At 65.4% G+C, this 54,967-nt stretch carries 62 protein-coding genes (1 of these 62 cut by a window edge); 38 read left to right on the top strand and 24 right to left on the bottom strand.

Annotated elements, in window-relative coordinates; all coding sequences use genetic code 11:
* A protein-coding gene (locus EV292_RS20910) for a strawberry notch-like NTP hydrolase domain-containing protein (protein WP_132911210.1) crosses the window boundary here: on the top strand, positions 1-340 show its 3' end. The gene continues 3,878 nt to the left of window position 1, outside the view; only the last 340 of its 4,218 coding nucleotides appear in the window; the start codon falls outside the window, past its left edge; its stop codon occupies positions 338-340.
* Positions 341-418: 78 nt separating this feature from the next.
* Complete coding sequence (locus tag EV292_RS20905; protein WP_132911209.1) at positions 419-1,381, top strand: DUF2971 domain-containing protein; 963 nt, start codon at positions 419-421, stop codon at positions 1,379-1,381.
* Positions 1,382-1,462: 81 nt separating this feature from the next.
* On the opposite strand, the gene EV292_RS20900 is transcribed toward EV292_RS20905, so the two are convergent.
* A complete protein-coding gene (locus tag EV292_RS20900; protein WP_132911208.1) occupies positions 1,463-1,963 on the bottom strand; it encodes a MucR family transcriptional regulator in 501 nt (166 codons plus the stop codon).
* 190 nt (positions 1,964-2,153) lie between these two features.
* Between EV292_RS20900 and EV292_RS20895 the strand changes: the two genes are divergently transcribed.
* From EV292_RS20895 to EV292_RS20850, 10 genes are all read left to right on the top strand, one after another.
* The gene (locus tag EV292_RS20895) at positions 2,154-4,421 is read left to right on the top strand and encodes a ParB/RepB/Spo0J family partition protein (protein WP_132911207.1); all 2,268 of its coding nucleotides are present in this window, start codon (positions 2,154-2,156) and stop codon (positions 4,419-4,421) included.
* An 86-nt stretch (positions 4,422-4,507) separates the two neighbouring features.
* Positions 4,508-5,416, top strand: a complete 909-nt coding sequence (locus tag EV292_RS20890; RefSeq protein ID WP_132911206.1) for a zincin-like metallopeptidase domain-containing protein — start codon at positions 4,508-4,510, stop codon at positions 5,414-5,416.
* Between the two features lie 24 nt (positions 5,417-5,440).
* The gene (locus EV292_RS20885) at positions 5,441-6,079 is read left to right on the top strand and encodes a hypothetical protein (protein ID WP_132911205.1); all 639 of its coding nucleotides are present in this window, start codon (positions 5,441-5,443) and stop codon (positions 6,077-6,079) included.
* 11 nt (positions 6,080-6,090) lie between these two features.
* Positions 6,091-6,279: a hypothetical protein gene (locus EV292_RS20880; protein WP_132911204.1), complete on the top strand. Its 189-nt coding sequence runs from the start codon at positions 6,091-6,093 to the stop codon at positions 6,277-6,279.
* A complete protein-coding gene (locus EV292_RS20875; RefSeq protein ID WP_132911203.1) occupies positions 6,270-6,794 on the top strand; it encodes a thermonuclease family protein in 525 nt (174 codons plus the stop codon). The genes EV292_RS20880 and EV292_RS20875 overlap by 10 nt, the downstream gene beginning before the upstream one ends.
* 161 nt (positions 6,795-6,955) lie before the next feature.
* A complete protein-coding gene (locus tag EV292_RS20870) occupies positions 6,956-7,561 on the top strand; it encodes a hypothetical protein (protein ID WP_132911202.1) in 606 nt (201 codons plus the stop codon).
* Between the two features lie 206 nt (positions 7,562-7,767).
* On the top strand, positions 7,768-8,412 hold the full coding sequence (locus tag EV292_RS20865; protein WP_132911201.1) for a hypothetical protein: 645 nt from the start codon (positions 7,768-7,770) through the stop codon (positions 8,410-8,412).
* Between the two features lie 12 nt (positions 8,413-8,424).
* Entirely contained in the window at positions 8,425-8,718 is a 294-nt protein-coding gene (locus EV292_RS20860) for a hypothetical protein (RefSeq protein ID WP_132911200.1), read from the top strand.
* A 20-nt stretch (positions 8,719-8,738) separates the two neighbouring features.
* Positions 8,739-9,056 (top strand): hypothetical protein, encoded by a 318-nt coding sequence (locus tag EV292_RS20855; RefSeq protein ID WP_132911199.1) that lies wholly within the window; start codon positions 8,739-8,741, stop codon positions 9,054-9,056.
* 16 nt (positions 9,057-9,072) lie between these two features.
* A complete protein-coding gene (locus tag EV292_RS20850) occupies positions 9,073-9,747 on the top strand; it encodes a hypothetical protein (RefSeq protein WP_132911198.1) in 675 nt (224 codons plus the stop codon).
* Here EV292_RS20850 and EV292_RS20845 read toward each other — a convergent pair.
* Positions 9,738-9,944 (bottom strand): hypothetical protein, encoded by a 207-nt coding sequence (locus EV292_RS20845; protein WP_132911197.1) that lies wholly within the window; start codon positions 9,942-9,944, stop codon positions 9,738-9,740. The genes EV292_RS20850 and EV292_RS20845 overlap by 10 nt on opposite strands.
* A gap of 125 nt (positions 9,945-10,069) precedes the next feature.
* Complete coding sequence (locus tag EV292_RS20840) at positions 10,070-10,462, bottom strand: VOC family protein (protein ID WP_132911196.1); 393 nt, start codon at positions 10,460-10,462, stop codon at positions 10,070-10,072.
* Between the two features lie 90 nt (positions 10,463-10,552).
* On the opposite strand from EV292_RS20840, the gene EV292_RS20835 reads away from it, so the two are divergent.
* From EV292_RS20835 to EV292_RS20815, 5 genes are all read left to right on the top strand, one after another.
* A complete protein-coding gene (locus EV292_RS20835) occupies positions 10,553-11,053 on the top strand; it encodes a hypothetical protein (RefSeq protein WP_132911195.1) in 501 nt (166 codons plus the stop codon).
* Between the two features lie 42 nt (positions 11,054-11,095).
* A complete protein-coding gene (locus EV292_RS20830) occupies positions 11,096-12,415 on the top strand; it encodes a hypothetical protein (protein WP_132911194.1) in 1,320 nt (439 codons plus the stop codon).
* A 77-nt stretch (positions 12,416-12,492) separates the two neighbouring features.
* A complete protein-coding gene (locus EV292_RS20825) occupies positions 12,493-13,788 on the top strand; it encodes a hypothetical protein (RefSeq protein WP_132911193.1) in 1,296 nt (431 codons plus the stop codon).
* A gap of 112 nt (positions 13,789-13,900) precedes the next feature.
* On the top strand, positions 13,901-14,350 hold the full coding sequence (locus EV292_RS20820) for a hypothetical protein (protein ID WP_132911192.1): 450 nt from the start codon (positions 13,901-13,903) through the stop codon (positions 14,348-14,350).
* Position 14,351: 1 nt separating this feature from the next.
* Positions 14,352-15,284, top strand: coding sequence for a hypothetical protein (locus EV292_RS20815; protein WP_165927219.1), 933 nt, complete (start codon positions 14,352-14,354; stop codon positions 15,282-15,284).
* A 3-nt stretch (positions 15,285-15,287) separates the two neighbouring features.
* Here the strand turns inward: EV292_RS20815 and EV292_RS20810 are convergent, their stop codons facing one another.
* Positions 15,288-15,497: a hypothetical protein gene (locus tag EV292_RS20810; protein ID WP_132911191.1), complete on the bottom strand. Its 210-nt coding sequence runs from the start codon at positions 15,495-15,497 to the stop codon at positions 15,288-15,290.
* 27 nt (positions 15,498-15,524) lie between these two features.
* On the opposite strand from EV292_RS20810, the gene EV292_RS20805 reads away from it, so the two are divergent.
* Positions 15,525-15,881 (top strand): DUF3768 domain-containing protein, encoded by a 357-nt coding sequence (locus EV292_RS20805; RefSeq protein ID WP_207913502.1) that lies wholly within the window; start codon positions 15,525-15,527, stop codon positions 15,879-15,881.
* Between the two features lie 3 nt (positions 15,882-15,884).
* Here EV292_RS20805 and EV292_RS20800 read toward each other — a convergent pair whose 3' ends face one another.
* Positions 15,885-16,262: a hypothetical protein gene (locus EV292_RS20800; RefSeq protein WP_132911190.1), complete on the bottom strand. Its 378-nt coding sequence runs from the start codon at positions 16,260-16,262 to the stop codon at positions 15,885-15,887.
* A gap of 80 nt (positions 16,263-16,342) precedes the next feature.
* Between EV292_RS20800 and EV292_RS20795 the strand changes: the two genes are divergently transcribed.
* Both EV292_RS20795 and EV292_RS20790 read left to right on the top strand, forming a co-directional pair.
* Entirely contained in the window at positions 16,343-16,801 is a 459-nt protein-coding gene (locus EV292_RS20795; RefSeq protein ID WP_132911189.1) for a hypothetical protein, read from the top strand.
* 64 nt (positions 16,802-16,865) lie between these two features.
* Entirely contained in the window at positions 16,866-17,561 is a 696-nt protein-coding gene (locus tag EV292_RS20790) for a methyl-accepting chemotaxis protein (RefSeq protein ID WP_132911188.1), read from the top strand.
* Here EV292_RS20790 and EV292_RS20785 read toward each other — a convergent pair.
* Together EV292_RS20785 and EV292_RS22820 are read right to left on the bottom strand one after the other, a co-directional pair.
* Positions 17,558-18,070, bottom strand: a complete 513-nt coding sequence (locus tag EV292_RS20785; RefSeq protein WP_165927218.1) for a CPBP family intramembrane glutamic endopeptidase — start codon at positions 18,068-18,070, stop codon at positions 17,558-17,560. The two genes, EV292_RS20790 and EV292_RS20785, sit on opposite strands and share 4 nt — an antisense overlap.
* Before the next feature lie 44 nt (positions 18,071-18,114).
* Positions 18,115-18,285 carry a hypothetical protein gene (locus EV292_RS22820; protein ID WP_165927217.1) on the bottom strand — a complete coding sequence of 57 codons (171 nt, stop codon included), beginning with the start codon at positions 18,283-18,285 and terminating at the stop codon, positions 18,115-18,117.
* Between the two features lie 396 nt (positions 18,286-18,681).
* Between EV292_RS22820 and EV292_RS20775 the strand changes: the two genes are divergently transcribed.
* Genes EV292_RS20775 through EV292_RS20750 form a run of 6 tightly spaced genes read left to right on the top strand, consistent with a single transcriptional unit; the run spans position 18,682 to position 22,914 of the window.
* The gene (locus EV292_RS20775; protein ID WP_243693897.1) at positions 18,682-20,802 is read left to right on the top strand and encodes a DNA cytosine methyltransferase; all 2,121 of its coding nucleotides are present in this window, start codon (positions 18,682-18,684) and stop codon (positions 20,800-20,802) included.
* A complete protein-coding gene (locus EV292_RS20770) occupies positions 20,802-21,059 on the top strand; it encodes a hypothetical protein (RefSeq protein ID WP_243693896.1) in 258 nt (85 codons plus the stop codon). The genes EV292_RS20775 and EV292_RS20770 overlap by 1 nt, the downstream gene beginning before the upstream one ends.
* The gene (locus EV292_RS20765) at positions 21,056-21,646 is read left to right on the top strand and encodes a hypothetical protein (RefSeq protein WP_132911184.1); all 591 of its coding nucleotides are present in this window, start codon (positions 21,056-21,058) and stop codon (positions 21,644-21,646) included. The genes EV292_RS20770 and EV292_RS20765 overlap by 4 nt, the downstream gene beginning before the upstream one ends.
* Positions 21,643-22,185 carry a hypothetical protein gene (locus EV292_RS20760; protein ID WP_132911183.1) on the top strand — a complete coding sequence of 181 codons (543 nt, stop codon included), beginning with the start codon at positions 21,643-21,645 and terminating at the stop codon, positions 22,183-22,185. The genes EV292_RS20765 and EV292_RS20760 overlap by 4 nt, the downstream gene beginning before the upstream one ends.
* 31 nt (positions 22,186-22,216) lie before the next feature.
* Positions 22,217-22,474, top strand: coding sequence for a type II toxin-antitoxin system Phd/YefM family antitoxin (locus EV292_RS20755; protein WP_132911182.1), 258 nt, complete (start codon positions 22,217-22,219; stop codon positions 22,472-22,474).
* A 2-nt stretch (positions 22,475-22,476) separates the two neighbouring features.
* Positions 22,477-22,914, top strand: coding sequence for a hypothetical protein (locus EV292_RS20750; protein WP_132911181.1), 438 nt, complete (start codon positions 22,477-22,479; stop codon positions 22,912-22,914).
* Positions 22,915-23,313: 399 nt separating this feature from the next.
* Here the strand turns inward: EV292_RS20750 and EV292_RS20745 are convergent, their stop codons facing one another.
* The 15 genes from EV292_RS20745 to EV292_RS20675 all read right to left on the bottom strand — a co-directional run bounded on the left by EV292_RS20745 (position 23,314) and on the right by EV292_RS20675 (position 40,078).
* Positions 23,314-23,550 (bottom strand): DUF6356 family protein, encoded by a 237-nt coding sequence (locus EV292_RS20745; RefSeq protein ID WP_132911180.1) that lies wholly within the window; start codon positions 23,548-23,550, stop codon positions 23,314-23,316.
* A 12-nt stretch (positions 23,551-23,562) separates the two neighbouring features.
* On the bottom strand, positions 23,563-24,342 hold the full coding sequence (locus tag EV292_RS20740) for a sulfite exporter TauE/SafE family protein (RefSeq protein WP_132911179.1): 780 nt from the start codon (positions 24,340-24,342) through the stop codon (positions 23,563-23,565).
* A gap of 139 nt (positions 24,343-24,481) precedes the next feature.
* Positions 24,482-26,938: a TonB-dependent receptor gene (locus tag EV292_RS20735; protein ID WP_132911178.1), complete on the bottom strand. Its 2,457-nt coding sequence runs from the start codon at positions 26,936-26,938 to the stop codon at positions 24,482-24,484.
* Between the two features lie 80 nt (positions 26,939-27,018).
* Positions 27,019-28,236, bottom strand: coding sequence for a cystathionine beta-lyase (gene metC / locus EV292_RS20730; RefSeq protein ID WP_243693895.1), 1,218 nt, complete (start codon positions 28,234-28,236; stop codon positions 27,019-27,021).
* 148 nt (positions 28,237-28,384) lie between these two features.
* Entirely contained in the window at positions 28,385-28,867 is a 483-nt protein-coding gene (locus EV292_RS20725; RefSeq protein ID WP_132911177.1) for an Lrp/AsnC family transcriptional regulator, read from the bottom strand.
* A 3-nt stretch (positions 28,868-28,870) separates the two neighbouring features.
* Positions 28,871-29,530 carry an RraA family protein gene (locus EV292_RS20720; protein ID WP_243693894.1) on the bottom strand — a complete coding sequence of 220 codons (660 nt, stop codon included), beginning with the start codon at positions 29,528-29,530 and terminating at the stop codon, positions 28,871-28,873.
* Entirely contained in the window at positions 29,527-30,339 is an 813-nt protein-coding gene (locus EV292_RS20715) for a creatininase family protein (RefSeq protein WP_132911176.1), read from the bottom strand. Before EV292_RS20715 ends, EV292_RS20720 begins: the two co-directional genes overlap by 4 nt.
* The gene (locus tag EV292_RS20710; RefSeq protein ID WP_132911175.1) at positions 30,336-31,163 is read right to left on the bottom strand and encodes a carbon-nitrogen hydrolase family protein; all 828 of its coding nucleotides are present in this window, start codon (positions 31,161-31,163) and stop codon (positions 30,336-30,338) included. The genes EV292_RS20715 and EV292_RS20710 overlap by 4 nt, the downstream gene beginning before the upstream one ends.
* 3 nt (positions 31,164-31,166) lie before the next feature.
* Entirely contained in the window at positions 31,167-33,950 is a 2,784-nt protein-coding gene (locus EV292_RS20705; protein ID WP_132911174.1) for a M14 metallopeptidase family protein, read from the bottom strand.
* Positions 33,947-35,185, bottom strand: a complete 1,239-nt coding sequence (locus EV292_RS20700) for an MFS transporter (RefSeq protein ID WP_243693893.1) — start codon at positions 35,183-35,185, stop codon at positions 33,947-33,949. Before EV292_RS20700 ends, EV292_RS20705 begins: the two co-directional genes overlap by 4 nt.
* Positions 35,186-35,259: 74 nt before the next feature.
* Positions 35,260-36,666 carry an amidohydrolase family protein gene (locus tag EV292_RS20695; RefSeq protein WP_132911172.1) on the bottom strand — a complete coding sequence of 469 codons (1,407 nt, stop codon included), beginning with the start codon at positions 36,664-36,666 and terminating at the stop codon, positions 35,260-35,262.
* Positions 36,663-37,571: a polysaccharide deacetylase gene (locus EV292_RS20690; protein WP_132911171.1), complete on the bottom strand. Its 909-nt coding sequence runs from the start codon at positions 37,569-37,571 to the stop codon at positions 36,663-36,665. Before EV292_RS20690 ends, EV292_RS20695 begins: the two co-directional genes overlap by 4 nt.
* Positions 37,568-38,305 (bottom strand): SDR family NAD(P)-dependent oxidoreductase, encoded by a 738-nt coding sequence (locus EV292_RS20685; protein WP_132911170.1) that lies wholly within the window; start codon positions 38,303-38,305, stop codon positions 37,568-37,570. The genes EV292_RS20690 and EV292_RS20685 overlap by 4 nt, the downstream gene beginning before the upstream one ends.
* Positions 38,298-39,311 (bottom strand): 2-dehydropantoate 2-reductase, encoded by a 1,014-nt coding sequence (locus EV292_RS20680; RefSeq protein ID WP_207913501.1) that lies wholly within the window; start codon positions 39,309-39,311, stop codon positions 38,298-38,300. The genes EV292_RS20685 and EV292_RS20680 overlap by 8 nt, the downstream gene beginning before the upstream one ends.
* Positions 39,312-39,319: 8 nt before the next feature.
* A complete protein-coding gene (locus EV292_RS20675; RefSeq protein WP_132911168.1) occupies positions 39,320-40,078 on the bottom strand; it encodes an IclR family transcriptional regulator C-terminal domain-containing protein in 759 nt (252 codons plus the stop codon).
* Positions 40,079-40,080: 2 nt separating this feature from the next.
* On the opposite strand from EV292_RS20675, the gene EV292_RS20670 reads away from it, so the two are divergent.
* The 6 genes from EV292_RS20670 (at position 40,081) to arsH (ending at position 44,638) form a co-directional block, all read left to right on the top strand.
* Entirely contained in the window at positions 40,081-41,292 is a 1,212-nt protein-coding gene (locus tag EV292_RS20670) for a M20 family metallopeptidase (RefSeq protein ID WP_132911167.1), read from the top strand.
* Between the two features lie 110 nt (positions 41,293-41,402).
* The gene (locus EV292_RS20665) at positions 41,403-41,735 is read left to right on the top strand and encodes a metalloregulator ArsR/SmtB family transcription factor (RefSeq protein ID WP_132911166.1); all 333 of its coding nucleotides are present in this window, start codon (positions 41,403-41,405) and stop codon (positions 41,733-41,735) included.
* Between the two features lie 11 nt (positions 41,736-41,746).
* Positions 41,747-42,175, top strand: coding sequence for an arsenate reductase (glutaredoxin) (gene arsC, locus EV292_RS20660; protein WP_207913500.1), 429 nt, complete (start codon positions 41,747-41,749; stop codon positions 42,173-42,175).
* On the top strand, positions 42,175-43,461 hold the full coding sequence (locus tag EV292_RS20655; RefSeq protein WP_132911164.1) for an arsenic transporter: 1,287 nt from the start codon (positions 42,175-42,177) through the stop codon (positions 43,459-43,461). The genes arsC and EV292_RS20655 overlap by 1 nt, the downstream gene beginning before the upstream one ends.
* On the top strand, positions 43,458-43,892 hold the full coding sequence (arsN2, locus tag EV292_RS20650; protein ID WP_243693892.1) for an arsenic resistance N-acetyltransferase ArsN2: 435 nt from the start codon (positions 43,458-43,460) through the stop codon (positions 43,890-43,892). The genes EV292_RS20655 and arsN2 overlap by 4 nt, the downstream gene beginning before the upstream one ends.
* The gene (gene arsH, locus EV292_RS20645) at positions 43,892-44,638 is read left to right on the top strand and encodes an arsenical resistance protein ArsH (protein WP_132911162.1); all 747 of its coding nucleotides are present in this window, start codon (positions 43,892-43,894) and stop codon (positions 44,636-44,638) included. Before arsN2 ends, arsH begins: the two co-directional genes overlap by 1 nt.
* Positions 44,639-44,669: 31 nt before the next feature.
* Here arsH and EV292_RS20640 read toward each other — a convergent pair whose 3' ends face one another.
* The gene (locus tag EV292_RS20640) at positions 44,670-45,083 is read right to left on the bottom strand and encodes a helix-turn-helix domain-containing protein (RefSeq protein ID WP_207913503.1); all 414 of its coding nucleotides are present in this window, start codon (positions 45,081-45,083) and stop codon (positions 44,670-44,672) included.
* A 67-nt stretch (positions 45,084-45,150) separates the two neighbouring features.
* On the opposite strand from EV292_RS20640, the gene EV292_RS20635 reads away from it, so the two are divergent.
* The 5 genes from EV292_RS20635 to EV292_RS20615 all read left to right on the top strand — a co-directional run bounded on the left by EV292_RS20635 (position 45,151) and on the right by EV292_RS20615 (position 51,902).
* The gene (locus EV292_RS20635; protein WP_132911160.1) at positions 45,151-45,783 is read left to right on the top strand and encodes a cation transporter; all 633 of its coding nucleotides are present in this window, start codon (positions 45,151-45,153) and stop codon (positions 45,781-45,783) included.
* Positions 45,784-45,863: 80 nt separating this feature from the next.
* The gene (locus EV292_RS20630) at positions 45,864-46,196 is read left to right on the top strand and encodes a hypothetical protein (protein WP_132911159.1); all 333 of its coding nucleotides are present in this window, start codon (positions 45,864-45,866) and stop codon (positions 46,194-46,196) included.
* A gap of 54 nt (positions 46,197-46,250) precedes the next feature.
* Positions 46,251-47,513, top strand: coding sequence for a TolC family protein (locus EV292_RS20625; protein WP_132911158.1), 1,263 nt, complete (start codon positions 46,251-46,253; stop codon positions 47,511-47,513).
* Positions 47,510-48,673, top strand: coding sequence for an efflux RND transporter periplasmic adaptor subunit (locus EV292_RS20620; RefSeq protein WP_132911157.1), 1,164 nt, complete (start codon positions 47,510-47,512; stop codon positions 48,671-48,673). Before EV292_RS20625 ends, EV292_RS20620 begins: the two co-directional genes overlap by 4 nt.
* Positions 48,674-48,677: 4 nt before the next feature.
* Entirely contained in the window at positions 48,678-51,902 is a 3,225-nt protein-coding gene (locus EV292_RS20615; protein WP_132911156.1) for a CusA/CzcA family heavy metal efflux RND transporter, read from the top strand.
* Between the two features lie 792 nt (positions 51,903-52,694).
* On the opposite strand, the gene EV292_RS20610 is transcribed toward EV292_RS20615, so the two are convergent.
* Positions 52,695-54,113: an ISNCY family transposase gene (locus tag EV292_RS20610; RefSeq protein ID WP_132911155.1), complete on the bottom strand. Its 1,419-nt coding sequence runs from the start codon at positions 54,111-54,113 to the stop codon at positions 52,695-52,697.
* A gap of 361 nt (positions 54,114-54,474) precedes the next feature.
* Here EV292_RS20610 and EV292_RS20605 point away from each other — a divergent pair, with 361 nt between their 5' ends.
* Positions 54,475-54,816, top strand: a complete 342-nt coding sequence (locus EV292_RS20605) for a hypothetical protein (protein WP_132911154.1) — start codon at positions 54,475-54,477, stop codon at positions 54,814-54,816.
* Positions 54,817-54,967 lie beyond the last annotated feature (151 nt).

The raw sequence follows: 54,967 nt of genomic DNA, 5'->3' as shown, positions 1-54,967 counted from the left end.
GGGCAACTCTTGGCTCGGCCGCCTCGTGTTCGACCAGCACGTCGCGCAGCTCTACACCAAGCTCGGCATCGCCAAGAGTGAGGACCTGCCGGTCGACGCCATCGCACACTCGGTCATGTCGGGTCGCAGCGTCGACGTGACCCGGCCTTTCGCGATGACGATCCGGCGCTCGTTCGTGAATGGCACCCAGCGCATCGAGATTGAGCACGCACCGGCGCAGCAGCTCGCCTATCTGAAGTCGATCGGCTGTTTCACCGAGATCATCGCCTACCGCACGCGAGTCTTCGTGCCGTTCAGCGAGGCAAACGCAATGCTCGAGCGGCTGCTGAAGATGGCATGAGACGCCTTCCACCGCTTACTTCGCAAGGCGATGGAAAGCGTGCTTCCGCGAACTCAATCAGGAGGTTAGCCTCGCAGGATGGACGAGAACGATGCGATCACGGCGTTACAGGAACTGGCGTTCCCCTACGAAACACGTCGCTTCCAGGAGGTGTTTGAGAAGGGCCTGAAAATGGCGCACTACACCACCGCCGAGAATGCTGCGCTAATCCTCAAAAACAAGACGCTCTGGCTCCGCAACGCGCAGTTGATGAACGACTTTTCGGAGGTTGCATACGGCACCGCTTGCTTAATTGGCGCCCTTCAAATGGGCATCGGGGCACAGCTCGAAACTACGCTCAACAGCGCGCATCCTGGGCTTTGGAATGCGATTGCCGAGTTCATTAACAAGGTCGAATGGCAGTCTCGGACCCAGACCTATTTGACCTCTCTATCGGCGCACGATCCCGAGGACCTACTTGGACGACTCTCGATGTGGCGCGCATATGGTGGCCCCACATCGGGCGTCGCGCTCATCTTCAATACCGAGGTCTTTGAAAACGACACTGGCCAGCTGAACACCTACTCAAGCCCCGTCGCCTACGGAGACGAACATTTCTTGTTCTCGAACCTAAAGGAGGTAGCTGACGGACTGACGGCCAACATAGATACGATAAGGCAGGTCCCGTTCCAGAATGCACAGTCAATCATAACAAACGCGCTTCAGTTCGCCACGCTATCATTCAAGCATCCAGCTTTCGTCGAGGAGCAGGAGTGGCGGGTTATCCACCGGCCGCTTTCAGATCCGTCTCCTTACATTCAGACGAGCATCGAGACCGTTCGCGGCATTCCGCAGATGATATGCAAAGTGCCTTTGGAAGACCAACCAGGTCTGAATATGCCGTGGCTGAACCTCGATAGGCTGCTCGACAGGATCATTATTGGGCCGTGCGTCTACCCAAATCAGGTCGCGTGGGCGTTTCAGGAAATTCTTCGCGGTTTGAACATTGACCCCGCAGGAAAAATCTCAATCGCAGCTATCCCGCTACGGCAGCAAGGATAAGTTCAACAGGTTGTAGCGGACATCGCATTCGCGAACGTCGGCTACTATCGAAACCTTTCAACCCTCGGTTTGTCCGACCGATCAGGCGTCGGTCGTCTCGACTACCTTCGCCTTGGAACGGCGCGGCTTCGGCGCGGGCGCCTCAGGAGCAGCCTCGGCGGCCTTCTGGCCGGGCTTGCGGCCCAGGCCGATCTTCTTCGCCATCGTGCGACGCGCCTCGCTGTAGGTCTCTGCCACCATCGGATAGTCGCGCTTCAGGTTGTAGCGCTCACGATACTCGTCTGGCGTCAGACCATTGGTGGACAGATGGCGGCGCAGCGTCTTGTACGGCTTGCCATCGATCATGCTGATGATGTGGTCCTTGTTCGCGAGCGACTTACGGACCGACACCGCGGGCGTGTATTCCGACTGGGCCGGCTCGGAGGCCGCCTCAGGCGACGCGCTGCTCAGGTTCGCGACGGCATCGTGCATCGTCTTCAGGAACGCCGGCACGTCGTCGGCCGAGGTGCGCGTATTCGGGTTCGACAGCCACGCGATCGTCAGCTCGGTCGCCATTTCGACGGGGTTCGTTTCTTCGGTCATGTTGGATCCCGGTAGTCAGGGGGACGGTCGCGGACGCGACGGCGTTGTCATAGCCCAAGGCGCCTCCGCAGTAACTCTAAACAGTCCGAGAACATGTCACGTTCCGACGCAGCCCCGAGAAATGGAGAGAAGGGGGAGGGGAGCTGGTGTCCGGCAGAACGTCGGATGCTCAGCATAAGGGTGATTTCCCATGATCCAGTCCGTCAAGCTGTCGAAGCTGGTCCTCTCCGACGTCAACGTGCGCAAGCGGCGCGCCGACAAGGCCGAGAGCTTCGCGATCAGCATCGCCGCCAATGGTATCCTGCAGAACCTGATCGTGACGCCGCTCAAGAAGCCGCGCGGCCACTACAGCGTCGTCGCCGGCGAGAGCCGTTACCGCGGACTGATGCTGCTCGCCGAGCGCGGCGAGATCAACGCCGACGAGTATGACGTGCCGGTCAAGCTGATGACGGGCGCCGAGAGCGAGCTGTCCGAGGTGTCGCTGGTCGAGAACTTCCAGCGCGACAACATGAACCCGGCCGACGAGTGCCGTGGCTTCCAGCTCATCCTCTCGCAGGGCGGCGATATCGACGGGCTCGCGCGCCGCTTCGGCGTGACCCGGCGGTTCGTCGAGGGACGCCTGCGGCTCGCCAATCTGGCGGAGCCCATTTTTGACGCGCTCGTCGACGAGAAGATCAGCCTCGAGATGGCCAAGGCGTATGGTACGACCGCCAGCCATGAGCGTCAGCTCAAGGTGTGGAACGCTTACGGCCACAGCAGCTACAACACGCCCGACACCATCCGGCGCACGATCGCCAATGACGATATGCGCTCGAGCGATCCGGTTGCCCTGCTCGTCGGCGCCGACGCGTACGAGGCGGCAGGTGGCGTGATCGAGCGCGAGCTGTTCAGCGACGGCGACGACCGCTGGACCAATCCGGAGATCGTCCAGAGACTCGCGGGCGAGAAGATGGAAGCCGAGGCCAAGCGCATCGGCGACGAGCGCGGCCTCGCCTGGATCCGCCCGGTCGCGTCGAGCAGCACCTACAACGCCGCGCACGGTCTGTACCGTGTCTACCTGCCGACCGAGCCGATGACCGAGGAGCAGGGCGCGCGCGCGGTCGAGATCGAGGCGCTTCTGGCACCGCTGCAGGAGCAGCTCGAGAGCGGCACGCTGACCGACGAGGCGCACATCGAGATCGAGGGCCAGTACGACACGCTCGCGGCGGAACTCGACGCGCTCGAGCATCGGCCGGTCATGATGCCCCCGGAGGTGGCCTCCCGCGTCGGCGCCTTCCTGACGCTGTCGCATACCGGCGAGATGGTGCTCGACGACACCTTCTACAGCGAGACGCCGATCACGGTGACGATGGTGGAGCCGGACGCTGTCGACGACGATGCCGGCGAGCACGAGGGAGCTTCGGCGGACGACAGGGCCGAAGGCGATGCCGAAGACTCCGAGCGTCGTGCGCCGGTCGCGACCTTCCGCATCGAGGAAGGGGCGGGGCACACCATTGGCCGGGGCAACACCACTTCGATCGTCGAGCCCGACCGCGCCGCCCCGGGTGGCAAGCCGATGAGCCAGGTCCTGATGGATCAGCTCGCGATCCAGCGGCGCGACGTGCTCGGTGCCGCGCTGCAGGCCAACCCTGGTCTCGCGCTCGACTACATGATCTTCGTCATGATCGAGGGGCGTAACTACCGCCCCGACGGCAATGGCACGACCATCCGTGCGCCCTTGCCGCAGGATGCGGTGCCTGCGACCGGCGTCCCCGGCTCGCGCGCGCGCGACTACCTCGCAGAGGTCTACGACGGTTTGGACGCGAGCTGGTCCGAGGCGGACAACAAGGTGGCGCGCTTCGAGGCGTTCCGCGTTCTCTCCGACGACACCAAGGCCAAGTGGCTGGCGTGGATCGTGGCCACGTCGTTCGACGCCAAGGAGGGCTACGGCGCGCCCAAGCAGATCCCGCTCCAGAACCGCCTCGCCACGACCCTCGAGGTCGACGTCGCCAGCTGGTGGCGCCCGACATCGGAGAACTTCTTCGACCGCGTGCCCAAGGGCGCGCTGCTGTCGCTGCTCGACGAGGTCGGCGGTCCGTCGCTCACCAGCCGCAACGCAAGCAGCAAGAAGCCGGAGATCTCGGCGTCGTGCCAGAAGCTCTTCGCCGGCGACGCGATCGTCGAGGCCGAGGTGAAGGAGAAGGCGCTTGCCTGGGTGCCGGCTGCGATGCGCTTCAACGACGTCGCCTCCGGCGAGGCACCTGAGGACGATGGGCAGGACGAGCTCGCCGGGCTGATCGGCGACGGCACCGGCGCCGGCGAGGACGACGACCTGGCCGCGCTCATCGGTGAAGACGCCGGCGAGCCCGCTGGTGACGGCACGGCCGATGTTGATGGAGAGAGCAGCGGCACCGGCGACGTCATGCCGCCCGAGCACCAGAACGACGACACCGTCAACGACGTGGTCGCGGCCGAGTAACAGCACACCCGCTGGGCAACCTGCTGCCGGCGCTGCCTCACCGCGGCGCCGGCAGCTTCTTTCCACGTTCATCAAGGAGCCGCGCCATGCCCGCCGGCACCCGCGACATTGCGGCCGCAATTACCGACACCATCATCGCCAAGCTTGAGGCCGGCACCGTGCCGTGGCAACGGCCATGGTCCGTCACCGGGGAGGGTGGGCGACCGCTCCGCCACGAGGGCACGCCGTACCTCGGCATCAACTCCATCTGGCTCTGGGTCATGGCCGACTTTCTCGGCTTCCGGAGCCGCTACTGGATGACCGCGCACCAGGCCGAGGAACTCGGCGGGCGGGTGCGCCGCGACGCGCAGCCCTCCTTCTCGGTCTACAGCTCGACCTTCCGCAAGCGTGGCCAGCCCAACCTTGAGGGGATCATAGCCGACAAGCTGATCCGCTTCCTGCGCTCGTATACCGTCTTCAACGCCGACGAGATCGAGGGCCTGCCGAGCTACTTCTACCCGCGTCCGGCGCCGCCCACACCGACCCTCCTATCGGCGCGACAGGATCGCATCGACGCCTTCTTCGCAGCCATCCCGTCGAAGGTGCGCCGCGGCGGTGATCGCGCCTTCTTCAGCTACACCTTCGATTACATCCAGATGCCGCACGCCGGCAGCTTCAAGTCGGCCGACGCGCACGCCTCCATCCTCGCGCACGAGCATGCCCACTGGACAGGGCATTCGTCGCGGCTGGATCGAACCTTCGGCAAGAAGTTCGGCGACAAGGCGTACTGCGTCGAAGAGCTGGTCGCCGAGCTTACCGGCGCGATGGTCTGCAGCGACCTTGGCCTGCCGTCCGAGATCCATGACAGCCACGCCAACTACGTCGCCGACTGGCTGCGGGTGCTGCGCGCCGACAAGAGCGCGATCTTCGTCGCCGCGACCAAGGCAGAGCAGGCCTTCGCCTATCTGCGCACCTTCTCGGCCGAGGCGACCGACGCGGTGAAGCTCGCGGCATGATCCACGACCATAGGAGAACCCGACATGGGTTGGCTTTCAATGCCTCGCAGCAGCATGGGCGGTCACGCCACGCCCAAGGCCTATCTGAACGACCAATATACTTACTCGCGCGAGCAGGATGGTGGCGGCACGCGCGGTGCGCGCGTCATCGCAAGCGCGTGCCCCGGAAACCGCGCCTGGTATGCCGCTGTCGAGCTGCTCGAGAACGGTGTCGCCACCTCCGTCATCGCCGTGATCTGTGAGGTGCGGTGGACGCCGAACGCCGCGGACGGATACGTCTTAGCCTATAAGGACATGACCGAGAACGCGGGGCCGTGCTCGGACGAATGCCCGGAACGCATCCTTCGCCTTCTGCCGGCAACCGACAACGAGGGGGCGCTGGACTGGCGTCGACGCTGTCTTGCGCGACTGCGCCAGCGCGCGCGGCGGATCGACGACGGCATGCGCGTACGCTTCCCCGTGCCGATCCGCTTCGAGGATGGGCATTCCGGCACCGAGTTCATCGTTGTGAAGCGGGGCAGCCGGATAACCGTTCGGTGCGCCTCGCGCTTCGGCCACTACCGAATCCGCAACTTCCGCGATCTGCCGTGGACCGTCGTGCCGGAGACGAAGGTCCACGCGACAGTCTTCGCGAAGTCGCCCGCATCTGCAATGCCAGCCTGATGGAGCCTGACATGGAAAACGCCCCCTTTTCTCCCTTGCGCTGGCGTCTGTGCAGCGCGCTTCACGCCCGGCGTGTCGCGCAGCGCATGCAGGCCGAGGGCCTCGACGTCGTGCTGCTGCTCACCGGCGACCGGATGCAGCCCTGGCGCGTGATCGAGCGCGCACACGCGCCGATCGACGAGGTGAGCGCATGCGCCTGATCCTCGGCCTCGCACTAATCGCAGCTGCCTGCACCGGTGCGGCACCGCGGTCAGACCAAAGCGGCGCGATCACCGCAGATGGCCGCGCGATCGACGGCGACACCGTCTCGATCGACATCCGCTTGTTCGGCGCCGACGCTTTCGAGAAGCGCCAGATGTGCCGCACGACGTCAGGCTGCTGGCCGTGCGGCAAGGCCGCCCAGGACTATGCCTCCAAGCTGCTCAAGGCGAACCCGGCCACGATCCGGTTGACCGGCAAGCAGAGCTACGGACGGCCGATCGGCACCGTCGAGGTCGGCGGACAGGACCTCGGCGAGACGATGATCGCTGCCGGCCTCGCGGTGCCAGCCACCAGTTACCTCAAGGGCGATCCTGCGCGCGCGCAGCGGTACGTCGCGGCCTTCGAGACGGCGCAGCGCCGCGGACTCGGAGCGCACGCAGGCTACTTCATCGATCCCGCAAAGTGGCGCCACGGCGAGCGCCTGTCGTGTGAGAGGCGAACCTCACGCGGATGAAGGATCATGATTACCCGGTAAGTTCTATAATCCGGTTACTCGGCATCCTCCGGAGTTCGGGATGCGCAGCTGCGGGGAGACAGCGGTGTATCATCCTCGCCTTCCAGCTCGACGTTTAGAAAGAGGGGGGAGGAAGGGCGTCGATCAGGGAGAAGATCATCATGCCCGCCTTCACCTCAACCCCCGCACCTGTTCACACCCTCTGGGACGCACCTCAGACCGCCGAGCAACGCCTGCCCGGTGTATGGTCGGTGACCACCGCCTCGCACGGCGGCTTCGTGCTCTCTGATGAGCGCCAGGCAGCAATGCCGGAGGCGCTGCGGCTCGACAGCATCTACTACGAAGAGGATGTCGATTGGTCGCTGGTGATACTCGGCTTTGAGGCCGAGTTCGCCGCCCTGCGTAAACCGCTGTTCGATCTCGAGCGTGATCTCGCGCGCCAGACTGCGCGGCATTGGCGGCCGCAGCGCTACTCCGCCTTCACCGGCGAGGTGCTGCAACCGAGCGACAGCCACGTGTTGCGCTCGATCGCGTCGTACGAAGCCGCAATCGGCGAGATCGGCGTGCGCGCCGCCTGGGGCGATTGGGCAGACTGGGTGCCAGCCGGCAAGGTCGGCGTCGTCGGGCAGCGGATTACCGGCTGCAGCCATCTTGGCTTCGCCACCTACGACGGCCCCGACTTCAAAGGCCTGTGCGACGCGGCGCGCTACGCTGCGCGCGATCAGGCCAGCACCTTTGCTTCGCTAGGCGTCGAGCTGATCGACTGAGCGCCCGCGGAAAGAGGTTTCCGAAACCGGCAACCTCTTTCCGGCGCCTTAATCGGAGACGAGCGATCCGAGCCCGTAAAGCGCCAGGGCGACCAGCCCCGAGGGGCTGACGACCACGGGGAGGATCCTGAGCCGCGGAGAAGAGGGGGGAGTGAGAGGCGGGCGTGAGGTGTCGCGCCAGGTCCTCTCACATGGAGTCAGGCGTCATGAGCTTCGACGTACCGTTCCGCCACCATCAGGCGATGGATGCAGCTTCGCTACCCACGATCACCGTCACCCTGCAGGCCATGACCAAGGCGCTTGCCGATTGCCGCAACGCCGGTGTCGATCCTGACAGCGATCCCGCCATGGTCCTGCTGGCGCGCCATATGGCGGTTGTCTCGACCAACCGCGCGCCGCGCTCGGTGCTGCTGCATGCCTGCCGGCGCAGGATCGACGCGCTGCGGCGGTTCCCGACGCTGCTCTCCATCGCGATCCGTGGCGTCGCCTACGACCAGGTCGCCAAGGAGCGTTTCCACATGGACGCGCGGGCCGAGCTGGAGAAGCTCGCCGCGGCGCTGCACCTCATCGACGGTAGCTACACCGTCATTTCCTCGCAGGGGACAACGGCCGAGTCCGGCTATGTCATTCTCGCTGCGGCCGACCTCGCCGTCGTCGTTCGGGTCGGTGGGCGGTACGAGGGTCGTGAGGTTGCCTATGGCGCGGTTGTGAACGGCCTCGAGCAGCCCAACCTGCATGCCGCCATGGCCGAGCTGCTGAACACCGGCCGCTTCGCCGAGCGCCTTACGCGCGAGCTGGGCCTCACCGCCCCCGAGCCCGCCGGCACCGTGCCCGCGCTGATCGCCGCCTGAGGAGCACGAACAATGTGGATCCAGGATGCGCTCGCCATCGCGCGGGCCGACCTCGCGCGCATCGCGCGGTACGTTGAGCGGCGTGAGCGCTTTCTCGACGCGCTGGACTGGTCGATGCTGTCGGACGCGCAGGCGCGCCAGTCGGCGATGCTCGACGAGCTGCTCGCCGAAGATTTGGCCGAGGGCCAGAACTACGTCGATTGGCTGGTCGAGCGGATGACCACGCATCTCACCGTCCCGGGCGCGTTGCGCTTTGCGCCTCACCCGCGGCCGTGGCACGCTGAGTGGATCACGCTGGCCGACTAACCCTCGAGGGAGATTGGACGATGAGCCGTCATACCTTCGCCGGAACCGCCGGCGTCTCCGTCGCGATCGGATGGGACCGGCCGCTCGACACCTTCTACGTCCAGGTGTCGCGCCCGGACCCGGAGGACGAGGGCGAGCGAGAGACCTTCGTCTGGGAAGGCACGAGCCCGCGCGAGCTGCCTACCGCGGCCGCGGCGATTGCCGTTGCAGCGTCCCATGCCGAGCTGCCTGCCGATCTCGCCAGCACGCTAGAGACCGATCGGCTGAAGACGCTCGGAAGCTTCGATGGACCCGCGCAGGCGGTCATGAAGCGTCAGCGCTTTGGTCGTGATCTGTAACGGAGGGGGCTACGACATGGATGACCACCGTCAGCCCACATCGCCAAAGGGCGGCTTCGATATCGGACTTCACTGCGCACTGCTTGGCGTGTTTCTCTCAGCGGCGAACTTCATGACATCGCAGTTTGCCGAACTCGGAAACCGCGTTGACGCCGATCCCGCCAGTCCGCTGCAGCAGATAGCCGATTTGCTCAGCGGCAATGTCGTCAAGTCGCTGGCCGTTGTGCTCATCCTCGTAGGCGGGACGCTTTACGCCTCAGGTATGGGATACATCGAGCTAGCTGGACCTTCCGAAGGGGCCGCCCCGCGACCGAAGCTCCTGACTGCTACCCTGCCGATGAACATCGACGCGCGAATGGCAGAGGCACGGATTACCGGGCTCCTCGCCCGCCTCAAGGCTGTGCCTGAAGAGTTGCGTGAGGAAGCCACTATCGAGCTTGAAGGTATCGAACAGCGGCACATGCCTGCGTTGAGCAAGGCTCACCGAAAGGCACGAGCCACGGTCTCCCCCACGTCGCAGCAGGCTGACGAGCTCGACACCGATTACGCGGCTTCGCTCAACCGCTTGAGCACCACTCTTGAGCAGATGCTCGATCGGGCCACAGCGCTTGGACGTGACCGTCTGCAATGGCAGACACTGGTAATCGAAGAACGCTTCCCCACGGCGAGCGTCGAGAAGGATCAGGCGTAGACATCGGCAAGAAGGGGGAGCTCGCGGCTGCCTTGCTCCTTCGCCGTAGGCGCGTGCACGTGGGCTTGCCTGGACAGGAACCCAGAAAGCCACTGCTGGCGCTCATGCGCCATCAGAACCGAGCTGTAGGGGCAATCGGCGACAGTCGATCCCTTCCGACGCGCATGCGCCAGCCCTTCATTATAGGGGTTCTGCATGTTTCTTCCCTGCGACACGCAGGTCCCACCCTGCGTCGACCCGCTTCTCCGGCGGTCGCGCGCCAATAACCAAATTTGGTTAATGATTTAAGACGCGTGGGTGCCAGCAATCGTTCGTCACGCCCTCACCCGCCGGCACGTTGGATAAGGTCCCAGCGGTTGCCGTATCGATCCTCGAACACGACGACGACACCGTAAGCCTCGTACCGCGGATCCTCGACGAAGCGAGCGCCACGCTCCCGATAGATCTGGTAGTCGCGTACCAGGTCGTCGGTCTCGAGGAAGAGGAAGACCCTGCCACCGCTCTGATTGCCGATGGCGTGCCGCTGCCGCTCGTCGGCTGCGCGAGCGAGCAACAGGCCCGTGGAGGCTCCGTGCGGTGCGACCACCACCCACCGCTTGGTCGGGCTCTGTACCGCGTCCTCGCGCAACTCGAAGCCGAGCGTGCCGACATAATAGTCGATTGCGGTGTCGTACTCGTCGACGACGATGGCAACGAGGCTGAGGTGCTGCGGCATGCGCGCCTCCTGCCGCCACACAGATCCTCTGCCAAGCAGAGAGGAGGGGGAGGGGAGTGCCGATCCATGCGGATCGAAGGAGATCTTCCCATGTCCGACATCATCGACCTTGGCGGTGCACCCGCCGAAGAGGACTGCGCCCAGCTGGGCCACACGCCCGACTTCGAGGCGGTGAATGCCTATGAGGTGTTCGCCTATAAGCTCGCGATCATCGCTCGCTACGGCCAGCCGCCCGCAGGCTGCCGCCTCAAGCCGCTCGCCAATCGTCACGACTTCGGCGTGTACCGCACGTTGTCGCTCCGCATCGACGACGAGGAGGACGAGGCTGTCCAGGCCTATGCCGAGGCCGTGGAAGAAGGGTTGGCACGCTGGCTCGACGGCGGTTTCGCCCCGCCCATCAGTTACGAGGGCAGCGTCGCCACGATCCATCGGCCCGATGTCACCGAGCTGGTGATCGGCGCGCTGCAGACGACGAGACCAAGCCCGGATGGATCGTTCCCGGTCGCGGACTTCGAGGCGCTGCACACCAATCTCGCGACCGCCTTCCCCGACGAAGCGGCGATCGCGCGCGCGCGTCTGGCGACCACCTGATCCACCTGCTCGCGCCCGGGCGCGTCGACCAGCGAGGCCACCATGCCGGATACCGCCTTCAACCCCGCCGATGCCGCAACCTGGTTGGCACGCGGCCGCAAGCCTGCCCACGCCGAAGCGCTCGCCAAGGCGTGGCGCGACTATCCTGACCTGCCACCCAGCGCGCCGCTCGCCGATCGCCACGCCCGCAGCCGCGCGCGTGTGATCGCGACGCGCCCCGTCTTTGAGGAAATGCGCGTCGAGGCCGAAGCCGAGCGCCATGCCACGAACTTCGCCTTCACCGAGAACGAGGCACGCGAGGGCAAGGCGAACGAAGGCGAGCTTGCCATCCTCAACGGCCGCGATCGGTATGGCTACGACTGGGACGTCGCCAACCGCTATGCCGATGGCTGGTACGCGGCGCACGTAGGTTGGCCGCACCACTACCCGGACGGGATCCCGTGCAATGCGCCGCTCGAGACCCGCCGTGCGGCCTACGACCAGGGCTTCACGGATGGGGGTGGCGACCGCACCGACCTGTTCGACGCGGCGCGGCGCGCGAACCTGGCGCTGCACCGTCAGGGCAACATGCCGGCTAGCGTCGTTGCTGTCGCGCCCGCGCGGCCGTTGCCCAGCAGCTGGCCGAAGCCCGGTGATGAAGCACGACCGGCCCGCTGGTCGCGCCGTCTCGCCATCCTCAGCGATAGCGACCTCGCTGGCGGAGATCCGGCGCGCGCCAAGTGGGATTTCCTGCGGATCGTGCGTGATCGGCCCGGCGCCGAAGCCATGACGCTCCTTATCCTGACAGATCGCGGCTTCGTTCACGCCGGCGACTACACGCCGAGCGCGAGCTCAGGCGGTCGCCGGCAGGTTACCGGCGCCGCCCTGCGCCAGCAGCTGGTGGAAGTGCTGTCCGGGCGCGAGATCGACGACATCCTGGTGGCGCTTCAGGACGACGAGCTGCGGCTGCTCGACGGTATCGCGAGCGCACTGCCGCTATGCCGGACGATGGAGCGGACGCGGAACACCAAGCTGCAGCAGCGTACCCACCTGCGCACATGGCTCGATCGCGGCTATGGCGACGACGAGAACATGGCCGCGGGCCATATCCGCTGGGGCAAGCTGATCCAGGGCTTGGTCGGCAAGCTCGGCGAGTTCACCGTGCGGCACGTCGGGCCAGCCCCCGTGCGCGGGCAACTGATCCGGGTCGAGGTCGGCAACGGGCAACTCGCAACCGGCTACGCCGATGCCGACGGCACGCCAATCGCGTCCGAGATCATCGTCTCGAGCAAGGCCAAGCTACGGTCGGAGATGGCGGCGACGCTGCGGCGTTTTGGGGCCGCCACGACGATGATGGCAGCTTCGGCTCGGCACGCGGCGTAGCCGCACTGATCCGAGCCGCGAAAGAGGAGAGGGGAGGGGAGCGGGCACGCCGGAATGAGCCGGCGAGGAGCCACCTAATGCCCCAGTCCGTGCCCGCGTCAGCCAATCACCCCGTACGCCCGATCCTCTGGACGTTCGGCGAAGGTCCGACCTTCCCGGGCTACACCGACGACACCCGTTGGAACGGCTTCCTCAACGTGTCGGTCGGCATGGCGACATGGCCCTACGTTCTGCGGACGCTCATCGCCGGCGCCGACGGCGATGCCGAGACGATCGCGGCATATCGCGAAATGGCGGGCGACAGCATGGTCTCGCTGGCCGACCGTTTCACCACCGAGGCCGTGGACCGGAACTGGCCGTGGCAATTTCCGGACTATCCAGTCGCGACCATGATGCCGATCCCGGAGCGCTGGTCGGAAATGAGCTGGCACCATGACACTGCGCCCAGCTTCGGCCCGTGCGTGGGACCGATGGGCGAGGCCGCGCAGGTCTGGGTCGACTATGCCGACCCGTCGAAGCGGGAGTTTCCGGAAGCGCCGCGGTTCAGCTTCAACCGGCGCGATGCCGTGGGCGAGCTGACCACCATCTACGCCGGCGCCGACTGGGACGAGGTGCTGGCGTCGGCCGCGGTCGAGGCGCTTGCGTGCGCCTTCGCGCGCGGGCTCGCTCTCGAGCTTACGCCCGCGCAGTGGCGGGACATGCGGCTGCGTAACCGCGTGGCGCCGAAGGGTACGTGTGCCTCGCACGACTTCGTCGATGCCAACATAGTGATGCTCGCCGCATGGGAGGCCGAGCGGGGCCATCCTCTGCTGCCGACCGCCGAGCCGGTCACGTTCGAGGACGATCTCGAGCGCGTGAACGCGGCGTGGAAGATCGCGACGGCGCACTATCTCACCGCCTCCGATGAGGGCGAGCGGTTCGACGCCTGGCGCCTCACCGCCCGCGACGTCGACGGGCTCGCCGCTGCTGGCGAGGAGCTGGGTAGGGTCGATGGCAGCGACAGCCCGGGACGGATCTACGCGGCCGGCTTCATGGAGCGCGACGGCGAGCGGTGGATCGTGAACGTCAGCAACTCCAGCCAAGCTTTCGACGAGCTCTTCGACGCTGAGGCGCACCTCTGGTGCATCTTCGCGTCTACCGAGAGCCGGCCTGAGGTGCGCCAGCCGCTGCGGTTGCCGCCTCCACCTTCCGCCATCCACTTCACCGTCGACGAGATCACGGTGACCGCGGACGCCATCGATCGTCGGCTGGCGGAGCTGGCCGCGCGGCGGAAGACTGTCTCGGAGCTAGAGTCAGAAGGCCTCTTTCTGGCCGAGAGCGTGCGTCGGCTGAAAGCCGCCAGGGTCAAGCTGACCGAAGCCGCTCAGCCCTGAGCGAGGGAGAGAAGAGGGGAGCAGGTGGTCGCGGGATTGGGCCCGCGAGAAGGAGACCGCCATGCTCCCCGCCTCGATCGCACCCACCGCCGCGCCGAGCGCGGTCGGCACGGTGCAAGAGCTGTTCGCCGACAGCATCACCGACGTGCTGCTCGAGCTTCTCCAGGCAGCGCGCGCGAGCGGCGCTGGCTGCGTCGATGTCGCAGTGATCGGCGCAGCCGGCGACCGGCTGCTACAGCTCAGCGATGACGGCCATGGGCTCGACGAGCCCGGCTCGATCTTCGCTCACCCGCTGCCGCGCTTCGGCATCTTCAGTCTCGCCGGGCGCGACGTAATCGTCCGCTCCTGGTCGCGTGCCGCACATCAAGGTTGGAGCGCGCACATTACCGCCGCGGCTTGGACGGGCAGACGCCTGATCGCGATCTCGCCCGACCCGATTGCTCGCGGCACCTCCATCACCTTCCGCATGCCGGCGATCGCCGAGGACTTGGTCAGGGCCGCGCTGGCCGAGGCCGCGTCGCTCGCCGGCATCGTCGCAACCTTCAATGGTCGAGGGATCTGACATGGAAATGCGACCCCCTCCCGTCGTGCTCGCGTACGGCATCGGCGTGGATAGTACCGCACTTCTCGTCGAGCTGGTCGCGCGCGGGCAGAAGCCCGACCTGGTGTTGAGCGCCGACACCGGGGTCGAGAAGCCGGCGACCTACGCCTACCTCGATGTGATCCGGCCGTGGATGGATGCATACGGCATTCGGCACGAGCTGGTCTCGTACACGCCCAAGCACTTCAAGCACTGGCCGCCCTACTACGGGCTGCTGGAGATGTGCCTGACCAACGCGACACTGCCGAGCAAAAGCCTGGGCGGCTCGAGCTGCAGTCTCAAATACAAGAAGGCGCCGCAGGACGCATTTCTCGCAGGCTGGCAGCCGGCGAAAGACGCCTGGGCGCGTGGCCAGCGCGTCATTCGCCTGATCGGCTATGACGCAGGACCGCGTGACACGCTGCGAGCCAACCACGCGCTGTCGATCGAGGATCCGCTATACGACTGCCGCTCGCCGCTGCGCGAGTGGGGCTGGGACCGGGACGCCTGCGTGGCGCGCATCATCGCCGAGGGCCTGCCGGTGCCCCCGAAGTCGGCGTGCTGGCTGTGCATCGCCAACCGGCCCGAGGAGATCCGCGAGTTGCCGCGCTGGTGCCTGCGCCTCATCGTACTCGTCGAGGCGCGCGCTGCGCCGCGGCTGCACACGGTCGAGGGCCTGTGGCGCCGGTCGACCAAGGCGCGCCCGGGCCGCATGACCGACTTCATCCGCGCCGAGGGCTTGCTGCCGTCGCGCGAGATCGATCGGATTTGGCGCGACGCTCCGCGCGACCTGATCCGCTTCCAGGAGGTCGCTGCCATGGTGCCGGTCGGCGAGCGGCCGACGATGCAGAGTTGGCTCGAGCGCTTCAATGCCGGATTGATGACACGGCAAACGGGAGAGCCGCTCGCCGCGTGAACGTCATTGATCGTTCGTGGCAGAGGCCTGATTGACGATGACGAGCTGCCCCGGTGCGACGCCGACGATCGTCAGGCCAACCATCGTGAGCAGGATGCTTGTCGCCAAGGCGATGAGTGGCCCGGCCGGGATGATCCGGCGCCGGTAGAGCAGGGCCATGCCCTCGAACGCGGCCGCGCCGACCAGCGCGATGATGACCGCAAAGATCTGCATCCCACCCGATTACCGAAGGGAGTCAGCATGGACAACGTCGTTCGCCCATCGCGCACCAAGATCATCGGCGCGCTTAACGATCGCTGCCGAAAAGGGCTGGACCGCCGGGCACGCATCGTCATGACCCGCGCCTGCCTCGCGACCTTCGCCGAGGCAGGCGTGTCGACCCTGGTCGCGCAGATCGAGATCTTGGCCGCTTTGCGGGCACACACCTTCGACAGCGGGGATCTCGAGCGGCACCGTGGCGAGTTCGAGCTGCGGGGACACACAATCTATTTCGCTATCGACTATTACGACCTCGCCCTCGAGTACGGGTCCGAGGACCCGGCTGACGCGGCCGTCACGAGGCGTGTACTGACCATCATGGTGCGCGAGGACCTGTAGCGACTAGCGCGGAAGCCGCTGCGCCTGGGCGATGATCGAGTGAATGTCTCGCTGCATGTGGCCGACGGCAGCCTTGTACCCCTCGATATCAGCCGAAATGGTAGCCGGGTTCCATTTAGTGATATGATCGTGAACCATCGGTCCCACCAATGCGACTTTTTGATCGAGGCTTCGACACAACGCCGCCTCTGCCTCAGTGCCGCCGCGCAATGCGGAACAGCGTTCATCCAGCGCCTTCAAGAAAGCACCGAGCGTGACGCGGCTTTTGAAGCGGGTCGACAGCAGCTCGGCCAGGTTCGACGCCGTCATCCGCTTCATCGCATCAAGCACCGTGTCCATCGCGGAGACCAGGTCGCGAGCGGCAGCGTCGAGCGTAGACATTCGGGATACTCCGAAGCCAGGTAGGTCATTCCGGCGCGTCGCCGAACCTCATTCCTTAACTAACTACCGTTAAGACGACGTTGAAGCAGCAACATTTTGTCACGCTGCTTGAGGATGGCGATGGTCGCGGTGGCAGCTCGAGACACGTTCACGTTCCGCAACGCCGAGGGTTCGTCGGGTTACCAGGGTTTTTCGGTTATTGGTCGCTCGGCCTGATACGCGGCGAAGCAGAGGGTTTCTGGCAACTTGACATGACCGCGCAGCACTTCGCCGCTTGGGCGAAGTGCGTCCGCCGGATCCATGCCGAGGGTCGACCAGCCCGCGCCGTCGCTGATCTGCGCCGCGCTCAAACGCAGTCGCAGGAGGTGGCCAGCCTCGTTCAGCGTGAGATCGCAGACCTCTACCGTGAGGGAGATCCGGTCGCGGTTGTCCTGCCGAGCGGGCTGCTGAAGACCCAGATCAGGCGCATCTTAAGCAGCGAGATATCGCGCTACTTCGACGATATCGACGAGGCGGAACGTTGGGCACTCTGCTGCTGATGTAGGCAGCGACGCATCGCCAGAAACACTGGCGAGGCTGCGCCGCTCGGCGTAAACGTAATCTATGTTGCTGACTGAGCGCGGCCGACCCCACGGCCATCAACCAAGCGAAGGCTACTGTCGCGCGGCGTGGAACGCTGTCTGCCGCTCGCAGGCCGTGATCGAATTCGACACCAACGGCACCATCACATGGGCCAACGAGCGGTTTCTCTCCCTTATGGGCTATAGCCTGCCGCAGCTCGCGGGGCAGCATCACCGCGTGCTGTGTGATCCCAACTACGCTGCATCGACCGAATACGGGCAATTCTGGCAGCAGCTGCGAGACGGTGACTTCGAGCAGGGCGAGTTCATGCGGCGCCGCGCCGACGGGTCCGAGATATGGCTTCAGGCCAGCTACAACCCGATCTTCGACGCTGACGGCGTGGTGCAGCGGCTGCTCAAAATCGCGGTGGACGTGACCCGGAAGGTTCGCCTCGAGCAGGCGCTTCAGGCCAACCAGGCCTCGATGCAGTCGACCATGGGCGAGCTTGGCGCGATCGTCACTACGATCACTGCCATCGCCGGCCAGTCGAACCTCCTTGCGCTCAATGCCGGAATTGAGGCTGCACGAGCTGGCGACGCCGGGCGAGGCTTCGCCGTGGTCGCCTCCGAGGTAAAGAAGCTGGCAAGCGATACGCGAGCGGCAACCGAGCGCGCCACGCAGATGCTTGATCGACACCGCGAGGACGGCAAGGTCACCTCACAAAGCACCCGATCCTAGCCGGCAAGGGGCGCGTACCACATGCCGAAGGCGTTGCTGGCAATGTGGACGAGAAGGCCCGGCACAATCGAACGCGTGCGCAGCGCGCAGATGCCGGTTCCGAGGCCGAGACACAGCGAGGCGACCAGGTTCGCCGGCTCGAAATGGAGCGTCACGAAGAGGAAGGCCGACACCAGCACCGCGGCGACGCGCCAACCGCGGTCAACCAGCGTACCGAGCAGGTAACCGCGGTAGAGCAGCTCCTCCACCATCGGCGCGACGATCACCGTGGCGACCAAGAGGGCCAGACCTGCAGGTCCGGACAGCGACGCGACGAGCGCCCGGCCTACCTCGAGGTTACTGCCAACACCCGACTGCCACACGGTTGCTCCCTGCAGCGCGAGGATCCCGAGCGGGATCTGCGCAACGGCAAGGCCGATGACCATCGTGGTCGCGGTGCGCCCGTTCCAGGCCGGTGACGTCAGCAGTACGGCGCGCGCGCGGCCTGCCCGCCGCGTATCGAGCGCCACAAGGCCGAAGACCAGCAGCGCCGCCAGTACGATCGTCGCCGCGGTCAGCGCTCGGAGGCCGGGTCGAGACCCATGGCAGGTCCGACGATGTAATGGATCACGGTGAGTGCCGCCTGATGCGCGATCAGGAGCGCGGCAACGAGCCACAACGACGGCGCGGTCGATGGCTGAGCAGCGGGCGGGGGCCGCGTCGGCGCAGCAGCCAAGTCGAGCATATCCACCTCTCAGGATCAGGAGATCGTCGGTGAGCAGCATTAAGTCTCACGCCGCGCGAGCACGTCAATCCCGTCCGCGGCCTGTGCTCAATATCATGACGTTGCTCGGTCCAGCTCCAACGAAGGCGGAGTGGGAGGCTGACAAGGCAGCCTGGCGCGCCTTCGTCTTCGGAAACACCGCGAGCGGCTTTCGCGCCGGCACCCGCCTCGATCGCGCATGGTGGCGAGGATACGAGGCCGCTGCCCGCAGCAACGACCCAGCTGCGCTGATGCTGTAGCTGATCGAGCCTTGCCACGGCGAGCGGGCGCGGGAGAGGAAAGGGAGAGGGGAGAGGCGGATCATCCGGATCCGGGAGCCTCACCATGAACGCATTCCGCCACGCGACCGCTGAGGTGGTGATCCGCCACGGCCATATGGCGTGCGGGCTCGGAGCCGGCGCTGCCGGCATGAACGCCGCCAACCCTCGCGTCGGGCCGCTGCGGGGCCGCTTCGAGTGCGCAGGTGGGATCGACGTCGACGAGGGCGCGATCCGCAACTTCGAACGGTTGACGGGCGTGAAGGGCACCGTGATGGACCTCTTCTCCGAGGCCCAATACCGCGCCTTTCACCAACGTGCGCCGGAGCCGAGCTGGCGCGAGGCCACGCCGCTCGACATCCGCCGCGTCTTCGGCCGCCTCGACGTGCTGTTCGCGAGCTACCCGTGCAAGGGCTTCTCAGGCCTGCTGTCGGCGCGCACGGCCGAGACCGCCAAGTACCAGGCGCTCAACGACCTGACGACGCGCGGCATGATGCTGAGCCTCGAGGCCTACCGCGACGACCCGGTCGCGATCGTCGCCTTCGAAAACGTGCCGCGCATCGCGACCGCGCGGGGTGCCCGCTTCCTCGCTCAGATTGACGCGCTGTACCGCGCCTATGGCTATGTCGTCAGCGACGTCGAGGACAGCATCCACGACTGCGGCGCGATCGGCGGGCTCGCGCAGCGCCGCAAGCGCTTCCTCCGGCTGTTCCGCCATCCCTCCAAGGTGCCGAACTTCATCTACCAGCCGGCCAAGAAGCGGCTGCGCGGCGTCGGCGAGGTGATCGGCAAGCTGCCGATGCCGGGCGACCCGGCCGCGGGCGTGATGCACCGAGTGCCGGCGCTGCAATGGAAGACGTGGGTGCGGCTCGCCTTCGTGCCGGCGGGGCGCGACTGGCGCGCGCTGAACGATCTGGCAGTGATCGATGGACGGCTGCGTGACTTCGGCATCGTGCCTGAGCAGACGTTGCGCGAGAACGCGCTCGGTGTGCTCGACTGGTCGGATACCGCGCCGACCCTTACCTCCGCGCGCGCGCCGGCTCAGGGTCGCTTCTCGGTCGCCGACGTGCGCGTCTCGGCCGATTGGAACGCCGATGTCCTCGGCGTCCGCGACTGGCACCAGCATGCTGGCACCGTGACGGGACGCAACGGCCCGACCAACGGCGCGCACAGCGTCGCCGACCCGAGGCCGGACTATGGTCCTGCCACGCATCGCAACGTGCTCGGCGTGAAGCGCTGGAGCGAGAGCGCCGCCACGGTCCGCGGGAGTCCGAAGCCGAGCGCGGGCGCGCATGCGGTTGCCGACCCTCGCTTCGATGCGCACCCGAAGAGCGTCCAGCTCGGCGTCCGGCCATGGTCGGCGCCGTCGCCGTGCATCAAGGCCGATGTGTCGGTCGGCACCGGGCCGTACGCGATCTCGGATCCGCGTGGCACGACCGCGGCGGGCCAGCTCGGCAATGTCTTCCGCATCGTGCCGATCGACGAAGTCGGCGAGCCAGTCACCGACCCGAGGCCCGGATACGCGGCCGGCACCCACCGCAACATCCTCGCCGTCACCGACTTCAGCGACACGGCCAAGGTGGTCACGGGCGCGGTTCACCCTGCAGGTGGCGCACTGTCGGTCGCGGATCCCCGTCCGATCGGGCTCAGTGCGGGCGGGCGTGACCAGCACGGCTACAACAGCCAGGCGCACTACGGCGTCCTCGGCTGGGAAGACACGAGCGTGGCCGTACCCGGCCATGCCAAGTACGACCGCGGCAAGTGGTCGGTCGCGGATCCTCGGCTACCCAAACCCGAGCCGCTGGTCGCGCTGCCATCGCCGAACGATCGCGTCGTCGCGCGCATCATCGCCGCGGACGGTACGTGGCACCGGCCCTTCACCACGCTCGAGCTCGCAGCGCTTCAATGGCTGTTCGATCCCGAGCAAGTCTTCCGCTTCGACGGCGAACGAGGCTCCTGGTCCATGGAGCAGCCGTTCGACCTCGAGGGCAGCTCCGACGCGCAGAAACGAGAATGGATCGGCAATGCCGTCCCCTCGGCCGCAGCGCAGGGCATGGCCGAGGAGATCGGCGAGGCGCTGCTTCTCGCCAAGCTCGGCGAGACCTTCACGCTGTCCGACAAGGCCATCTGGGTTTCGCCGCTCCGCATGGCGCTCGCGGTCGACCATGCGCCGATCGAGGCGATCACCCACCGGCAGGATCTCGACTGGGGAGAGGCATGATGCAGCGATCGGGCCCAACTCGACTGCGGTCGAGTCATCCGCATGTCCGCAACCCGGTGCTGGCGCTGCCCAGCGTCGCGCGCCTTCAATCGCTCTCGCCGGCCGCGCGCGCCGAGCTGCGCCAGCTCCTGCTCGAGCTACGCGGCGATGCGCAGGTCCGGGCAGACGACTGCTGGCGCCGCCACAAGGCACCTATGGCCGCATACTGGAAGGTCGTATCGGTCTATGCCGGTCACGTCGCCCGGGTGCTGCGATGAGGTACGACCCGCGGATCGCGACGGTGTCCCGCGACGAGTTCGAGGAGCTGCTCGCGCTCGCGCGACTGGCCGACGAGCAACCCCGACCGATGACGGATGATGATCGCTGGCGCGCCGACTATGCCGAGGCACAGCGCCGGCGCCGGGTCATCGGCTATCAGCAGGATCTCTTCTCCTCGACGACGATGACACACTATCGTCGCAACGCGGCCGCGCCCGAGTGGGCGCGCGCGCCGATCGAGACGATCGAGCAGAAGCTCGAGCGTATCAAGGGCGATCCGTTCGCTACCTTCGGGCCGCCGCGCTCGGACCGGCCATCGATCCTGACACGCGGCGAGAGGGACGCGATCGTGCGCAAGGCCAGTAACTGGGTCGGCGTGCGCCGGCGGGTGCGGCTGGTGGACGCGCCGGGCTCGGTCGATCCTGCCTTTGGCATCCAGCGTTACCTCGGGCGCGAAGGCGTCGTGTGGCGTCTGTGCGGCGCTCCCTTCGACGATCACTGCTACGTCTTCTTCGACGCAGTCGGCGGTGAGCGCACCGCCAAGATCGAGTTCGCCGAGCTGCGAGACCTGGAGCCGGTCGAGTGAGCTGGCGCGAACCCGACCTCTTCTACGGAGACAAGCAGCCACCACGCACGCTTCCACCGATGAAGAGCTATCGGCCCGCGGCGCGCAAGGCCGCAAAGCCCTTCGCGGGGGAAAGCATGGGCGCCTGGGTCCGCCTCATGCATCGGCTCTTCGCCCTCGAGGCGCCGAGCAGCGAGCATTATTGGCGCACGCGAGAGACCGCTCGCGCGCTGCCCGTGGAGCGCATTCGGGAATGCCGCCACGATGATGACCTGGCCCGCTGCGAGGCGATGCTTGTGGAAGCGCGGGCAGGGTGGCTCTACGGCCTCGATCGTGCCTTTACACGGGCGGAGCGCGGCACCCTGTTGGTTGAGGTCCGCAACCGACGCCAGCTGCTGGCGCTGGGCCGTGAGGCGCCGAAGCCCAAAGGCGCGCGCATGGACCCGCGATGTCTCCCCGACGACGCTCTCGAGCGACTGATCCAGTCGCACGCCGACACCGGCTTGGTCGACCGGCTGCGCGGTGAGCGGGAGCAACGAGCGGTTGAAAGGAGAGGGTGAGATCCGTATTATACGGATGAGGAGATCGGCCATGGTGCAGTCAGCGACAGCCGGTGAGGTCTCGAAGGCGTTTGGCCGCTTCAGCCGGCGGGCGCTGGTCGAGCCGCTCACCATCACGAACCGCGGCGACGAGGCTTTGGTCCTCATGTCGATGCAGGAATATACCCGCCTGAAGAGCCGCGACCGCGTGGCGATGTCTCTCGACGAGGTCACGCAGGAGATGCGCGACGCTGTCGCCGCCTCGAAGGCGCCTGAGGAGTCCAAGGCCTTCAACCACGAGCTGGATTGAGGGTGGACGTACCGACGCCGCGTCCTGGCCAGGTCATCCGCTACGAATACCTCTGGAAGCGCGAGGCCGATCGCGGCGCGGAGGACGGCCGCAAGGAGCGGCCGTGCGCGTTGCTGCTGTCGCAACAGATGCGCGACGGTCGTACCGAGGTCTTCGTCCTTCCCATCACGCACAGCCCGCCGATCGAACCCGCGCTCGCGATTGAGATCCCGCAGGCCGTGAAGCGTCGTCTCAAGCTCGACGACGAGCGGTCATGGATCATCCTGTCGGAGCTGAACCGCACTCCTTGGCCGAACCAGGACACGCGGGTCGTGCCCGGCTCCAAGCCGGAGACGATCGTCTATGGACAGCTGCCAGAGGCGCTCTACAACAAGGTTCGGGATCGTTGGCTGGAGCTTGTCGATCAGCGGCTAGTAAAGGTCGTGACTCGCACAGAGTAACCGATCGGGGTGTTGCCGCCAGTTAGAAAAGGCACATTCTGCGCTAAATAGAAATGACACTGCTTGGTAGCAGCGGGGGCAGCGTGTAGCCTCTCAAGCAGCGCAGCGCAGCCCCCGCTGAAGCGGCGTCGTCGCGGCTCTTGCGCTCTTAAGCCGGCTGCGACAGCAGCTGGCTCGCTTACTCTGGTGGACGGTCCGGCTTACTCACCAAGCATCCGATGCGAGGTGTTCAGCCCACGCGCCAGTGACCGCCGTGATTGCGTGTTCGTGCGACCACGTCTTCGCAAAATTGGGTGATGTGCTGCGGCAAGAGATATCGATTCAGGCCTATTTGCGAACCGGACGGCACTGACGGCAGCGCTAGCTCATCAAGAGGCTAGGAATTTGGGATGCAATAGGTCATGGGACCGATCTCTCGTTCGTAGTCTGGCCGGTCCGATTAAGAACCATGCGATCATGAAGCATTTTAATCGTTTCACTGCCCGATCGTTCGAACACAAAGGGCAGCAAAGCGTGGACGCCGCAGAGAAAGCCACCTTTGAGCATGGCGCCGGAGAACGACGACGCATGGCGCAGATGCTGCCAGTAGGTCTCGTTCACCGATCGAGGGTGCTGATTGAAAAGCCGGCGAAGCATGGAGCGGTTCCTTCAGGAAAAAGACTTTGAGATCATCACGATTGCGACGAAGGCGATCAGGAGCGCGAGCAGCACCTCGAGAAGGCCGGGGCGGGTCGAGAGACGACGCGCCAGAGCGCTTCCGCTGGCGCACCCCACCACTCCGCCTGCGATGAAGCTTGCGGCTAAGGGCCAATCGACGAAACCGGACAGCGCGTAGTTCGCTGCGGTCGTCAGGCCGAAAGCGAGCACGGCGATCAACGACGTGCCCACCGCTTCGAGGATCGGCATGCCGGTAGCCGTGACCAGGCCGGGCACAATCAGGAAGCCGCCGCCTATGCCGAAGAAGCCGGCCACACTCCCGCTTCCCGCGCCAAGGCTGCACAGTCGAAGCAGGCGGCCACCGGCGGGAGCCTCACTCGCCGATGCGGTCACCAATCGGCTGCGCGCCAGCATCAGGCCGGCTACGCCCAGCATCAAGAAGCCGAAGAACACGACCAGCTGCGCGCCGTTGAAAGCTTTGCCCAGTGTCGAGCCGGCAACAGCGCCGGCCACGCCGCTAGCCGCGAACGGGAGCCCGCAGCGCCAGCGTACGGTACGGGCGCGAGCATGGCTAAGAAGGCCGGTTGCGGCGTTAACGGCCACTGCAAAGGCGCTGGTACCGATCGCCACGTGCGGGTTGGTAACGCCCACAAGGTACAGCATGAGAGGAACCGCAAGGATCGATCCGCCACCTCCCGCGAGCGCCAGAACGAAGCCGATGACGCTCCCAGAGGCGACGCCCAGGCCATATTGCAGGGTCGTCAAATCCACGGTGGCAGTCCTGATCGGGTGGTCACAGCCAATTCTCCATGCGCACGCGTTGTCACTCGCCGGCACGATGTGTCGGCGTGATGGCAGTGTCGGTGCGGTCGAAGGTGGCGGGAAGATCTGCCTTCCCGCCGAATTCAGATCAAAGCTTCAATGAGAGGCGAGCGTAATAATAGCCTCCGTAAGCGCCAAACGGCGAGTTCGATCCGTAGATCGAGCTTCCGATCGTATTGGGAACAGTGTTCTTGTCGGGGTATGTGTCGAACACGTTGTAGGCACCTACAGCGACGCGAGCGCTGTCCGTCACGTCAAAGCCGGCTTCGACATCGGTGATCCACTTGGCGCCGTAAAACTGGTCGAGCGACGGCGTGTTGTTCAGCGAGGCCCACTTTCCGTACCGGGTCTCCTTCACGTTCAAGCCGAAGCGGCCGAGTGTCCAGTCGGCACCCAGGATCAGCTTGTCCTCGGGCGTGCCGACCGTGAAGTATCCCTGGGTCTGCCGATCGAACAGCGTCAGGTTCAGCCCGGCCAGCTGGCTGGGCGTGGGCGCAATGGCGCGGATGCGGGTCTCATTGTGGTTGTAGCCCACGGTCGCGCGAAGGCGCCCGAGATTGCCGAGCCCGATGTTGTAGCTGCCCACCACGTCGATACCGCGCGTGCGCGTATCGATCGCGTTGGTGAAAAAGCGAACGTATTGGTCGCCCGAGAAGCCATTCTGACGCAGGATCGCGCGCACGCCGGCATTCGACAGCAAGCCGGTCAGGGTGATCCGATCGTCGAGGTCAATCTGGTAGGCATCGACGGTGACGGACAGACCCGTCAGCGGCGTCAGCGCGAGACCGACGCTGTAGTTGCGGGAGCGCTCGGGCTTGAGCGGCGCGGCGCCGAGTGCGTTGGCGATCGGCGAGCCGGAGCGCACGATCTTGGACTCGATCAGCTGATACGCTCCGCCCACCAGATTGAACTGGGTCGATGTCTGGGCGTAGGCCTGCTGCGCAAGGCTCGGTGCCCTGAACCCCGTCGAGAACGCGCCACGCACGTTGAGCCAGTCGAAAACCTTGTAGCGCGTCGAGACCTTGCCACTCCATACGTCCCCCGAGCTGTCGTCGTAGGTCTCGTACCGAACGGCGCCGGTCACAAGGAACCGGTCGGTCACGTCGAGGGCGAGGTCGGCGTAGCCGGCCCAGACGTTGCGCTTGATGTCGGCCTGGTCGGCCGGTGTGACGATGACGGCACCCTGAGCGCCAACGGCGCCGGGCTGGCCTGCCAGCGGAATACCGGCCGGGTAGACGTAGCCACCGTTCTGGTACGCCGCTCGATCGAGCGCCTTTGTCACGTAGGATTCGTAGCGATACTCAGCACCAGCCGAGATTTGCAGATTTCGGCCAAAAATCTTGTACGACCGGGTGACGTCGAGGTTGTTGGTCCACTGGTCGAACGCGGCACTGAACGTGTTGAAGGTCGTTGGGCTGAGCGCGCCTAGAGAAGCGTTGATCGAGTTGTCGGCGCCACTGCGGGCATAATCGCGACCATAGGTGGTGCTAAGATCCACGCTCCATAGACCGACGCTCCCCTTCAGCCCGGCGGTGGACTGAAAATCCGTTTCCTGCAGCGTGTAATAGGGCGTGAACCCGTCGGGGTAGATCGCGATCACGTTGCTCGTGGTGTTCGGCTTGCGTCCTGCCTGACCGACGCGTGCTTCTCGGTATCCAAGCGTCGTGGACATGTACGCCGTGACGTTGCCGAGATCATACTGGCCGTTAAGTGCCCCCTGAACCTGCCGAAGCTGCGGCAGGCCGCCCTGGTAGTTTCGCCGGTTGACGGTTGCCTCGCGCGGATCAGGTTGTCCGTTGACGGGGAAGTAGAAATTGCCGGGGGTATCGGAGTTGCGCACCGTCGCATTCTGGTACTTGCCGTCGACCGACACGGTCAGCGATCCGCGTTCGCCGAGAGCGAAGCCGTGTGACGCCTGGAGCGTGGCGGTCTCGCCATCGCTTCCGTTTACCTCGTCCCGGTACCGCTGACCGACCTCCATGCTGAGGCTGCCACCGGTGGCGTTCTTCTTGAGAATGACGTTGATCACACCGGCGATCGCGTCCGAGCCGTATTGCGCCGCGGCACCGTCACGCAGGACTTCGATCCGTTCGATCGCGCTCGCCGGAATCTGGTCGAGGTCAACGGGATTGCCACCCGCCGAGACGTTGCCCGAGTTGAGGTTGATCAGCGCGGAGTTGTGGCGCCGCTTACCGTTGACGAGAACGAGCACGTGCACACCAGAGAGGCCGCGAAGGCCCGCAGGACGGGCCACGCTGTCGAACGAGGAGCTGCCGACCTGCTGGGCCTGAAACGAGGGGACGAGCTGCGTCAGCACGTCACGCAGCTGCAGGCTGCCCGAGAGACGGGACAGCTGCTCGCCGTCGATCACGTCGATCGGCGTCGGTGAGGACGTGACGGTACGCGGCTGGCCGCGCGACCCGGTCACGACGATGTCACCCCCCGCCTCAGTGCTGGCCGCATCGGCCGCCTCCTGTGCAAAGGCGGGTACCGGCAGTAAGGTTAAAACGGCGAGTGCGGTGGTAAACAGATAACGGCTACGCATGATGTCCCCTTCTGGAGCTGGAGCTTCCTCCCGCTAATCTTTGTCGTTCCAGACGGCCGTCCTTGTGGACGGTCCGTGCATCAACCTGCGGCAATCTTTTCTTTTTGAACGTTATTACGAGGTTCGGCGCGAACAGCACCGAAGCTCTTGTCGAGGTCGGCGATAAGGTCGTCGACGTTTTCCAGGCCGACATGCAGCCGGATCAAGGGACCGGTGAGACCAGTGGGGTGTGACCGCGCCGCCAGCTGCCCGTCGCAAAGGATGGCCAAGCTCTCGAAGCCGCCCCATGAATAGCCAAGACCAAAGAGGCTGAGGCGGTCCAGCATGGCGCCCGCCGTTTGCACGGTGGCGTCGAGAACGATGCTGACCAAGCCGCACGTGCCGGTAAAGTCCCGCACCCACAGCTCATGTCCGGGAGCGCCAGGGAGCGCCGGGCAGAGCACATTCGACACCTCAGGTTGGCTGGCTAGCCAGCGTGCCACGGTGAGCGCCGCCTCGCCGTGCAGGCCGAGGCGAGCATGCAGCGTCTTCAATCCGCGGACCGCCAGATAGGCATCGTCCGGCGACACCGCGCATCCTGCTTCCATGCTCGCGCGAGCCAGGATCGCTGATGTCTCGCCGCGGCTGGCGGCCATGCCCATGAAGACGTCGGAGTGCCCACAGACGTATTTGGTGAGCGACTGCACGCTCACGTCCACGCCGTGGTCGAGCGGCTTGAAGAAGACGCCAGCCGAATAGGTGTTGTCGATCATGGTGCGGACCCCGCGCGCGCGCGCTGCCGCAGCGATGGCGCCAACGTCCTGCATGTCGAGGGTGAGCGAGCCGGGGCTCTCCAGCACGAGCAAGCGGGTCTGACTGCCGATCATCGCGGCGATCTCGTTCGCGCCTGCCGTGGGCGGGAAATAGCGCGCGGTTACACCGAAGCGCCGCATGGTGCCCTCGATGAAGCGCCTAGTGGGATTGTAGACACTGTCGACCAGCAGGATCTCGTCGCCTGCGCTCGTCAGCGCCTGGATCGTCGCGGTTACAGCGGCGAGGCCCGACGGATGAAGTTGGACATCCTCCGCATGTTCCAGATCCGCCAGCATCGTGCGCAGGCGCGCCTGTGTGGTCAGCCCGCTCCGCCCATATGTCGGGCCGGCAGGCGGTTTGCCGCCGAAGCAGCCGCTGTCGCTCAACAGGACGGTGGACGCTCGTTGTACCGGCGGCAGCGGCGTGTTCGCGAGCGGCGAGCCAGGCTCGCCGACATGGATCATGCGCGTGGATTCTGCCGCGTCGAGAATGGTTCGTCCTTTCAAGCCGGGCCTCGCTCGGAGACCGCTGTGTTCACACGTTTGTCACTCAAGGATGGGGTGATGGTCCCACCCGATTTTCCAACGCGAAGCCGTTTCTTTGGGATAAACATCCTCTTTCTCTCCCAAAAATTGGGCAAGGTGCTCGATCTGCTCAACACGCACGTGACGGCAGCGGCAAAGCGGTGGTGAATTTCAGTTCTTCCATCGCGAAGGCGGAGCTGACGTCGGTCAGCCGAACAGCGCCGATCAGCCGCTTGTAGACCGCGTCATACGCCGCGATGTTAGCGACACGGATTTTCATGAGATAATCCACGTCTCCGGTCATCCGGTACAACTCGACGATCTCGGCCATGCCCTCGGCGGCAGCGGCGAAGGCGCGCAGCCACTCCTCGCTGTGTTCGCTGGTGCGAATGCTGACAAACGCCGTCAGGCCCAGCCCTAATCGATCAGCGTCGAGCAGCGCGACGCGCGCGGTGATAAGCTTTGCCTCCTCGAGGCGCTTGAGGCGGCGCCACACGCTGTTGTGCGAGAGGTGAATGACTTCGGAGAGCGCCGCGACGGACAAGGTCGCGTCCTTCTGCAACGCTGCCAGGATACGGACGTCCGCGTCGTCGAGCGTGAGGGCCTCTGGCATCGCTCAGCCAACCGTCTCGAGAGGAGGGCGCGGAAGAAGGTCAACCAAGGGAGTTCCCGCACTGAGCGCGGTGACAATCGCGATCTCGCGCTCGCGGCGCTGGGATGCGATCATCAGCGTCTCCTCGAGCTCATGTGGCTCGAGCACCACGACCCCGTCGGCATCGGCGATCACCAGGTCGCCGGCGTGCACCACGACACCGCCCACCGACACCGGGGCGTTGAAGCGGCCGCCCAAGCCGAGGCGTCGCGTCGTACGGGACACCGGGCCGTGCGCCCAGATCGGCAAGCCTACGGCCTGCAATTCGGCCAGATCTGCGACCGGACCATCGACGATGATGCCGGCCGCTCCGCGCACCTGCGCCGCTCGCGCGACGATACCGCCGATGCAAGCGTGTAGGCGATCGCCAAGCCGATCGACGACGATGACGTCGCCCGGTCGCACGTGGCCCATCACGTCATGCAGCAACGTACCGTCGAGACCCGGAAGCGCGACGGTAATAGCCGTGCCCCTGATCGATCCGCTGCCGATCACCTGACGTACCCGCGCGTCGCACAGCCCCCAGGTGCGCCAATGGCCAAGTGTCGCGGTGTCGAGCTCCTCACACTTTGCGAGCAAGCTTGGCTCAATCACGGTCGGCATCGGACGCAGGTCGTAGCTCATGCCGATCGGTCCGGCTGTCGCGGGTCCTGCCTGCGCCAGTGCTGGAGGAAGTCGGCTACCCGTGTGATCGTCTCTTCTGCGATGGTGGCGCCAGCGGTAGCGCTGGCGAGCGCTGCGTTGCCGCTGCCGACGCCATTGGACGCAACATCGGTCACATCGAGCGGCATATCGATCGGCATGCCGTGAAATTCGACGCCGGAGAATTGCGACTGGGTCGGCAAACCGAAGGCCAAACGGCGGCTCGCCGGCTCGATCAGATCGCCGCGCACCAGCTCAGGGGTGAGATGGAGCATCAACGAGGTCAGCGGATCCGCGCCATGCCCGCGTGCCGCAGCCGCGTGATCGCCGTGCACCTGTCGCCACGTGGCCTCAGGCAGCATCCTCCACAGATTGAGGTTGGGAATGACCAGACCGGTCTTCCGACGTACCTCATGCGTCACCTCCAAGATGAGCGGCGCGTTGGTGGAGTGACCATTGACCACCACAACATGCTCGATGTCGTGGTCGGTAAAGGCGTCGATCATGTCGCGCAGCACGAAGCGGAAGGTCTCACCTCGTAGTTGCACGCCGCCTGGCATGCCGCGGAAGAACTCCGCATAGCCGAACGGCAAGACCGGGGCGCAGATTGCGTCCGCGCGCGCCGCGGCAGCGTGCGCGATCCGTTCGGCAACCACGAAGTCGCCCATCGGGGCGTGCGGACCCTGTTCTTCCTGGCTGCCGAGCGGCAGGACGATCACCGGGCGCTCGGGCAGGCGACCGGCGAACTCGGACCAGGTCAGGTCCTGCAAGGCGTGCGCGCGCTTTGTCACGCGTCCATCCGGATACCGAGCGCCTTGTTTGCAGCCACAGGTATGCTGGAGCGCACACGCTCCATGAGGACGGGATCGACATGAGCGGACGCAAAGCCGGTGCCGTCCGAGACACGGGCAACGACCGCGCCCCAAGGATCGACGATCATCGATTGCCCGAACGACTGACGCTCACCCGCGGGGGTCATGTAGCCGCCCCATTGCGCCGCTGCCGCAAACCAGCACTGCGTCTCGATGGCCCGGGCTCGGATCAGCGTTTCCCAGTGATCCTTGCCGGTGAGCAGCGTGAAGGCGGCCGGCAGCGCGATCAGCTCAGCGCCACGCGCCACCAGCGCTTGGAACAGCTCTGGAAAGCGAATGTCGTAACAGATCGAGCATCCGACCTTCACGCCCTCGCAGTCGTACACCGCGATCGTCTGGCCAGGCTCCACCGTTGCTGACTCATGATAGCGCGCGCCATCGGCCGTGGTAACGTCAAATAGGTGGATCTTGCGGTAGCGGGCGGCCTCGCGCCCTGCTCGATCGAAAACGACAGTGGTGTTGTAGGCTCGGCCGTTACCTGCTTGTTCGTAGATCGACCCACCGTGGATCCAGACCCCGTGCTGTCGCGCCAGGTCCGACAAGAGCGCGTAGGTCTCGCCACCGAGCGACGGTTCGGCAACGTCTGGCGCACCGCCCGAGCCGCCGAGCCATTCGCAATGTTCCGGCAGTAGCAGCCAGTCAGGTCGGTCGCGCTCCACCGCTTGCGTCACGAGGTCGGCGATCGCACGCAGGTTGGCCGGCTTGTCGCCTTGCGAGTTCATCTGGATGACGCTGGTCTTCATGGGTCAGGGCCTCGCACCGGGCGCGCTGGCTGCGCCGTAATAGAGAGCGTTGAACAGCAGCTTGAACGCGCCTTGCGTCTGGGCACGCAGGGCAATCTCCGGGCCGAACAGGAACACGTGCCCCCGACCGGATGGGACGTCGAGAACGGCTGCGGCTCCATCCAATCGCTCTTGGTGCCAACCCCACCCGCTGTGCAGGAGGTTGGTTCCCGCGAAGCGGGCAGGAACGCCGACGCTAGCAGGCTCAAGCGCCCTGAAGACCGGACTGGAGTCGAAGAAGAGGTCGACCTTTTCTGGAAGGCCGTAGGCAAGCGGCTGCGTTCGATCGGTCGTGGCCGTCACAAGGGCGCCGGGAACATAGAAGTCGGTACGCGGGATGGGCTGCCTTTTGCCGGCTTTCTCCTCGGTCAACGCGTCGGCCACAGGAAGACCTAGTCCGGAGATGAGGCCGGCTGAGGAGCTGCCCATGCCAAGGATCGAGCCGCCCTGCTCAACGAATTGCCGCAGCTGCGGCAGGGTCTTGTCGGCGCTGATGCTGCCGAGCCAGGAACGATACTGCGCCGGGATCGACGCCGGGTTTGGCTGTGCGTTGTCAAAGCGACCACGGAACATGCCGCCCTCTCCCGACGACCGATCATTCGGGATCGCCGCATCGGGCACGATCAACACGTCGAAGTCCCGCTTCAGCGCGCCGCGGTCGAGGCGCTGCGGATACACGATCGTGTAGGGGAACTCGTACTGGTCGAGGATCCAGCGTAGCCAACCGGTTGGATGCAGACCACCGTAGAGGTCGACCATGGCTATCCTGGGCCGGCGAAGCGCGATGCGCTCGCCAGTGGGCGCCGCTTGAACCGCCTCAGCGCTCAGGCCGAGCTCGTGCGTCGCTTGTGCCACGAGCGTGACAGCCGCAGGGCTGAAGGGGATCCACAAGGCGCCCGGTTCCGCGACGCCGCCCGCCACGGATGTCGGAGCCTTGATCCAGCTTTGCGCCAGCCCCGCCTTGGCAAGCCGATTGCTGAGGACGAAGACGTTATTGGCGCTGTGGCTGACAAGCCAGCCTGCGCGGCCATTACCGGTAATCCGCCCCGGATCGACCGCAAGAGGTCCAGAGACGGCTTTGGTGGGCGCATCCAGCGCATCCAGAACGCGCTCGAAGCGGACCCCCATCTGGAACGCCGGCGTGTACCCCGAGGCGTCAGCCGGGGGGATAGGCGGTCCGCCCGGATACTGGAAGTTGTTCGGGTAGTGCTGCGGCTCAAACATGTCGACGACATGCGCGCGGTACGCCTGTGCCGTTCGAACAACATAGCTGCCCGCGGGCCACTGCTGTCCATTGGCGATGAAGGGCGCGTCGGCCCGCTCCACCTCGACGCCTAGCTTCATCAGCGCGTTGAGGAAGTGAACGGCGGTCGGGAAATCTCGTTGATCGGGAGGGATGATATAGGCGCGCGCGTCGCGGGCGGCGGGATCGAGCAGCACCTTCTCATAGAAGCCCGTGCCGATCTCGCTGGTTCCGGTGGTTCGAGTGCGAACCGGTTTGGCGCCGGTCGCGGCTGACGCCGCATGGGCAGCCTCGATACGATCGGGCGTGACCGTCCAGCTGTCACGCTGCCCCTTCTCAATGCCGTTCGCACCCATCCGCCAGATGTTGAACAGCAGCTTCTCGCGGTTGGCTGCCGCATAGTTCAGCAGCCCGCGGTTGATCGACAAGCTGTAGTCGATCGATTGCCGCATCGACCATAGCTGGGGCCGAATGGGCAACGGCTGATCGTTCTTCGCGATCTGTCGTTCGGGAACGAACGGGATCTGCTCAGGTACCGGCTTGCCGATGATCTCGATCAGGATGCCCACCGCATTGTGGAAATACGCCGAGGTTCGCAGGTTGCCGTTGTACCATGTGTCGTAGTGTGCGCCGCCCCGGGTCGTGCCGCCGCCCTTGTTCTCCGAGACCAGACGGCTTGCGATCGTCGATCCGACCTCTTCCAGGCTGGTAATGACAAGCGGTTCGTAATGGTAATTGAATGGATCGCGGAACGGTGGAATGAACAGGACGGTACCTGCCGGACCGGTCTGGTGTTGGTTGAGGATGATCTGTGGCCGCCACTCGCGGTAGAGGACACGCGTGATGTTCTGCGTCTCTGGCATCTCTGCCATGTAGAAGTCGCGATTGTTGTCATGGCCGACATAGGGGTGATAAAGCTTCGGGAGGCTGCCGAGGTCTGGCTCGCGCTTTGCGGGGTCCTTGATCCGCATGTACCAGTTGGCAACCAACTCCATCCCGTCCGGATTGTCGGGGGCAAAAAGCGTCACGACGTTGTCGCGAATGCGAGTGGCTTCGGGATCGTCGCTCGAGACGAGATCGAAGACCTGCTGAATGAGCGCCGTCTGAGCCTCTACCTCGCTTGCATGCAGTCCGCCGTCGACCCAGACCACCGCCTTGCCGCCGGCTGCCATTGAGCGGGCAGTGGCCTCGTCGATACCCGTCGCCCGGCCAAGCCGCTCCGAGATGCGACGATATTCCTCCAGTTTTGCGAGATTGGCAGGGGAAGAGACAACGGCCACGATCTGGCGCCTGCCCTCCGTGGTCGCACCGATATCGATAAGGCGGATGCGATTGCTTTGTTGTTCGAGCACGCGCCAGTAGCGGACCATGTCGGAGTAACTGGGTACGTAGCGATCCTCGCCCATCACGTGACCAAGCAGCTGTCGCGGGGTGCTGACCTGCGCGATCGCCGGGGTTGAGGGAAGGGCTAGCGCGGCAAGCGCGAGCGCGAAGGCTTGTCTCATTGGTCGATGGCCGTCCGTGGGTCTGGAGCGCGGAGGCTCACAATCACGCAGAGCGAGATCGCGGCGCACGCGGTGATGTAGAAGGCGGGCGCGATCAGCATGCCGGTCTGCTGGACCAGCAGGGTCGCGATGAACGGCGCGAAGCCGCCAAAGAGCATGACCGCCATGTTGTAGCCGACGGAGAGCGCCGTGTAGCGCACGCGGGTAGGCAGCAGCTCGCACAGGAACGTTGGCGCCACCCCGCTGAACATGCCCGAGAACAAACCGGCGCACGCGGTGGTCACGACCACCGACATGCCGGTGCGCTGCGACGCCATCAACTGGAATAGCGGTACCGAGACGAGAAGGAAGCCCAGCGCGCTGGCGATGAGAAACGGCTTGCGGCCGACATTGTCCGATGCCCAGCCGGTGAGCGGAATGACCACGATGTTGACGAGGGCGCCGACCAGCGTGCCGGTGAGCGCCCACGACGGATCGACCTTGAGCACCTGCGTCGCGAAGCTGACCAGGAATGCGCCGAACGTGTAACCTGCGACCGTCCAGATGATGACAAGGCCGAAGATGGTGAGCACCGCGCGGCGATGCTCCGTCAGCGCTTCCCGCAAAGGGTGATGGGGACGCGCAGCATCTTCATCCTCGGCCCGGAAGTTGGGTGTCTCCGGCACGTTCGCGCGCAGGTAGAAGCCGAGCGGGGCTACCGCAACGCCCGCGATGAACGGGAGGCGCCAGCCCCAGCTTTGCAGCGCCTCCGGACTGAGCGCCAGGTTGAGCAGCAGGGCGACCGATACGGCGGACACGATCGCTAGGCTGGTGCTGAGCTGCTGTAGCGCGCCGAATAATCCGCGCCGATGTGCAGGGGCATACTCGACCAAGAAGGTGGTGGCTCCGCCCCACTCACCGCCTGCGGCAAAGCCTTGAAGAAGGCGGCAGATCACAAGCAGGATCGGCGCCGCGAGGCCGATGCTGGCATAGCTTGGAATGAGACCAGTGGCGCAGGTGGATCCCGCCATCAGCAACATGGTGAACACCAGCGCGGCCTTGCGGCCATGCCGGTCACCCAGGCTGCCAAGCACCATAGATCCCACCGGACGCATCACGAAACCGACGCCGTAGGTGGCGAAACTCGACAGGATCACGGTGACCGGGTCGGCTGCCGGGAACATCGCCTTGCCGATCTGCGCCGCGAAGTAGCCGTAGATGATGAAGTCGAACAATTCGAACCAGTTGCCGATCATGGCTGATCCGAGGGCCCGGGCGATGTCCCGTCGGCTCGGCACGGGACGTGCGGCGGATGTGAGTGTCGCGCCGCTCATCGGACGGTCGCCGGCGGAGATGGCTTGGCAAGGGGTGCGCTGACGTGCCGCGGGGTCACCACCTGACCACCCGAAACGGCAAGCACGCCGTCCTTCACGACCATGTCGATCCGGGACAAGGCGTCGATATCCTCGTCGGGATGTCCGTCAACGACGATCACGTCGGCGAGTTTGCCGGGCTCGATGCTGCCGAGCCGGTCGCCCATATCGAGTAGCTTTGCGTTGGTGAGGGTCGCTGCCTGCAGCGCTGCCGGAATGGAATAGCCGCCCTTCACGAACCATTTGAGCTCGGCAAGGTAGACGTTCGGCACCATCCGGTTGGCATCTCCGATCGTGTCCGTACCGACCCCCATGACGATGCCGGCCGCCTTCATCTTCTTGAACACGTCAAAGTCGCCTTGCGCCGTCATGGTGAAGCGACGTGATGTTGAGCCGTAAAAGCCGCCGGCGCGGTCGATCACGTTCTGGTACACTTGCAGGGTCGGCACCGCGGTCGTGCCACGCTTCGCCATCGCGGCGATCGTGGCGTCGGTGCGAGGCAGAGGATGCTCGATCATGTCGATGCCGGCATCCACCGCCATCGCAGTGTAGATGGTCTCGCAATCACAAGTGACCTTCAGGCCCAGGCGGTGCGCTTCATCGACCGCAGCCGCAATTTCGTCCGGCGCGAAGTGACTAGCGACCTTGATGACGCTCGCACCCTGCTTGAAGGTCTCCCGCACCGCGGCGCGCCATGCATCGGCGCCATTTCGCTCCCATGCGAAGTCGGGTCCGTGGCTGGGTGAAACAGGCCGCTCCGTCGCATGACCGCCGGTGCCGGTGATGATGTGGCCGGCGGTGAACACGCGTGGGGCGGCGATTTCGTCGGACGCACTGGCCTCCGCCAGTAAGTAAGGCGCGTTGGAGACGCCGTTCAGGTCTCGGACGGAGGTGATGCCGGATTCGAGCATCCACCTCAGGTTGCGCATACCCCGCAGAACACCCGCTCCCTCGCTCGCCTGCTCATCGATCGGGGTGTTGCCATCGGGGTATGTGACATGAACATGCATGTCGATCAGCCCGGGCATGATCGTCTTGCCGGTGACGTCGATGACCTGGGCATTAGGCGGCCAATTCGTCGCTTGGGGCGGCAGCACTGCCGCGATCTGGTTGCCCTCGATCACGACCGTCGCCGCGCGGACCCGCATGGACACTGCGTCGAAAAGTCGGCCGCCCGTCAGGACGATCGGCACTCCGGCGACGCTCTGCGGCTTCAGCGGGATGCGCCGCGGGTCCTCCGTGGTGCGCGCACCAGGGGCGATCACAGCACGCCGGTCGTTCAGCGGCACCGACTGCGCGTAGGTAGAGCCAGCCATAGCGAGGAGCGCTGCGCCCCCCAGCGCCCGCGCGATTAGCCCGGTCATCTGTTTTCTCCCTCGTTTTGGGCGTTTGCCGCGGTTCGGACATACGCAGCGATCTCAGCATGCGTGGCGAACCATGCGCCATTCGCTGTCGCGTGGCGGATGATCTCTTCAAGGATCCAAATGCGTGAGCGTGCGCCGATGACGTGCGGGTGCATGGTCAACTGAAAGAGCCCGCCGTCTTCGATCGCGCCGTCCAGTTCGCGGCGGAAGATGTCGAAAACGTCGGTGGGCGGCGTGTACGGGCGGAGGGATCCCGCCCGATGCATTAGGAAATAGGCGGCGTCATCGCGGATCCACTCGACCGGGACCTCTACGATCCCGCTCGGCTGGCCATCGAGCAGCAGCTCGTAGCAGTCCTCGTCGGCCATGAGCGAGCTGTCATAGGAGAGCTCCATCTCCCGAGCGATGGCGAGAGTTTCAGGGCTGAAGTCCCATGACGGCGTGCGCATCCCGCACGGGCGAACGCCGGTGATCGCCTCGAGCGTGTCGGCAGCGCGCAGCATGAGCTCGCGTTCGGCACCGGGCGGGAGTTCGGTGTTCCATTCGTGTATCCAGCCGTGCAACCCAACCTCGTGACCGAGGCCCACCAGTCTTTGCTGTTCTTCCGGATGAAGCAGCGCCGACACCGCCGGCACGAAGAAGCTGGCTTGCACTCCGTGCCGCTGGAGCACGGACACGATGCGCGGCACGCCCACCCGGACGCCGTACTGCCCCCAACTCATCCGACCGATCGATCGACCGCCGTCGCGCAGCTCGTTAGTCTCGTGATCGCTGTCGAACGACAGGGCGACGGCGAAGCGCGCATTTCCCGGCCAACTTCTCGGTTGCAGAGCGCGTCCCGCGCGCACGCGATCGACCCGGGTACGCCACTCGTCCTCACGCCACTGCCACGGCGGCCCGCTCATTGGCCACCATCCACGCTGAGGATCTGACCCGTGATGAAGTTGGCGTTCTTGGAGGAAAGGAACAGCACCGCCTGCGCGATGTCCTCAGGTTTCCCCAGTCGCCGCAGTGCGGTTCGCCCGATCAAAGCGGCCTGTCCCGCTTCACCGTAGCTGTGCCACTGTGCCTGTGTGGCCTCGTTGGTGATAACGAAGCCGGGCGCGACGGCGTTGACGCGAATGCCGGCAGTGCCGAACTCCTGCGCCAGCTGGCGGGTGAGGCCCAACATCGCGTGCTTGGCGGCGCAATATGCTTGGACGCCCGTCAACGACGCCTTCAGCGACGCACCCGACGCTATGTTGACGATTGCACCGCCGCCAGCCAGCGCCATGCGCGCAACGGCTGCCTGGCTCAATGCCGCCGCAGCGTGGACGTTGACTGCAAAAATCGCGTCCCAATCTGCGTCTTCGACCTCGGGAAAGGGTCGATGCGCCTGGCCGAGGACACCGCCGGCATTGTTCACCAGGACGTCGAGGCGACCGGTATTCGCGACGATGTTGGCGATCCACCCGCGAGCACCTTGCCGATCCGAAAGGTCGACGCTTGCGACCTCCACGCCACAAGCCTGTGCGGCGGCGAGACCAGCATGATCGACATCGCAACCAAATACCCTCGCCCCGTCGGAGATGAACGCGGCGGCAATCGCACGGCCGAAGCCACTGCCGACTCCACTCACCGCGACGATGCGCTCAGACATGGACCGCCTCCAAGAGCCGGTCGAGGTTGGCGTCCTCCTGGGCGGCGCCGTCCTCGATCGCGTGGATCGTGGCCACCAACCGATCCAGTGTGGAGCAGGTGATCCCGTGGCGGGCGGCAGCGGCAAGAACCGGTCCGTAATGCGCCTCTACCTCGGTCCGTCGCTTATGCACGGCGAGGTCGCGCCAGACCCCGGAATGGGTTTTGCTGCTACCGCGGTTGAAGTCGGCCATCGCCGCTACGCTCGTGCGAGCCGCGTTGGCGTTGGCGCCGGGAAGGAAGGCGGCGGGATCGAAGCCGTTGAATGCCTGGGGCATCACGCCCTCTGCCTTGGCAACCCGCATGATCTCTCCTGCGAGTGCCTGCCAGAGCGGGAGCAGGTCGGCCCGGTCGAGGCAATCGACGATGCCCAATCGTCCCGTCGCCTGCGCGTACAGCAACACCGCGTACCCGAGCTTTCCCCAGAGATAGGACGCGATGTCAGAGGTGACACCCGCAGCCGGGTCGAACGCTCGGAGGAGATCGGCCGCCTCATGGACTCGGTCTGTCATCGCGCCATCGAGTTCACCGACGCGCACCGCGCCATGAGCACCGAAGCGTATGATCCCTGGAGCGATCACATCGGCGCCAAAATTCACGAAGCCACCGAGCGTTCGCTGGTCTCCCACCACCTCTGCCACGAGCTGTTCGGTTAATCCGTTCTGGAGCGAGGCGATCCATCCATCACTCGTCAGGTGAGGCTCCGCTGCGCGCACCGCTGCGTCCGTATGCTGTGCCTTCACGCACAACAGGACCTGGCTCCAGGCACCTTCCACCTCGTCAGGCGTGAACGCTCTTACTGGTGACCTGAAGGTGCCGCTTTCATCCTGAACGACGAGGCCATGATCAGGATCTCGCAAGGCGGCAACGTGCGCCCGGTCCAGGTCTACAAAGGTGACGCTATGACCTGAGCGGACCAGAGCCGCGCCGATCGACCCGCCGACTGCACCCGCGCCCCAGATGAGCACGGGGACGCTCACGCGGCCCGGTCCGGCTGCATCGCGCTGCCAATCCCATTCGCTGCCGTTTGGAGAGCGAGGATGATGCGCTCACGGTTGGCGTTGAAGCGAGCTGAGATGCACCCGACGTTCAACGCTGCCAGGGTTTGTTGTCCGGTGCGCGGGATCAATGCCGCGATCCCGGTTGCGCCAAGAACGAGTTCGTCCTCGACGATCGAAACCCCGCTTCGTCGCGCCTCCGCAATCCTCTCTTCGATAGCCTGCTGATCGGTAAGCGTCGCATCCGTCACCTGACGACGCGGCACGGCGGCGAGGGCGGTAGCCACCTGCGCGTCGTCCTGCGCACCCAGCAGCACGCGCCCGATGGCCGTGCAGTAGGCCGGTTCCTGTCGCGGCAGGTCGACGTCGAAACGGACCTCGCGAGTTGCGACTTCCTTCGCGATGAGCCTCACCATGCCAGGCGAACCGGTGATCGCCAGGATGACGGTTTCGCCCAGTTCGTCGGCCAATGCGCGCATTGCTGGCGGAGCCACGCGGAGCAGGCGACCATGACGGGCGAAGCCGTCGCGTCGTACGATGTCGTTCAGCTTGTAAAGGTCATCTGCCTCCCGGACGAGATAACCTCGCCCGTGGAGCGTCCGAAGAAGGCCCAAGGTGCTGCTCTTCGGCAAGCCCAAGCCCTTCGACACGTCGGTGAGTGTCAGCCCATCGCACCGTGTTGAGAACAGCTCGAGCATGTCCAGCACCCTGGATGCCGACTTGATCGAATCGTTCATGTATGAGAACGCCGGTTCATAGCTATGAACAGCTACGGAGATGTATCATCGTGGTCAATGGCCTTCGTCACCAAGGTGATCTCGTCGATCTCTCGGCCATAGCCGACGTGCTGAGCAGATGGGCCGCGTGTGAGAGCCCATCTTCGGATGCCCAAGCTGTGAACCGGATGATGGATCTTGCCGTCGCGGCGATGTCCGACGTCGGCGAGATCTCGGTCGACCGCATCCCCGGCCGTGACGGCATCGGAGATGTCGTTCTTCTGCGAGCGGGGCCGCAGCATCAGCGCATTGGATCCCTGCTGATCGGTCATCTCGACACCGTTCACCCGATCGGGACCGCGGCCGGGCCCTTGCCTATCCGTCGTGATGAGGATCGTCTCTATGGTCCTGGTTTGTACGACATGAAGGGTGGCGTATTCTGCGCGATGGCGGCGCTCGCGCGTGCCGCTTGCGACGGCACGTTGACCAAGCCGACTGTTATGCTGCTGTCACCTGATGAAGAGATCGGCAGCCCAACAACGCGAGCGTTGATCGAACAGCTCGCAATGAATGCCGACCAAGCGCTAGTTGTTGAGCCGGCACGAAGTGATGGAGCGGTCGTGACAGCGCGTAAGGGCGTCGCCTGGTACCAATTCGATGTACAGGGCGTGCCTTCTCATGCGGGTACGCACTATGCCGACGGACGAAGCGCGATACGTGGCGCGTGCGAGCTCATTCTCGAGATTGAGGGCAAAACAGATGAACCCGGTGGGACGACGGTCAGCGTCGGCAAGATCATTGGAGGAACGGCGCGCAACGTCGTGCCTTCTCAGTGTAAGTTTACGGCGGATGTGAGAGTTACAAACGTCGCGAGCGCTCGAATCATCGAAGATGCCATGCAGTCGGCTCGGCCGCGAGATGAGAGGTTGCGGGTAACTGTGACGGGCGGGTTCAATCGGCCGCCTTACGAGAAGACAGTGGCGAACGCGCGCTTACTGGCTCACGCGCAGTCGGTAGCGGGGTCGTTGGGCATCTCGTTGCCCGACGTGCCTATGGTTGGCGGCGGCTCGGACGGTAATTTCACCTCGGCGTTGGGCGTTGCCACGCTCGATGGCTTGGGTGTTGAAGGTGGAGGGGCACACACCTTTGACGAGCACTGCCTTCTCTCATCGATACCAAGCCGGATCGGCCTGCTAACCGAGCTGTTGCGGACACCCCTACCGACTGAGGTTTGAGCAGCGGTTGTAAGGCGGTTGCTCGATTAGTGGTCGGCGCGAGACGGTCGATAGCTCTCGACCGGTCGTGGCGGCCTTGCAAACCTCGACGAATCCAATATGCTCGATATATGGATAACGGCTCGGCTATTGCGGCGCTGGGAGCGCTCGCGCAAGGAACGCGGCTGGATGTGTTCCGACTGCTGGTGCGGCACGAGCCGGACGGGATGGCGGCGGGCGAGATCGCCCGCCAACTCGAGGTCCCGCAGAACACCATGTCCGCGCACCTCGGCATTCTCGCGCGTGCTGGGATCGTGCGCTCTGAACGGCACAGCCGATCGATCATCTATCGCGCCGATCTGGACGGCCTGCGCGCTCTGACGCTGTTCCTCGTCAAAGACTGCTGTGCAGGCAATGCGGAGCTATGCGCGCCACTCGTCGCCGAACTCTCCCCCTGCTGCTGAAAGGACGCCTCGTGGCCGTCGATATCGTCATCTACCACAATCCCGAGTGCGGTACGTCGCGCAACACGCTGGCGATGATCCGCAATGCCGGCATCGAGCCGCATGTGGTCGAGTATCTGAAAACCCCGCCCTCGCGCGCGCTGCTGGTCGAGCTGGTCGACCGCGCCGGCATGACGCCCCGCAAGCTGCTGCGCGAGAAGGGAACACCCTATGCGGAGCTGGGCCTGGGCGACACGTCGCTGTCCGACGACGCGCTGGTGGACGCGATGATGGCGCATCCGATCCTCATCAACCGGCCGCTGGTCGTCTCGCCGCTCGGCGTGAAGCTGTGCCGGCCGTCCGAAGCCGTCCTTGATCTGCTGCCGAGCGGCCAGCTCGGCGCGTTTGCCAAGGAAGACGGGGAACAGGTGGTCGATGCTTCGGGCCAGCGCGTCGCCTGATGCTCCTTGCCGTCCTGATCTTCGTCGCGACGATCGCGCTCGTCATCTGGCAACCCAAGGGCCTCGGCATCGGGTGGAGCGCGATGGGCGGGGCGGTCGTGGCGCTGCTCGCAGGCGTCGTCACGCTGTCCGACGTGCCGGTGGTATGGGGCATCGTCTGGAACGCGACCGCCGCGTTCGTAGCGATCATCGTCATCAGCCTGCTGCTCGATGAAGCCGGGTTCTTCGAATGGGCCGCGCTGCATGTCGCCCGCTGGGGCGGGGGGCGCGGTCGCCGGCTGTTCGTCCTTATCGTGCTGCTCGGCGCTGCGGTGTCCGCGCTGTTCGCCAACGACGGGGCCGCGCTGATCCTGACGCCGATCGTCATCGCCATGCTGCGGGCGCTCGGGTTCAAGGACAAGGCGACGCTGGCGTTCGTCATGGCGGCCGGGTTCATCGCCGACACCGCCAGCCTGCCGCTGGTCGTGTCGAACCTCGTCAACATCGTGTCGGCCGACTTCTTCCGGATCGGGTTCGGCGACTATGCGGCCGTGATGGTGCCGGTCGATCTGGTGTCGATCGCCGCCACGCTGGGCGCGCTGCTGATCTTCTTCCGACGTGATATACCGCACGATTACGATGTGGCCGCGCTGCGCGTGCCCCGTGCCGCCATCCGGGACGCCGCGACGTTCCGCGCGGGCTGGATCGTTCTTGCGCTGCTGCTCGCCGGCTTCTTCCTGCTCGAACCGCTCGGCGTGCCGGTCAGCGCCGTGGCCGCTGCCGGCGCGATCCTGCTGCTGGTGATCGCGGGGCGGGGCCATGTGATTCCGACGGCCAAGGTGCTGCGCGGCGCACCCTGGCAGGTCGTGATCTTCTCGCTCGGCATGTACCTGGTCGTTTATGGCCTGCGGAACGCGGGCCTGACCAATCATCTGGCGGCGCTGCTCGATCGTACCGCGCAAGGCGGAGTGTGGGGCGCGGCATTGGGTACGGGAGTGATTGCGGCCATCCTGTCATCGGTAATGAACAACATGCCGACCGTGCTGGTAGGCGCGCTCTCAATCGACGCCACCCACGCGACAGGCGCGATCAGGGAAGCAATGATCTACGCCAACGTGATCGGCTGCGATCTCGGCCCCAAGCTGACGCCGATCGGCTCGCTCGCGACGCTGCTGTGGCTCCACGTCCTCGGACAAAAGGGCGTCAGGATCGGATGGGGCTATTACTTCCGGGTAGGCGTCACGCTTACCGTGCCGGTGCTGCTCATCACGCTCGCGGCGCTCGCGATCAGGATCAGCATCGCGTGACGGCATTGACCATCACTACGCTCGAACCTGCCGAGCTGGCCGAGCTGGCATGGTTTCTCGACGCCGCGAGCCTGCCGAGCGCCGACCTCGCCGAACCTGACCGCCTGTTCTTCCGGGTCGAGGCCGATAGCCTCGTCGGCTATGGTGGGTTGGAGGGCGAAGGGGCCGACCGCCTGCTCCGCTCGATCGTCGTCCCCGTCGATCGCCGCGGGCATGGCCTGGGCCGGGCGCTGGTCACCACCCTCGAACGACAGGCGCACACCCTCGGGGTACGTCGCCTCCACCTCCTGACGACGACGGCCGCGCCGTTCTTCCGGACGCTCGGCTATGCCGACGCCGATCGCGGCTCGGCTCCCCCGGCCATCGCCGGATCGCGCGAGTTTACCGCGCTATGCCCGGCGTCGGCCGTCTATCTCGTGAAAGCCCTCTGATGCCGCTCCGCACACTCGCCGATCCCGATACCCTGCCGGCGCTCGATCCCGCCTATGTCATACAGCGGCCGGCGCTGGGGCTTGGCCCGCTCGATTCCGCGCCGCGTATCCTTCTGCTCTACGGTTCGCTGCGTGAACGGTCCTTCTCCAGGCTGTGCGTCGAGGAAGCGGCGCGCCTGCTCCGGTTCTTCGGCTGCGAGACGCGCATCTTCGATCCATCGACCCTACCGCTACCCGACCAACATGCCGGCGACGACCATCCCGCTGTCCACGAGTTGCGCGAGCTGTCTCTATGGTCGGAGGGTCAGGTGTGGTGCAGCCCTGAGCGCCACGGCCAGATCACTGGCATCATGAAGCTGCAGATCGATCATCTGCCGCTGGCGATGGGCGGGATGCGCCCGACGCAGGGCCGTACGCTGGCGGTGATGCAGGTGTCGGCCGGCTCGCAGTCGTTCAACAGCGTCAATACGCTGCGCGTGCTGGGTCGCTGGATGCGTATGGTGACGATCCCGAACCAGTCGAGCGTCGCCAAGGCCTTCAACGAGTTTGATGACGCCGGGCGCATGAAGCCTTCCAGCTACTATGACCGGATCGTGGACGTGATGGAGGAGCTCGTGCGCTTCACGGTGCTACTGCGCCCGCACACTGCCCAACTCGTAGATCGCTATTCGGAGCGCAAGGAAGCCGGGGTGCCGATCGACACCGCTAAGGACCTCTCCAGCATCGCGACAGTGCCGCAATCCTGACGGGCTTCGCCAGGAGTTGCGTACATGCAGCCTAGACCCGCCTTCCGCCGACCAAATCGGGCGGCGACGTGATCGCTTCCATAACCCGGCAATCCGCGATCCTGCCGCCCTCACAATCCCGTGTCGCAGCCGCCAACGCGTCCCTGAGCGCCATCAGGCGGCCAATGCGGTCTTCCACGCTCGCAAGGTGCCGGCGGGCGAGCGAGCCTGCTTCCTTACAATCCTGATCGGGGTTGGCCGACAAGGCGATCAGAGATCGAATTTCGTCGGTCGAGAACCCCAGATCACGGGCATGCCGGATAAAGGCGAGCTGGCGAACCTCCGCATCACCGTAGGTGCGGCGCCCACCTGCCGTGCGCGCGGCCTCCGGCATCAGGCCGATGTCTTCATAGAAGCGGATCGTGTTGACCTTGGTCCCGGTCCTTTTCGCTATGTCGCCAATCATCAACACCTTGCGATCCTCACGATTTTCCGGTTGCTCCTACAGTGACTGTAGATCGTAACGGAGCGGGATGAGCGCAAGCGAATCCTCTACGTGCGGCTGCACCGGCGATACGAAACGTGCGAAGCGCGACCCTGCCTATCGTCGTGCCCTATGGATCGTCGTACTCCTGAACCTCGGCTTCGGGCTGATCGAAATCGTCGGTGGGTTCATCGCCGACAGTCAGGCGCTCAAGGCCGATGCCCTCGACTTCATCGGCGACGGCGCCATCTCGTTGTTCGGCCTCATCGCGCTGGGCTGGGCTGCGGCAGCCCGCTCAAGGGTCGCTCTTGCCCAAGGCTTGTTCCTCGGAACATTGGGGCTGGGTGTCATCGGCTTTGCCATCTGGCGCGCGATAAACGCCGTGGCACCCGTCGCCGATCTGATGGGCGGCATCGGGATCGTTGCCCTTATCGTCAACGTCAGTGCGGCGCTCGTCCTGTCGCGGTTTCGTGGAGGCGATGCCAATGTACGGGCTATCTGGCTGTTCAGCCGGAACGATGCGCTCGCCAACATCGCCGTCATCATTGCCGCCGGCCTGGTGGCGTGGACCGGAAAGGCATGGCCCGACCTCGCGGTCGCCGGCGTCATCGCGATCCTGTTCCTGCACTCCGCTTGGGAGATCACCCGAGGTGCGTTGGCAGAATTGGGTGGCCGCTCATGAAGGTCGAAAGCAACGCTAGCTCGGTAGCGTCCGATGATCGCGGGTTACGCAGTGCTCATGGAATGATAAGGAGCAAGCTCATGCGCAAGCTGCTGCCCTTTCTCGCCTGTCTGATGCTGGTCCTGACCGGCTGGGCGGGCATGGCGCAGGCTACGGAAAGCGTCGGGTGCGTCGAGACCTCTCAGGTCAATACGATCATGCACATGGCTGGCGACTGCGACGAGGTGCCCGCCGATGCGGACAAGGGCTATCCTCATCATCACACCGTCTGTCACGGCCACCATGTCGCCGCACCGGCTGAGCATAGTGTCGACGTCGCTCTGATCGACAACTGGGCCGAATTTGCGAGCCACAAGGCTCCGCTCTGGCTTGCGCATCAGAGCGACCCGGCGCTTCGACCTCCACAGGCCTGACGACGCACTGGGCGCCTTCCGGCGCCTGAGACTGGTTCGTCAGGAGCATCTACAATGAAGCGCATGATAGCGGCCGTGCTGGTCGCGACAGCCTGTGCGTCGAGCAACTCGGCACAGGCACAGGACACGGAGGTGTCGGCACCGCCGCTGACCCTTGATGAAGCACTTACCGCGGCCGGCGCGATATCGCCGGCGGTCGAGGTCTCTCGATCGGGCATTCAGGCGGCGCAAGCGCAACGCTCGATCGCCGGATTGCGGCCTAATCCGTCGCTCGACACGATGAGCGAGAACGTCGCCGGCACCGGTATCTACAAGGGACTGCGCTCGGCCGAAACGACGGTCGGCGTATCCTTGCCACTCGAACTCGGCGGCAAGCGGTCGGCGCGCGTCGCGGTCGCCAATGCGCAACTCGACCGCGCGTCGATCGAAGCGGCGATCATTCAGGCCGATCTACGGTTGCGGGTCACGCAGGCCTATAACGATGCAGCGGCGTCGCAACGCAGGGTAGTCACCGCCCGCGAACAGGTCGGGATCGCAAACGAGGTACTGCGTGCAGCGCGGGTCCGCGTTGCAGCCGGCCGCGCCTCACCGCTCGAAGAGCAGCGCGCTGACGTAGCTCGGCTGAATGCGGAAGGGGCGGCCGAGCGCGCGGAGCGATCCGCCCAAGTGGCGCTCGGCAATCTTGCCCGGCTGATCGGGCGCGGCACCAGCTCGCTGGATACAGCCTGGTTCGCCCGTATCGAAGGCGCAGGGCCACGGTTGCCGGTGCGCAGTGAAGGCACGCTGACGGCCGCGGCGGTTCAGGCCGATCTCACCACGGCGACGGCGCAGGTCCGCCTTGCCCGAAGCCAGCGGGTTCCGGACGTGACGATCAGCGCGTCCGCACGCAGGCTTGCGATGACCAACGATACGGCTGCCGTGGTTGGCCTGTCAGTGCCGCTGCCCCTCTTCAACAATGGCCGCGCGGCCGTCGATCTGGCTTCTGCCCAACGAACTCAGGCGGACGCGCAGCGCCGCCTCGCGCTGCTCGATGCGGAACAGGCCATCGCTTCGGCACAGGGCGACGTTGCGAATGCAGCGACGACAGCCCGCAACGCGACCGGACCGACGCTTGCCGCAGCGCAGGAAGCCGCCCGGATCGCACGGATCGGCTACCGTGAGGGCAAGTTCGGACAGTTGGATCTCCTGGAGGCTGAGCGCACGCTCGCTGACACCCGTACGGCCGCGATCGACGCGCTGGCCGCCTATCATGACGCACAAGCCCGGCTGGAACGGCTCGCCGCCCCGGCGCCTACCGATGCGAAGGACGCACGATGAAAACCAATCACGCGCGGACCATGCTGTCCGCTTTGCTTCCGCTCGCGCTCGTTGCGTGCGGCGGGGCCGAGAAGAAGACCGACGACATGGCCGGTATGGAGGGCATGGAGAAGGGCGAGGGGGCCGAGAAGAAGGCCGACAAGGATGCGGTGACGCTCACGGCTCGGCAGATCGCCGATGCCGGCATAGAGGTCGCCCGCCCGACCGTGGGCGGGGTCGCCGGCGCCATCGAGTTGCCCGCGCTCGTCCAGGGCGATCCACAAGGCGTTCAAGTCGTCTCCGCGACCATCGGCGGTCGCTTGGTCGCGCTCACGCGCAACCTCGGCCAGCCTGTTCGGCAGGGTGACCCGCTGGCGGTGATCGAGAGCCGCGAGGCCGCTTCGCTGAAGGCGGAAGTCGAGGCCGCTCGCGCCCGCGCCGCATTGGCGCAGTCGAACCTACGGCGCGAGCAACGGCTATTTGCCGAGCGCGTTTCGCCCGAACAGGACCTGGTGGCGGCGCGGACCGCAGCGACGGAGGCGGGGATCGCGCTGCGCCTCGCGCAGCAACAGCTTGGTGCCACGGGGGGCGGTGGTGGTGCCCTCAACCGCATCGCCATGCGCTCGCCGATCTCAGGTCAGGTCATCGCGCGTCCGGCCGTTCTCGGCCAGACCGTCGATGCGAACGCCGAACTCTACCGGGTCGCGAACCTCTCGCGGGTGACGATCACCGCTTCGGTCTCGCCCGCGGATGCAGGCCGCATCCGGCCGGGTACGCGGGTTGAGGTGACCGCAGCCGGTCGTAGACAGGAAGGACGGGTGTCGTTCGTGTCCCCGGCGCTAGATGACAGCACGCGCCTCGTGCCTGTCATCGCCACGCTCGACAACGCGGGGAATACCTGGCGGGTGGGCGAGCCTGTGACGGCGAGCTTCATGCTGCCTGCCAGCGGCGATCGTAGCGTCTCGGTCCCATCCACCGCGGTGCAAAGCATCGAGAACCGCACCGTCGTCTTCGTCCGCACCCCGACCGGCTTCCACGCCACCCCGGTCACGGCCGGTCGCCGGAACGGCGATCAGGTCATCATCAGCTCCGGCCTCAATGGCCAGGAGCGGATCGCCACCACGAACTCGTTCACCCTGAAAGCCGAACTCGGCAAGGGTGGCGGGATGGACATGGACTGAGCCCATGATCTCCCGCCTTGTCACCTTCTCGGTCGAGCGGCGCTGGCTAGTCCTGCTGCTGACCCTTGTCGCCGCGCTCGCGGGCATCTTTGCCCTCCAGCGCCTCCCCATCGATGCCGTCCCGGACATCACCAACAACCAGGTGCAGGTAAACGTCCTCGCACCCTCGCTGTCGCCCGACCAGATCGAGCGGCAGGTCTCGTTCACGATCGAAACTTCGCTCAAGGGTATTCCGGGTCTTGCCTATACCCGGTCGCTCAACCGCAACGGCTTTGCCCAGATCACGGCCGTCTTCACCGACGCGACCGACATCTACTTCGCTCGCCAACAGGTCGCCGAACGGATGCGGATGGCCGAGGAACGACTACCGCAGGGCGTCATGCCCGAAATGGGGCCGATCGCGACCGGCCTCGGCGACATCTTCATGTGGACCGTCGAGTTTCAGGAACTCAACCGTGTGAAGCATCGGGATGGCGAACCCGGGCTCCAGCGCGACGGCAGTTACATCACCCCCGAAGGCGAACACCTCGTCAGCGAACGCGACAAGGCGACCTACCTCCACACCGTCCAAGAGTGGATCGTGTCGCCGCAGCTCCGCGGGACCGAAGGTGTCGCCGGCGTGGACTCGCTGGGTGGTTTCGACCGCGAATATCTGGTCATTCCCGACCTCCAACGCCTGGCATCGATGCGGCTGACGGTCCAGGACCTCGCTACCGCGCTCGAGCGCAGCAACACCAGCATTGGCGCAGGCACGGTCGATCGGAACGGCGAAGGGCTGTTCGTCCGCTCGGACGCGCGGGTGCGCACTGCGGACGAGCTGTCACGCACCGTCGTCGCGAGCCGCGAGGGCGTGCCGATCGTGCTCAATCAGGTGGCGACCGTGAAGGCAGGGCAGGGCATCCGCACCGGCTCGGCATCCGAGAACGGTCACGAGGTCGTCGTTGGCACAGCCGTGATGCGTATCGGCGAGAACAGCCGCACCGTCGCGACCGACGTCGGTGAACGGCTTCAGGCCATCGGCCGATCGCTGCCTACCGATGTCGTGGTCAAGCCGGTCCTCGATCGTACCAAGCTCGTGAACTCCACGATCGCGACGGTTGCCCGCAACCTCGCCGAAGGCGCGGTGCTGGTCATCGTAGTGCTGTTCGTGCTGCTCGGCAATTTCCGGGCGGCGCTGATCGCCGCGATGGTGATCCCGATCACGATGCTGCTCACCGCCACGGGGATGCTGCGTGCCGGTGTCTCGGCCAATCTGATGAGCCTTGGCGCGCTCGATTTCGGTCTTATCGTCGACGGTGCTGTCATCATCGTCGAGAACGCGCTGCGCCACCTCGGCACGCGCCAGCACGAAATCGGGGGCATTCTACCGTTAAAGGAACGCCTCGCCATCGTGGCGGCGTCCGCCCGCGAGATGATCCGGCCATCGGTCTATGGGCAGGCGATCATCATCCTCGTCTACGCACCGCTGCTCACCTTCAGCGGCGTGGAGGGCAAGATGTTCGAGCCGATGGCGCTCACCGTCATCATCGCGCTCGTCTTCGCCTTCGTGCTGTCCCTGACCTTCGTACCGGCGGCTATCGCCGCCTCCCTCGCCGGCAAGGTCGAGGAAAAAGAAAGCCGGATCGTGGTCTGGCTCAAGCGCCGCTACGAGCCTGGGCTCAATGCTGCCATGCGGCGTCCGAGCCTGACGATAGGGGGCGCGCTTGCCGGCGTCGTGCTGGCGGCGCTTGCCTTCACGACGCTGGGTCAGGAGTTCCTGCCGCAGCTCGACGAGGGCGACATCCTGGTCCAGGCTTGGCGCCCGCCCGGCACGTCGGTCGAACAGAGCCAGCGGATGCAGTTCGCGGTCGAGAAGACGATCAGCCGCGAACCGGAGGTGCAATACGCCTTCTCGCGGACGGGCACGTCCGAGATCGCCAGCGATCCGATGCCGCCCAACGCGACAGACACGTTCGTTATGCTGAAACCTCGCGAAGAATGGCCCAATCCGAGCCTCCCCAAGGAGGAGCTGGTCGAGCGCATCGAGAAGAAGGTCTCGACCATCCCGGGGAACGGCTACGAGATTACGCAGCCCATCCAGATGCGCTTCAATGAGCTCGTCGCCGGCGTGCGCGGCGACATTGCGGTCAAGGTGTTCGGCGACGACTTTGCCAGCATGAACGCGACCGCGATCCAGATCGCGGACGTGATGCGCAAGGTGCCTGGTGCAGCGGATGTCCGGGTGGAGCAGACCGAAGGACTGCCGCTTCTCGACATTCGTCCCAACCGGGACGCGATGGCGCGGGTCGGTGTTTCTGCCGGCGATGTCCAGGACGTCGTTGCGGCAACCGTAGGTGGCAAGCAGGCCGGCGTGATCTTCGAGGGCGACGCCCGCTTCCCGGTCGTGATCCGTCTCAGCGAGACGGCACGCGCCGATTTGCAGACCCTTGGGCAGATTCCGGTGCCAACGGCGAGCGGATCGTTCGTGCCGCTCGCCAGCGTTGCGGACATCGGGCTCGGCGATGGGCCGAACCAGATCAGCCGGGAGAACGGCAAGCGGCGTGTCGTCGTCCAGGCCAATGTGCGTGGGCGAGACGTTGCAGGGGTCGTCGAGGAGGCGCAGGCCAGGATAGCGCAGCAGGTTGCCTTACCGGCCGGCACCTATCTGACCTGGGGCGGCCAGTTCGAGAACCTCGCAAGCGCCCGGGCACGCCTGACGATCGTGGTGCCGATATGCTTCGCCGTCATCATGCTGCTGCTTTACAGTGCGCTCGGATCGGTGCGGGACGCGGCTCTGGTCTTCACCGGCGTGCCGCTGGCGTTGGTCGGCGGTATCCTCGCGCTCCTGCTCCGCGGTTTGCCTTTCTCCATCTCGGCCGCGGTCGGGTTCATCGCACTGTCCGGCGTAGCGGTGCTCAACGGCCTGGTGATGGTGTCCTCCATCCACGACCTTATGCGGGAGGGAATAGACCGGGCGCGTGCCGCCCGCGAGGGGGCTCTGCTCCGGCTTCGCCCCGTTGCGATGACTGCGCTCGTCGCCAGTCTTGGCTTCGTGCCGATGGCGCTGGGGCACGGCGCAGGGGCCGAGGTTCAAAAGCCGCTCGCGACCGTGGTGATCGGCGGACTTATCTCAGCGACCCTGCTCACCTTGTTCGTTCTGCCGACGCTATACGCGCGGTTCGGTTCGATGGTCACGGCGTCGCAACAAACCGAGACACACGACAAACAGGAGACGCTTCATGGCGCGTGACTGCGAGGATCGATCACCCCTGCATCGACGATGCAGGGGTACGGAAAGCTCAGGCTAGCCGTTCCCAATTGGGAACCCGTAGCGGGAAGGCGGCACTGCCGATCGCGCCGAAAGGCGTCCGAGACGTCCGCTTTCCCAGAAGCTGTTCCCGATTGCTCTTTCCCGAAACTAGCCGTTGAGGATGGGGAAACGGGAATGTTCGCGCTGAACGAATGGCTGCTTGCGGGAAGCGAGTTAGCCCGCCTGAGCGTCCGGGTCTGGCAGGGAAGCAGCCCGTCCGCTTTTTGGCGCGAGGCGGCGAAAGCCGTCAGTTCACCACCGGCCTTCTCACTGCCCAACCAACCTCCGCACATCGGCGCTGCTCGCACAGACCGCTGTCGATGACCTGCTTGCGGACCCATTGCATACGAGGCCGAAGAGTACCCGGCTCGAACGCTACGAAGAGGCGGCCCGCGTTTCGGGGCATAGCCGCCCATTGGCGCAGGTAGGTCTTGAGCATCGCCGGCCCAACGGGTGCACCGTTCCACAGGAAATCACCGTTGCGCGGAACGCGAAGGGAGTAACCGTTTAGGAAGCCTGTCGAAGCTTCAAGTGGGAGCCGAGCAGGATCAATCTTTTGGTCACCCATGCCCGGCGCGGTTGCGTCGCTCGGCGACGCGAAACCGCACAGCACTGTCGCCGCAGCTATGACAACGCATCTCATCGGAGTGATCCTATACCAACTGGCTGAACGTCCGCTATCGGGGATGTCGAACCACTCCCGCTTTGACCGACTTTGGGCGGTTCCGGACGCTAGCGAGCGTACTCACTAAGGCCCCGCGCAACCAGGTCCTCGTTGGAGAGACGCGGCCCACACTTGAGCCTGCCGTTGCCGAGCGTACGACGGTCCAGCTTCTGGGCGGATGAAGCCGGGGAGGGCGCCTTGAACGGTCCGCCGGGCTGCGCGGTGCGCGCCGGCTCGTTGTTGTTGCGCTTGGCATGGTGTGGCTGAGCTTGCTGTATCACGCGGGCGAGCGCCAGCGCCGCGTCGAGATGCTTGTTGTCGACCACGGCAGCCTGGTTCACCCGGCGCATCTTGTCGAACATGCGATAGGGCAGGATCGTGCCCTCGTGCTGGATCTCGAGCCGGCCATCCGGGTACTCGCACACGTCCACCTTCTTGCGCGCGAGCGCCTGCGACGCAGGGGAAGGCTCGAGGATGAACATGGCCTTGTTGTAGTGCAAGGTGAGGGCACCGGTGACGGTGCGCTGCTCGCGCCAGACCAGCTCCGCTTCCAGGTCTTCATGGATGGCAAGCGGCCGGTGAAGGTCGCGCGGGTCGAACGGCGCCTTGGCGAACCGACGATTGTGCTGCGCCATGTAGGAGGGGAGGAAGGCGTTGGCTTGGTCGATGGTGGATATGCGATTTAGCCGCATGGCCTTGACCAGGCGGTCCTGCAGCGTCGCATTGACCCGCTCGACGCGTCCCTTCGCCTGCGGCGAGTTCGCGCAGATCAGCTCGATGTTGAGCCGGTCCAACGCACGGCCGAGGTGGGTCATGCCGTCGCCCTTCGCCGAGGCCGTGTTGTTGCGGAAGGCGCTGTGCTTGTCCGTGTAGAAGGCCACCGGCTTGCCATGCCGCTCGAGGTAGGTCCGGGTAGCGCGCATGTAGGAGAAGGTGCTCTCGCTCTCGACCATCTCGACGTGCATAAGCTCGCTGGTGGCATCGTCGATGAAGACCAGGAGCGTGCATTGCGGACCGCGGCCCTCGAACCACCAGTGCTTGGAGCCGTCGACCTGGACGAGCTCGCCGCGGCAGTCGCGCCGGTACCGGGGCTGATACGGGCGAGGGCGCTTGGCGGCACGGTCCTGCCACAGCCCGGCCTCCAGCATGATGCGCCGCAGGGTCTCGCACGACAGGCCGATGCCGTGGCGCTCGGCAAGGTACTCGCGCGCCAGCGTCGGTCCGAAGTCGGCGTAGTGCTCGCGCACGAGCGTGACCACTTCGGCGCGGAAGGCGTCGCTGTAGCGTCGGTTGCTCGGGCGTCCTCGCTTGCGCGACACCAGGCCGCTCGCGCCGTCCTCTCGAAGGCGGCCCAGCAACCGGTACACCTGCCGCCTCGCCAGGCCGAGCAGCTCCATCGCGTCCGCGACCCGGATCTCGCCGCGGTCGAGCCGCATCAGCGTGTCGAACCGGGTGATCTCAGCAGCACTCATCGCCAGCACCGTCATACAATGCGCGTCCTCGTTGCCGAGAACGGCTATGACACCGGCGACCCGCCGATAGCACCGCTGAGTGCCATTTCTATCTAGCGGGCTGGTGCCATTTGTACTTAGCGCTTACACGGGGTGTTGCCGCGAGTTAGAAAAGACACAATCTCCGCCAGATAGAAATGACACTCGTCGTGGCAGCGGGGGCAGCGTGGAGCCCCCCAAGCAGCGCAGCGCTGCCCCCGCTGAGGCGGTGTCGCTGCGGCTCTTGCGCCTTTGGACCCGCTGCGCCAGCAGCGGGCTCGGTCACGCGGCGGGCGACCTCTAACGCCTGATTGCAGGCGCTGCGAAAGCCGCTATCCTCGAAACGGAGGCTAGCCGTATGGTCATGTTCGGCATCGCACTTTTCTTTGGTCTGCTACTCTGCGGATTAGCGATCCGAGCGAATTGGCGCTTCCACCGTGAGGATCGACTGCCGATGCAATGGTGGCTGACCGGCGACGTGACGTGGTCTGCTCCTCGGGTGTTAGCCCTCGCATTCATTCCTGCGCTGGCAACCGGCGTTCTGGCGATCAATGCTGCGCTGGCGATGAACCTGCAGCCTCGGCCGGGCCAGGAGGGGATGGTGCTGCCGGGGCTCATCGGCACCGGCCTCCTTTTCCTCGTGGTTCAGCGCCTTCACTTCTGGCTCATCGAGAAGACGCTGCGTCGGGGTGACAGCTGATCCAGCTCGCGGCCATTCACCCCCGTTTCCACTCGGACGTACGTTGAACGTCTGACATTGGCAGGAAAGCGGACGTCCGCGTTGCCAGCGCACGTCTGAACTTTCGATCACCCCACCCGACGATTGCGAGGTGGCGAGCATAGGTCGAGAG

Source organism: Sphingomonas sp. BK235, from assembly GCF_004345855.1.
Taxonomy (GTDB): domain Bacteria; phylum Pseudomonadota; class Alphaproteobacteria; order Sphingomonadales; family Sphingomonadaceae; genus Sphingomonas.
Note: the sequence above shows the minus strand (reverse complement) of the source record. Positions and strands in the feature narration are given on the sequence as shown.

Bases quoted from the DNA above. Each gene is read 5' to 3' on its own strand.
- EV292_RS20905 (WP_132911209.1), top strand. From the start codon at position 419: ATGGACGAGAACGATGCGATCACGGCGTTACAGGAACTGGCGTTCCCC.
- EV292_RS20900 (WP_132911208.1), bottom strand. From the start codon at position 1,963: ATGACCGAAGAAACGAACCCCGTCGAAATGGCGACCGAGCTGACGATC.
- EV292_RS20895 (WP_132911207.1), top strand. From the start codon at position 2,154: ATGATCCAGTCCGTCAAGCTGTCGAAGCTGGTCCTCTCCGACGTCAAC.
- EV292_RS20890 (WP_132911206.1), top strand. From the start codon at position 4,508: ATGCCCGCCGGCACCCGCGACATTGCGGCCGCAATTACCGACACCATC.
- EV292_RS20885 (WP_132911205.1), top strand. From the start codon at position 5,441: ATGGGTTGGCTTTCAATGCCTCGCAGCAGCATGGGCGGTCACGCCACG.
- EV292_RS20880 (WP_132911204.1), top strand. From the start codon at position 6,091: ATGGAAAACGCCCCCTTTTCTCCCTTGCGCTGGCGTCTGTGCAGCGCG.
- EV292_RS20875 (WP_132911203.1), top strand. From the start codon at position 6,270: ATGCGCCTGATCCTCGGCCTCGCACTAATCGCAGCTGCCTGCACCGGT.
- EV292_RS20870 (WP_132911202.1), top strand. From the start codon at position 6,956: ATGCCCGCCTTCACCTCAACCCCCGCACCTGTTCACACCCTCTGGGAC.
- EV292_RS20865 (WP_132911201.1), top strand. From the start codon at position 7,768: ATGAGCTTCGACGTACCGTTCCGCCACCATCAGGCGATGGATGCAGCT.
- EV292_RS20860 (WP_132911200.1), top strand. From the start codon at position 8,425: ATGTGGATCCAGGATGCGCTCGCCATCGCGCGGGCCGACCTCGCGCGC.
- EV292_RS20855 (WP_132911199.1), top strand. From the start codon at position 8,739: ATGAGCCGTCATACCTTCGCCGGAACCGCCGGCGTCTCCGTCGCGATC.
- EV292_RS20850 (WP_132911198.1), top strand. From the start codon at position 9,073: ATGGATGACCACCGTCAGCCCACATCGCCAAAGGGCGGCTTCGATATC.
- EV292_RS20845 (WP_132911197.1), bottom strand. From the start codon at position 9,944: ATGCAGAACCCCTATAATGAAGGGCTGGCGCATGCGCGTCGGAAGGGA.
- EV292_RS20840 (WP_132911196.1), bottom strand. From the start codon at position 10,462: ATGCCGCAGCACCTCAGCCTCGTTGCCATCGTCGTCGACGAGTACGAC.
- EV292_RS20835 (WP_132911195.1), top strand. From the start codon at position 10,553: ATGTCCGACATCATCGACCTTGGCGGTGCACCCGCCGAAGAGGACTGC.
- EV292_RS20830 (WP_132911194.1), top strand. From the start codon at position 11,096: ATGCCGGATACCGCCTTCAACCCCGCCGATGCCGCAACCTGGTTGGCA.
- EV292_RS20825 (WP_132911193.1), top strand. From the start codon at position 12,493: ATGCCCCAGTCCGTGCCCGCGTCAGCCAATCACCCCGTACGCCCGATC.
- EV292_RS20815 (WP_165927219.1), top strand. From the start codon at position 14,352: ATGGAAATGCGACCCCCTCCCGTCGTGCTCGCGTACGGCATCGGCGTG.
- EV292_RS20810 (WP_132911191.1), bottom strand. From the start codon at position 15,497: ATGCAGATCTTTGCGGTCATCATCGCGCTGGTCGGCGCGGCCGCGTTC.
- EV292_RS20805 (WP_207913502.1), top strand. From the start codon at position 15,525: ATGGACAACGTCGTTCGCCCATCGCGCACCAAGATCATCGGCGCGCTT.
- EV292_RS20800 (WP_132911190.1), bottom strand. From the start codon at position 16,262: ATGTCTACGCTCGACGCTGCCGCTCGCGACCTGGTCTCCGCGATGGAC.
- EV292_RS20790 (WP_132911188.1), top strand. From the start codon at position 16,866: ATGTTGCTGACTGAGCGCGGCCGACCCCACGGCCATCAACCAAGCGAA.
- EV292_RS22820 (WP_165927217.1), bottom strand. From the start codon at position 18,285: ATGCTCGACTTGGCTGCTGCGCCGACGCGGCCCCCGCCCGCTGCTCAG.
- EV292_RS20770 (WP_243693896.1), top strand. From the start codon at position 20,802: ATGCAGCGATCGGGCCCAACTCGACTGCGGTCGAGTCATCCGCATGTC.
- EV292_RS20765 (WP_132911184.1), top strand. From the start codon at position 21,056: ATGAGGTACGACCCGCGGATCGCGACGGTGTCCCGCGACGAGTTCGAG.
- EV292_RS20755 (WP_132911182.1), top strand. From the start codon at position 22,217: ATGGTGCAGTCAGCGACAGCCGGTGAGGTCTCGAAGGCGTTTGGCCGC.
- EV292_RS20745 (WP_132911180.1), bottom strand. From the start codon at position 23,550: ATGCTTCGCCGGCTTTTCAATCAGCACCCTCGATCGGTGAACGAGACC.
- EV292_RS20735 (WP_132911178.1), bottom strand. From the start codon at position 26,938: ATGCGTAGCCGTTATCTGTTTACCACCGCACTCGCCGTTTTAACCTTA.
- EV292_RS20725 (WP_132911177.1), bottom strand. From the start codon at position 28,867: ATGCCAGAGGCCCTCACGCTCGACGACGCGGACGTCCGTATCCTGGCA.
- EV292_RS20720 (WP_243693894.1), bottom strand. From the start codon at position 29,530: ATGAGCTACGACCTGCGTCCGATGCCGACCGTGATTGAGCCAAGCTTG.
- EV292_RS20710 (WP_132911175.1), bottom strand. From the start codon at position 31,163: ATGAAGACCAGCGTCATCCAGATGAACTCGCAAGGCGACAAGCCGGCC.
- EV292_RS20705 (WP_132911174.1), bottom strand. From the start codon at position 33,950: ATGAGACAAGCCTTCGCGCTCGCGCTTGCCGCGCTAGCCCTTCCCTCA.
- EV292_RS20700 (WP_243693893.1), bottom strand. From the start codon at position 35,185: ATGATCGGCAACTGGTTCGAATTGTTCGACTTCATCATCTACGGCTAC.
- EV292_RS20695 (WP_132911172.1), bottom strand. From the start codon at position 36,666: ATGACCGGGCTAATCGCGCGGGCGCTGGGGGGCGCAGCGCTCCTCGCT.
- EV292_RS20690 (WP_132911171.1), bottom strand. From the start codon at position 37,571: ATGAGCGGGCCGCCGTGGCAGTGGCGTGAGGACGAGTGGCGTACCCGG.
- EV292_RS20685 (WP_132911170.1), bottom strand. From the start codon at position 38,305: ATGTCTGAGCGCATCGTCGCGGTGAGTGGAGTCGGCAGTGGCTTCGGC.
- EV292_RS20675 (WP_132911168.1), bottom strand. From the start codon at position 40,078: ATGAACGATTCGATCAAGTCGGCATCCAGGGTGCTGGACATGCTCGAG.
- EV292_RS20670 (WP_132911167.1), top strand. From the start codon at position 40,081: ATGAGAACGCCGGTTCATAGCTATGAACAGCTACGGAGATGTATCATC.
- EV292_RS20665 (WP_132911166.1), top strand. From the start codon at position 41,403: ATGGATAACGGCTCGGCTATTGCGGCGCTGGGAGCGCTCGCGCAAGGA.
- EV292_RS20655 (WP_132911164.1), top strand. From the start codon at position 42,175: ATGCTCCTTGCCGTCCTGATCTTCGTCGCGACGATCGCGCTCGTCATC.
- arsH (WP_132911162.1), top strand. From the start codon at position 43,892: ATGCCGCTCCGCACACTCGCCGATCCCGATACCCTGCCGGCGCTCGAT.
- EV292_RS20640 (WP_207913503.1), bottom strand. From the start codon at position 45,083: ATGATTGGCGACATAGCGAAAAGGACCGGGACCAAGGTCAACACGATC.
- EV292_RS20635 (WP_132911160.1), top strand. From the start codon at position 45,151: ATGAGCGCAAGCGAATCCTCTACGTGCGGCTGCACCGGCGATACGAAA.
- EV292_RS20630 (WP_132911159.1), top strand. From the start codon at position 45,864: ATGCGCAAGCTGCTGCCCTTTCTCGCCTGTCTGATGCTGGTCCTGACC.
- EV292_RS20625 (WP_132911158.1), top strand. From the start codon at position 46,251: ATGAAGCGCATGATAGCGGCCGTGCTGGTCGCGACAGCCTGTGCGTCG.
- EV292_RS20620 (WP_132911157.1), top strand. From the start codon at position 47,510: ATGAAAACCAATCACGCGCGGACCATGCTGTCCGCTTTGCTTCCGCTC.
- EV292_RS20615 (WP_132911156.1), top strand. From the start codon at position 48,678: ATGATCTCCCGCCTTGTCACCTTCTCGGTCGAGCGGCGCTGGCTAGTC.
- EV292_RS20610 (WP_132911155.1), bottom strand. From the start codon at position 54,113: ATGACGGTGCTGGCGATGAGTGCTGCTGAGATCACCCGGTTCGACACG.
- EV292_RS20605 (WP_132911154.1), top strand. From the start codon at position 54,475: ATGGTCATGTTCGGCATCGCACTTTTCTTTGGTCTGCTACTCTGCGGA.